Below are 57,671 nucleotides of genomic sequence, written 5' to 3'. Positions count from 1 at the left end.
GGAGGTTCAACCCGAATTCCTGCCGTTCAAGATGCCATTAAGAAGTTTTTTGGCGGCAAAGCACCCGATCGCTCGATTAACCCAGATGAAGCAGTGGCGCTCGGAGCAGCGATCCAAGGTGGCGTCTTAAGCGGCGAAGTCGAGGATTTGCTGCTATTGGATGTTGCCCCCCTAAGCTTGGGCATTGAAACCTTGGGAGAAGTCTTCACAAAAATTATTGAGCGCAATACTACAATTCCCACTACGAAATCCCAAGTTTTTTCCACCGCCACTGACGGACAAACAAGCGTAGAGATTCACGTCTTGCAGGGTGAGCGGGCGATGGCGAAAGACAACAAAAGTCTTGGGAAATTCCTCCTAGCAGGAATTCCCCCCGCTCCCAGAGGCATCCCTCAAATTGAAGTGTCCTTTGAAATTGGCGTTGATGGAATTCTCAAAGTATTGGCTCAAGACAAAGGCACTGGTAGAGAGCAGAGTATCCGGATTAGCAATACCGGCGGCTTGAGTGCCAGCGAAGTCGAACGGATGCGGCACGAAGCTGAAACCTATGCCGAAGAAGACCAGCGTCGGATGCAAGTAGTGGAGCTGAAAAATCAGGCTGATAGCTTGTTCTACAGCTATGAATCGACGTTAAATGACAACGGGGAGATGGTTGCCGAGGATCTCAAGACGCAGGCAAATAAAAAGGCTACAACGGTGCGAGCAGCACTGGCTAACCCCTCAATCAGTGTTGAGGAGATCAAACAACAGATTGACGATTTTCAACAGACACTGTTTGCAATTGGTGCCGCCGTGTACCAGCAAGCCAGCGGACGCGAGTCACCGGATGATTACGAAAGCCTGGAAAGTGAGATATCCCCAGAGTTTAGTGAAACGCCTGATTCCACACCCGATGACGACGACTTTAGATTCGATGACGATAATACCGTTCAGGCTGACTACGAACCAGTTGACTAAATCAATTAAAAATTAAAAATTGACGAATCTCTAAATTTTTAATTTTTAATTTCTCCTAACCCTTAACCCCTAAAGAAGCAGCGTTCTATGGCCCGCGACTACTATGAAATTCTCGGGGTCTCCCGTGACTCAGACAAAGAGGAAATTAAGCGTGCCTATCGCCGTCTGGCCCGGAAGTATCACCCGGATGTCAATAAAGAGCCAGGGGCGGAAGAACGCTTTAAAGAAATTAATCGCGCCTACGAAGTCCTTTCGGAACCAGAAACCCGAAGTCGCTTTGATCGCTATGGGGAAGCCGGAGTAGCTTCGGGTGCCGGAGCTAGCCCAGACTTAGGCGATCTCGGTAACTTTGCCGATATTTTTGAAAGCTTCTTCAGTGGGTTTGGGGGTGCCGGGGGTCAAACGGCTGCTCGCAGACGTAGCGGTCCCGTGCGCGGTGACGACCTGCGGTTAGATTTAAAGTTGGAATTTCGAGAAGCCGTGTTTGGGGGCGAAAAAGAAATCCGGATTCCCCATCTAGAAACTTGTGCTACCTGTAGTGGTGCGGGTGCCAAGCCGGGAACGCGACCGCGAGCCTGTCCGACTTGCAGTGGTTCCGGTCAAGTGCGTCGTGCGACACGGACTCCGTTTGGTAGCTTTACCCAAGTCTCTGTATGCCCTACCTGTAACGGTGAAGGGCAGGTAATTGAGGACAAGTGTGAAACTTGCGGAGGCGTCGGGCGCAAACAGGAGACGAAAAAGCTAAAAATTACTATCCCTCCAGGGGTAGATAATGGAACCCGGCTGCGCGTTTCTAAAGAAGGAGACGCTGGTCTGCGCGGTGGGCCTCCGGGAGATTTGTACGTCTATTTGTTTGTTGAGGAAGACGCAGAGTTTCATCGGGATGGGATTAACGTCCTGTCAGAGATTAAGATTAGCTACTTGCAGGCGATCTTAGGATGCCGTCTGGAAGTGAATACAGTGGATGGGCCGGTAGAGTTAACCATTCCGGCGGGAACGCAACCGAATACGGTGCTGACACTAGAAAATCATGGGGTACCTAAACTAGGAAACCCAGTCAGCCGGGGAGATCACCTGATTAATGTAGGAATTGATATTCCCAATCGGATTACGGCTGAAGAACGGGAACTGCTGGAGAAATTGGCTAAAATCAAAGGCGATCGCACTGGGAAAGGCGGGTTAGAAGGATTTTTGGGAGGGTTATTCAAGTGATCGACAATCCAGCGACTGCAACGGATGTGCCGGACGCTCAGCTGGACTTGCGGGGGACGCCTTGCCCGATTAACTTCGTTCGCACTAAACTCCGCCTGGAACAAATGGCACCCGGCAGCTTATTAGAAGTGTGGTTAGATCCGGGTGAGCCAATTGAGCAGGTTCCTGATAGTTTAGCGATGGCAGGCTACACAATTGAAGAGACGCGATTCATTGCGTCTGAAGACCGCACAGGCTTTTTTGCCCTGAGGGTGCGGCGTCCAGCTTCCCTATGAGTTCTGTACCACCTCCTTCGCTGCCGCCGACAGGAGAGAAGAGTGAGGAGCAATTTCCAGATCCGGTTGAACGGTTGGAAGCTTCTTCGCCGTTAATGGGGACGGTGGTGGCTGTACAGGCGAATTTCTACCAAGTGCGGCTAGACCTCCGTAGTCCGGAGTTGGGAGTTCACACCCCACTCGTAACTCCCTTTCTCCTTTGTACTCGTCGGGCAAGGCTAAAAAAAATCGGTCAGAAGGTGATGGTAGGCGATCGCGTTCTGGTTGAGGAAGCGGACTGGGCAGGGGGACGGGGTGCGATCGCCGAAGTTTTCCCCCGCAAAACCGAACTGGATCGTCCTCCAGTGGCAAATGCCCAGCAAATTCTTCTGGTTTTTGCTCTGGAAGAACCTACGTTGGATGCCTATCAATTGAGCCGTTTTCTGGTAAAAGGAGAGTCTACTGGCTTAGAGGTCTGCCTTTGTTTAAATAAAAGCGATTTGGTGACAACTGACCAACTCAACCAATGGCGCGATCGCTTGCAAGGGTGGGGCTACCAACCGATATTTATCAGCGTCCACACAGGTCAAGGTCTAGAAGAATTCCAGCATCAGCTGAATCATAAAATTACTATCTTTGCCGGTCTTTCTGGCGTTGGGAAATCCAGCATCGTAAACTATCTTATTCCCAGCGTCAATCTGCGCGTCGGGGAAGTTTCCGGCAAACTCAGCCGAGGGCGTCATACGACGCGACACGTTGAATTGTTTGAATTACCGACAGGCGGATTCATTGCAGATACCCCTGGATTCAACCAACCAGACTTGGATGCGACTCCGGAAGAGTTGGTGCATTATTTCCCAGAGGCACGGCAGCGCTTAGCGGTTGCCCGATGTCAATTTAGTGATTGCCTGCATCGGGATGAGCCGAATTGTGCGGTGAGGGGGGATTGGGAACGTTACGAGCATTATCTAGATTTTCTGAAAGATGCGATCGCGCTTTCTACTCATCTGAACCAACAAGCCGATCCCGATGCAACCCTGAAAATGAAAACGAAGGGTAAAGGGCACAGTCAATACGAACCCCGGTTAGAAGCCAAAAAATACCGTCGTCCTTCCCGTCGGACTCAACAGCAGGCGCTTGACCAAGTGTATCAAGACACTGATTTTTCAGGAAAGATGGAAGATGAATAAGCAAGAAGGGCACGATTAGCGTCGGGCTGACCAGTTGCGTCTATCTACTTTCGCACCGCCTAATATATCTACGCTTCCAATAATGGTGTTGTCAGAAATGCGCCCATTAAACTGCATGGTTACGAGCTTCCCTTGCTTCGGCTGTGTAACTTTAAAACTAAGTTGGTCGCCGGTTAATTTCGCTTCAGTAATCGGTATTTCGTCATTGCTCATTCTCACCGTTCCCGTAACTTCTTGGAACTGTTGACGTAGTTGCAACGTGTAAGGGTTTTTGCTCCCAACGGATTGCATATTCCATTGCCAAGTTCCTGTTACCTGTGCTGGAATCACCCAATAGAAAACTCTGTGAATGCGAGAACCGACCCGCAACACTTCAGTACGATCGGGTTTCCATTCCTTCATATCGAACTGGTGAGAGACAACGGGCGTTCCCGGTTTGAGTTCGCGCAGCAGTTTTGGTCGCAGTTGGACGTTAACTTTAGGCAACAGGTAAAGCGTCACCACGGTAGCCTCGCTGAGGTCAGTTTGGAACAAATCTTGCTCGACAAACTTCACGCGATCGCTCACACCTGCCGATCTAGCTTTTTCGTTACTTTCCTGAATCAGCCGGGGGTTAATCTCGAAACCGACACCTTTCGCACCAAATTCCTTCGCCCCTGCGATAACCAGCCTGCCATCGCCAGAACCCAGATCGTAGACGACGTCATCTTTTGTGACGCCAGCCATCTTTAGCATCGCTGTCACCACCTCGTTAGGCGTTGGCACATAGGGCACATCAGTCTGCGATCGCACCCCCTCCGGCAGGGGTGGAGGTTGAGCCTGGGAGACGGATAGAGATCGCCCTTCTTGCCAGATGAAGAGGCTGCTAACACCCACACACAACACCAAAAAGCCAAGGATTCGCTTTAAACGCATAGCAACTGATGACCTTTGTGAATGTGACGCTTCTCCTTATCTTGCCAGAAGCGATCGCTTGTGAAAACTAGATTGCCAGAAAGAGCGATCGCTTCCCATCACTCGTCTTTTACAAATTTTACAAACCGCTATAAATTACTTTTGGCTACAAGTTGCCAGTCTCGACGCGAGAGAAGACATTTCCACAATTAAAAATGAAGAACCCACGTCACCCCTAAGATATAAATTAAGCGATTGCATCCAAGGAAGATGTCCTGCTGGTACATCCAAGCTGGAGGTAAGTGAAATAGAGCACCAGTACGTTTTAACTACAAGTTTGGAGAAGGTTCAATAATGGTATTAGTTAAAGGCTTTTATGATGACATCCACTTCACTGAAAGTAATATTAGTGGATTTAATATTGTGGGCAACGACCTAATGATCGATATACATTCTGGTCTAGAAATTTATCCTCCTCATCCCTTGGCAAATAGCCATACAATGTCAGCTCCCTGTTGCTTAATATTTAAAAATGTAGTGTCATCCCAAAGAACTTTCTCTATTTATGCAGGAGATCCCAAAAAAGATGGATTCAAAGAAACTAAGAAAGTTTTTGATAAGGTAAGTGAGCCTGAACCTAATAAAGCTTATGAAGAATATGGTGTGGAAGGAGTATTGCTAGAACCAAAAGCATGGATTAGCTGGAAGATTATTGCTGAGGAATTTTCTGTTGATGATTTAAAGGAATAGCATAAATTCTGCTGAAAGTTTTAATTTTTACTTACCCCTAACTTACTAGCAACAGCATAGGAAAACTATAGTGTTTTAGCGAACCAAAGCTTCTAAAATGAATCTGGATGTTGCTTACTTAGAGGCTTTGGTATCACCTATCTTGCTAAAGATAGGTGATACCAAAGCCACCTTCGCCTAATTCTTTCTCGATGGTGTACTTACCATCATGTAGTTTTTGTCCTGCTACCCAAGGCATTTCCTATAATTCCGAGACGCTTGGGTTCATTTTGGCACAGTATCAAGAAAGCGATCGCTCACTTAAACTTTATTGAATGTTACGAGATCGCTTATTCTTGCACTACTTCCAACAAATCTTCAATTAACACATCAAACGTTCGCGCTAACTTTCGTAAAGCAGCTAAGTCAGCCATCACCATTCCCGGTGACACTGCATAAGTTTTAATTGTGCTGTATGAGACTCCGGAACGTTCGGAAACCTCCTTCAGCGTCCAGCCTTCCTTGGCGGCAAACTCCCTAATCCGCAACTTTATTAACTCTGTTCTTGACATAGAGTTTAAATTTCGACTAAAATATTTTATCCAGTAAAAAGCGATCGCCCTTTGGCGTCGGAAACTGAAGAGCGATCGCTAATTCCACAAAAACTCCATGATATTGGAGTTAATTCTTATGATATCAAGCTCACAGCCTGAAGCAAGGGTTGTTCATCAATTGGCTCGGTTTGTGACGAAAGAAGCGATCGCTCTTTTGCTTAACCTCAACCCGCAACAGATATATCGGATCGACTGCTGGCAATATGTCATCCACGTTGTTGGCAAAGGCGTGAGTACGTTTGTCAGCTATGCGGATCTGCCACCCATTTTAGGAGCGGAGACACCCTCTGCTAGAGATTTCCTTAGATGGCGCAAGCGTTGGCGAAACAATCAATATAAAGCCCCCGGCTTTTGGGTAAAATTTTACGAGCAGAAACTAAAAACAGCCCCTTCTTTGGCAGAAATGTACAGATGGGGTGAATTGCTGAGCGTCATTAAATCTGTGCTGTCAGAGGCTCAATTGCAGCGGTTGCGGAGTTTCTACGCCCAGAAAAAACAAGCAATGGAAAGTTTTCAAACTCAACTGGTTTAAGGATTAATTTCGAGATATATTGCTAACCTGCTTCTCAAAAACAAAGCGATCGCTCTTTGTTTATCAGCTTACAAATCGGGACGTGCCAACAGCGACTCGCCAACCGTTACAAAACAACCCCAGACACCCCCCGAACCCCCGACTCTCCACCCAGGAAGATGTCCGGGGGGAGCATCCGAAGTGAAATTGAGGTCATTCCACCACAACCAAGTGTCGTTGACGTGCCAACCCACGCGATCGCCAAACGTGACAAAATTATTTTCACACTCTTGGTAAATGCGCTTCTGGACACTCAAGCCAAAGCGTCCGTTGCTATAGTTTACCCAGAGAGTATCGATGGTGCGTAAATCTTGCCCTGGAAACGATTCAATGTGTTCGTAATCCAGCCATTCTTCGTCCCGACGGGCTACCTTCAGCATAATCGCCGCCGTTTCCAAATCGGCTTCTTTCCACTTCCCTGCTGCCAATAAATCTCGCAGATGACGGTAATTTTCCCCCGCCTCCGGACTCAGCTTGTTGTGGGAAGCGTCTGAAGGGACAAACATTGTCGTGGGAAGCGTGGTGTTAGACGTAGTAATGACCGATTCAACGTTTCGGATGGGTAACGTCGCCGCATCTTGATTCAGACTGCTGAAATTGAATAAATCCAACCAAGCTTGCACGGAAGCAGGGCGATTCTCTGGTTCAAACTCCATACCTTGGAGAATTGCCAACTCAATGCGATCGCTAATACTGGAATTAATTTGTCTCGGTGCTTCTAAGGAAACTTTCGCCGCCCTAGCAAAAGCCGGAGTCGGGCGCTTTCCCGTGAGTAAGTAATACAGAGTTGCAGCGAGGGCGTAGACATCCGTATACTCGCCTCGCCTCGCTTCCTCAGCATATTGCTCAATCGGTGCAAAACCGTGGGTTAAAGCTTGAGTATGAGCTTGGGTAGTATCCCGGATAAACTCCCGTGCAATCCCAAAATCAATCAAAACTGCCTCTAATTTTCCAGAACGCAGCATGATGTTGTGCGGCTTTACATCCCGATGCAGCAACCCTTTATCGTGAACGACAGTCAGGGCTTCGCCAATCTGCTGAATGTAGCGCAGTGCTTCTATTTCCGATAGCAGTCCCCACCTGTTCACCCGCTTCCATAAATCTTCCCCTTCTACATACTCCATCGCCATACAGGGAAGTGAGCCTTCCTGAAAAGCATTGTCAATCTGCACGATATGAGGGTGACGACATAAGGCGAGGCGTAGCGCCTCATCTCGGAAATCCCGCTGAAATTTATCCCGGAAAGAAGCGAGTTCTGGGTTGTTGAGGACATCCTCTTTCAGCGTCTTGATGACAACTTGATTGCCTTTTCTGTCTTTAGCAAGATAGGTAATCCCAACACCACCCTGACCCAGCGGTCTTTCGATGATATAGCGATCGCCGTATAACCTCTGCCCAGCTGCCCAAGCCATAGCTTACGAAAGACTCCAAGACGAACCGTGTTAATTTTTGCACAGTTTAACGCAGCAACAGCAAAACCCCCTGCAACAAACCCACGACAAACCCTAAAATGCCTCCTAAATTAACAATTGCTTGCAGTTCACTTTTGACGATGCCTTGAATTGCCATTTCCAATTCCGCCGCCGATGTTCCCTTCACTCGGTCAATAATTACCTGATCGATCGACAAAATCGGAATTACTTGAGCGACAATTTTTTCGAGATCCCGCTCCAAATAACGCTCTAAAATTAAAGCCAATTCTTTGCTAACCACTTCTAAGGAAGCGTTCACAGCAGGCGATGTTCGCAGCCGACCCAGAATTAACTTAGCAATATTTTCCCAGTCCACAGAGTCACTCAATCCCTGCAACAAGTCAGCGCCCCGCTCTTGAATATAACTGCGGACGCTGTCGCGCATCGTTTTCCGCAACTGGCGCACTGTCGAAACGGGCAAGTTTTGTAAAGAGAGATTTTGCAGCCATTCCTGCAAACGTTCTCGAATTCCCAACGAGAGAATCAACTCTGTTATCCGCTGATTTGTTTCCTCTTTTTCATCCAGGCAAAACGTCCGCAGGCGCGTCAGCGTGTTGCGAAGACCAAATAAATTCGCCACCACCCAGTAAGTGCCACTCGTCTTTGCCCGAAAGCCTTCATCAATCACCTGAATATTGCGGTCAGTCAAAAAATCTATCAAAGCTTGCCGCACAATATCTGGTGGTAGCACCACTTGCAATATCCAGTCAGAAAGCTTCTTTGCCTGATCGTCATTCAGCTGAAATTCCAGCAAAACCTTATCAAAAATTTGGTTGAGTTGGACTTCCAGAAAATCCTCGCGGCGGGCTAAAACTTTCAGCAGGCGAGGAAACGATTCCCCCAGCAAATCCCGCAGAATTCCCGCCATGATTTTAGCGGTTTTCTGCTCGGCATCGGGTTTCACCTGCTCTAGCGCCAGTCGGAGTAACCAAAGAATCGCTCCTTGCACCCGTTCGGTATGCAGTAGCCGTCGTGCCAGCTTTTGCAATTCTTCTGGCGTCAGCAGAGAACCCATGATGGTGTCAGAAACCCGGTTGGCTAGGCGTTCCTGATTTCGGGGAATCAATCCAGGCGTGAAAGGGACGCGCCGCCCACCGATGTAAAGAGTCCGATAGGGGCGGAATAACATTTTAATGGCGATATCGTTGGTGAAATAGCCAATAATTGCACCAACAATCGGGGGGCTGACGTAAAGCCAGAGGTTAGACCAATTCAAGGCGGCGATCCAATTAGGCAGGGGTTACGTTTTAAGGGAAGTTATGAATGTTGAGTTTCAAGCATTGAGTTAGGGTCAATTCATAACTCATAACTCAACACTGATTACTCAAAACTCATCTGCTACCCCCTACTACCATCTTAGGCTTTGGTTACTAACAATACGCCCATCACCCCACCCGCAATTTGATAGTGGGTAGCGGCGGTAAATCCCGCTTTTCCGGCTAAATCTACTTGTTTGCTGCCCGTGGGAAATTTATCTAAGCTAGGGCTAATGTAGGCATATTCTTCAGTCAATCCCATTTGTTTGGCAGTTGGGACGACGATGGTATCGAGATACCATTGCTGAAAGCTTCGCATTAAAGGGTTGCTGGGACGATGGAAGTCTAGGATAGCGGCTTTGGCACCCGGCTTGAGGACGCGGTGCAATTCCTCAAGACAGCGGGGAATATCGGTGACGTTGCGAAGTCCGTAACCCATTGTGGCGCAGTCGAAATGGTTGTCGGGGAAGGGGAGATTCAGGGCATCTCCTTCTATCCAGGTGATGGGGCACTTGTTTTGGGTGTCCCTATTTTCGCACCGCTCTCTGGCGATCGCTAATTGCGCCGGTGAAAAATCCACCCCAAAGACCTGACCTTTTTCTCCCACCTGTCGCGCCAGTAGCTGGGCAATGTCACCACTCCCACAGCAGACATCTAAGCAAATATCTCCCTGACTGGCATGACTCCACTTCACCGTCATCAGCTTCCATACGCGGTGCTGTCCCAGACTTAAGCGATCGTTAAGCTGGTCGTAAACGGGTGCAATGCGGTCAAAAATGGCTTGGATATGCTCAGAAGTCATGATGTTACAGTTGCGAATGGCGAATGGAAGACTGGCTAATGGGAAATTAATTTACCCAATTAGCCAGTCTTCCATTACTGATGAGTGCGGGTTGTGGTCAGAACCAGAGCAACCTGCTGGGCAGATAGGTGAATAAGTCTCAACTCATCTTCGCGCAGTTTGCAGGGTCGTTTCCACTGGAGTGATAGCAACGCTAGCACGTCGCCTCGGTAGATGATGGGGATTACCAGATGCGCCTGAAGACCGGAAGCTTGGTATTGTTCGATACTCTCTGGAGGGGGATTTCCCGGAGTATTCACCCAAATCTGAAGTTTCCCGGATGCGATCGCATCCTGTACCAGAGGGTCTTTTTCCAGCCAGTTTTCCGTGTCGCCTCCGGCACTATAAGTTCCTTTTGCCGCTACCAGCTGATTGCCTTGTACCTGCTGTAAAATACAGCCATCTGCTGCGAAATTCCTGCCAAAGGCACTGGCAATGGGTTCTAGGGTTGCTTCCACATTGGGAGACTCCTGAGCCACTTGCACAATCGTTGCCAGCAGTGCCGTTTGTGCTTGAGCGCGATACAGTTCCTCCGTGCGTTGCTTCAGCAATTCATAGGTATCTGCTGCCCGCTGGACTACCGCCTTCAATTCGTTGGGGTCCCAAGGCTTGGTGATGTACTTGTAGACTTGTCCAGAATTAATCGCTTCTACCAAATCTTCCACATCGGTAAAACCCGTGAGGATAATTCGTACCGTATCCGGGAACTTGGGCACGGTTCTGCTCAAAAATTCCGTTCCCTTCATTTCTGGCATCCGCTGATCGGAGATAATCACGGCTACTTCCCCTTCTGTCGCCAGCACTTCCAGGGCGTGAATACCGCTTTCGGCTCTCAGCACATTGAAATCTCGTCGAAAAGTGCGGTAGAGCAAGTCTAAATTATCTGGCTCATCGTCTACCACCAACATTTTGGGCTTCTTGGGGCGTTCTAGGCTCATTAACTGACGGCTGATACTATCAAGCTCTGGAATAGCATTGTCCATAACGATACAACAAACTCTTGGTCAACTTGTTAATGCAAATTCAGATACACAAAACATCTATCTTAAGACCGATTGTTTAGTAGCACTTTCGGGAGAAATGATATAACCAGGAATTTCCGGTTTCAGGGATATCCAAACTAAAACTTGCGATGTAAATTTATTCGTGACCCGAACGCGATACATTTAAAAACGTTCCTGGTCGCTTGATAGCGATGAAAAGCTTTTTGGGGTCATTATGACTGATACACCTTCCTCAGACACTCCCGATCGTAGCCTTCAACCAGAATCAGAGAACGTGAATGCCGAAGATTTGCTGTTGTTGCTCCGACGTAAAGAAGGAACCTGGGTTGACTGGGGACACTCCTGTGCCAAATTGCAAAAAGCTGGTTACAGTACCCAAGCGATTTTTGAGGCAACCGGCTTTGAGCCGGTGCATCAGAATCAAGTAATTGTAGGCTCACAGGTTTATACGTCGTTGGTGAATGGTGGGGCGGTAGAAGAAGTGCGATCGCACTATTCTCGCACTGGCAGTGATATTTTATACGAGTTGCGGATTCTCACTGAGCCAGAACGGGTCGCAGCGGCAGACTTTATCCGAGCCAGAAACCTCGACTCCGATGTTGCCCGTGAAGTCGCCAAAGACGTGAAAGAATTGTCCCGGATGCGGACTCTGCCACAGGGATTTACCGACCATCCTGGAGACGCGGTTGCTTATCAGTATTGGAGACGGGCAAAACAATTAAGTAATTTGCAAGAGCGATCGCGTTTTCTTGCACGCGGCTTAATGTTTGCTCACAGCCAAACTGCTCGAAATCAAATCGAACAGCTGCTAACTGAAGGAGTCGCTGGTGCTGCCCCTCGTCGCGCCCCCTCTTTGCCCCTGTACCGACTGGACGAGGACGAACAACTCCCTCGGACGATACCCGTCGCCGGTGCCTTGCCTTTGACACCCGCAGACTTACAATTGGTTCCCCCAGTGGAACAAATTGAGCCGTTCCGCTTAGTGCAAACTTCTTGGAGTGGATCTTGGGTATCTCTACCCGGTTGGCAAGTCGTCTTGAACGCACAAGACCCGGTCGTCATTCTCTGCAACAGCAGCCAGTTGCCCAGCCAACATACCAACAAACCGGAAGGAATTCTAGTTCTCATCGATCGATCTCGACAAGAATGGAATGACAGCAGCTATTTTATCGTTGACCAGTCAGGAGAGCTGCAACTTCACTGGTTCCCCGATGCTCCTACTGTGCCCATCTTGGGACAAATCCTCCTGGTGTTGCGTCCGAAGAAAATTGTCGATGAAGACATGACTAAGGATTTATGGCAGATTGAGGAATAGTTGTCAATGGGCGATCGGAGTTTTGAGTTACAGTAGAATTCTTTAATTCCAGGACTTAGGCAAAAACACTCTCAAACTCTTATTCTTGTCTAAAGCGAAGATATAGCAGTCCTATTTGAGTTGTAAATTTTTTTTAGGAACCGCGAAGACGCACTAGCGAAGCCATGCGCGTTAGCGCTATAGAGCGCGTTGGCGTAGCCTGCGCGAAGCGCTTAGCGGGACTTAAACAAATTTCAAGGCTCTAAAAAGGCTGAAAAGCTTTCCAGGCAAGGGAAAGACGTCGATGACATAAAAACGCCTGAAACCCTTGTAAACACTGGATTTATGCATATTCGAGCTGAAAGTCTTTCTCTGTTTAGGTTTTAAGCCATTTTCGCCGTGGTTTTTGCCTAAGTCCCATTAGGAAGAGTAAGAAGAGAGAGCCAAGATTTCATGAATCATTTAGGATTGAGATCGCGCTTCGCAACACTTACGCAGTTCATTTTTCCGTTCCTGGTTCGTAACTCCTAAACTCAAAACTCAAAACTGGCTAACGACACCGATATAGCTGATAAGGAACCCCGATTCGGTAGTGCTGAGTAGAGTCAATCGTACAACTCGTTGGCTCGGCAAGTGCCAAAGACTGGGGATAATCGACCCGCTTGAGTCCAGGGGCAACCACCCACAAGTTCAGCGGCGATTCCAATGGAGTTTGGATAGCCGAGAGATTTTGCCAAAGGGCATCATAAGTAGGTTTCGCGTTTAAGAAAGCAAAGTAGGCTTTCTCGTCCTCCGGCTCAAAATCACCGATGCGGGGTGCCCGAATTTTTTCGACTGCCAGGGCAAAGCTTAATCCCAAAGCGACATCCTGGGAATCGTGGTATCCCACCACAACCATGAGGGGAACGGTGGGTTCTAAGTTCATGTGGTGGGAGACTTGCAAGGGGTTAAAGGGCTTTAAGAATGCCAGGTTAGAAACAACAAAGACACTGCTGAGAAGGGAAACTAGCAGTACAACTGAGGACTGAGGACTCAGGAGTAAGTATCGATCTTGCCTTTTGTGCTGAGTTCGTGCATTTCCATCAAAATTTTCTTGGGCATTTTCAGTCGGCAATTCTTTTGCCGCATTCCCAATTGTCAGCATAGCTCCCAAAAGGGCGCACAAAGCTGGGTAATAGACAAAGTGATAGCGGGGGGCAATGGTGATGTCTTTGTCTAGCAGGTAGACAATGGCTAAGAATTGCAGCAGCACGCAAAGGGTGAAACTACCCAAGGTGAAAATTGCTGAGTAGGAGAGGGGCTTAAAACGACTTGGATTTACCTGCGTGCGTCCTCCAGAGGCGGTTAATTGCGTCTTTCCCTTGAAAAAATTATAAATTTGCCATCCCAGCCAACAGCCAAACAGAAGCATCAACAGCCCCGATGGAATCGCAATCCATAAAGGCTGACTTTCTACGGGTAGGGCGATCGCCATCAGCAGCCAACCGACCAAAGTTTGGTATAAAGGAGCAACATTATGAGGAGACGGAAGCCAACTGGTTTCGGAACGTCCAGAATGTCCCAGTAGTACCGGCAACCAAGGCAGAAAGCTGAGTACAATCCCCAAAATTGTCAGACTCAGCCCAACCCAGGTGTGAATTTTGAGCGATCGCCGCCGCCAGTAAAATATCGTCAGGAGCGTCACCAGCTGCGCCACGAAAGCCAAGACAAAAAAGTAGTGGACGTAGAAGGCAATACTGTTGACAACTCCCCAGCCAAGCCAAACGCGCCATCCCGTCTGCCGATTTTTTTCCAGGTCTTGCTGAATTTGAATGAATCCTACCAGTGCCAAGGTAATCAACAGCACCGGGAGGGTGTAGTGCCGTGCTTCTTGGGAGAGGTAGACGCCAAAAGGGGAAACCGCCATGATTGCGGCGGTCATCAAACCGACAGCGGGGAAGAAGGCGATGCGACCCAGCCAGTAAATTGCCGCGATCGCGCCGACTCCGAAAATTGCAGGGAGCGATCGCAAGTCCGTGCTGAGAAGTAGGGGGACGGTAGCGCCGTGTCCGTACTCATGGCTGAGTAATTTTAGCCAGCCGTGCATCAGACAAAAAAATAGGGGAGGATGGGTAGACTGAGTTGCAAGTGTATGAGCAATTTCAGCACAGCTAACGTCTGGCTTCAGGGTAAAAATTTGCTTTAAGGTTGATAGGGGAAAAACTATGTCGAGCGGGACATCATTGTAAGTCCGTCCCAAACTAAATAACCCTGTAATCACCTCATCTAGCCACAGCGGTTTCAGGTCAAGATGCCAAAACCGCAAAGCAGCGCCCAAGACAATTACCCCAGCTAGCGCTAAATAATGTAGAAAGAACTTTAGGCGATTCATGTTTTTCTGTTGTTAGCTGCTAATTAGTAAAAAGTTTTAAGTGTTAAATTTTGAACTAAAAAATTCTCTTGGAACTCAAACCTCAAACGCGATAAACCGCGACTTTACAACTCAAACCTCAAAACTTAAACCTTAGACGCGACAAACCGCGACTCTACAACTCAAAACTCTCACAAGCCATTAGCCATGAATGACGATAATCTTATTCACCCAGATGGTACAGCAGCCCAAATGGTGCCGGATTTGGCTCAGGTGTCGCTAGCAGCAGTGCGCGAACAGGCAATGCAGCGACTCCGCAATGGGTTGCGAGCGGGGCAGCAAAGCATGGCTGACTGGCGAGGTGGCCCTTTGGCGGTGTCTGCCGTACCCGGTGCGGGTAAATCGACCGGGATGGCAGTGGCGGCGGCTTTAGCGATCGCTCGTTACCAATTGCATACTCGACGCTATTTAGTCGTTGTCACCTTTACTCGCTCGGCTGCGGCAAATATTAAAGCCAAGATTCGGCAGTGCCTGCGGGAGGATTTGCGACTACCGCAAACTGGCTTTGTTGTCCATACGTTACACGGTTTGGCACTGAATATTGCTACCCGCCATCCAGAGCTATCGGGTTTGAATTTGGAAACGGTAACTTTGGTTTCTCCGAACCAAAGTCACCGCTTAATTCGGGACTGCGTAGAGCGATGGATTTCTCACAATCCTCAGCGCTACTCCACGCTGCTGGAGGGATTGCAATTTGATGGGGAAGAAACCGAGCGGTTGCGCCGTCAGGCAGTCTTACGTACCGAAGTGTTGCCCAGTCTTGCTAACACAGTCATTCACGAAGCAAAAAGCTCTGGATTGTTGCCGGAGAATTTGTGGGAACTAGCAAGACAGACGCCGGATGATTATGGAATTTTGAGTGTAGCTGCTGGGTTGTACGAGCAATATCAAGCTTTATTGCGATCGCGCGACTTGATCGACTACGACGAAATGATTCTCGGTGCCCTGCGGGTGCTGCAAAACGAAAGCGCCCGCCAACTTTGGCAAAATCAAGTCTTTGCCGTCTTTGAAGATGAAGCCCAAGACTCTAGCCCCCTCCAAAGCCGACTTTTAGAAATTCTCGCCGCTCCACCCGCCAGCAATTCCCCAGCCCTCAACTTGGTGCGCGTGGGAGACCCCAACCAGGCGATTAACTCCACTTTCACCCCTGCCGATCCGATTTACTTCCGTCGCTTCTGCGAAGCCTGCGAAGCCCAGGAACGGTTGGCAACGATGGATCGCGCGGGTCGAAGTAGTCAAACCATTGTTGATGCCGCGAACTTCGTCCTGGAGTGGGTGAATCACACCTATGGAGGCAAACCCGACCGTAGGGGCACAAGTCCGCTTACCGCGTCAAAATCCTCCCAAAACCCAACTGAACTTCCCTTTCGTCCCCAAACGATTCATCCCGTTGACTCAGGAGATCCCCAATCTGACGCCAACCCCGAACCAACGGGTCGAGGATTGGAAATCTATACCCCCCGCGACATTTACCATACCGTCCAGCTGATCGGAGAACGGACGATCGAATTATTTGAGAAAAATCCCAAAGGTCGGGCGGCGGTTTTGGTGCGGGAAAATCGGCAAGCCCGATTTGTGGCTGAAAGGCTGAGTTATCTGCAAGCTCAGCACAAAATTCAGGTGTACGATGTTTCCCAGAGCGATCGCCACTCTAACGTCCCCACCGAAATCCTCGCCCTCTTACAATTTCTCGATCGTCCCCACTCCCCCGACTACATAAAAGCCGCACTAGAGGTACTCGTACAGCGTCAGCTGATTCCCACCCAAGACCTCAACGCCCTCGCCACTTTTCCAGAGCAATTTCTCTATCCCGGGCCGCTCGATCCTCCCCAAACGCCGCCCGTGCATCAGGCGGCGCGGTACTGTCGCAGTTTGCTTCGCGCCCGCTTGGAACTGCCCCACTACCAATTGCCGACCTTTCTCGCTCTCACCTTAAAATACGACCCGTCCGAACTCGCCACAGCGGATAAATTAGCCGAACGTATCGCCCAACAAACCTACGGCAACAGTTCTATGAGTTCCACTCTGGAAGTCTTAAGCGAAATTGTGAATTCCGAGCGCTTTGAACCCGTAGAAACTGAGGACACAGACGCCCGCTATGTCCGCGCCGGTCAACTCACCATCATCACCATGCACAAAGCCAAGGGACTGGACTGGGATTATGTCTTTATGCCGTTTTTGCACGAAGATAGCATTCCCGGCAGTCCTTGGGTGCCCACTGCTGCCCAATTTCTGGGCGATTTTACCCTAGCAGAGGTCGCTAGGGCACAGATTCGCGCCAGTCTTCACGGTCAATATCCCTTACCCCCAGCACCCGCAGCCTGGGAACAAGCGGGACAACTCAAAAATGCAGAGGAATTCCGCCTCCTCTACGTGGCGATGACACGGGCGAAGCGCCTACTCTGGATGGCAGCTGCTCAAAAGGGACCTTTTCGCTGGAATACCTTCAACTGGAATAATCAAGACAATTTACAGGAGAAAAAACCGTGTCCGGTGATACCCGCGTTGAAGAGTCGCTTTCCTAAATCGGTGGTTGCTTTGTCTAGGATGCCGAGTTAGTTTACTTTTTCTGTTTGCGCTTAAGTCGTGAAGTTGCACCCAAAGCACCCAATGCCAGTAAACCCAATCCAGAACCGGGTTCGGGAACCGAAGCGGTTTGAGTAGCAGCTTGATAAGTCAAGTTGTCAAATCCAACTGAACCTGTGTTGCTGAAATCTATAACTGCCCGTTTTACTGAAGTTCCGTTGTATGCAAAAGTTTTACCCACAACAGCCTCTCTTACCGGAGAGGGAAACACGTCGATTATGTCTTCATCCAGAAGCACTTGCTGGATGCTAATAGAACTTAACGCCTCATTAAAGAGTTCAATAGTAAATGTAGGCATAGGCTGAAATTGAAAATTCACTAAACTTGCCACGTCGAACATGAGTTCTGCCGTCGGCATGGTGAAGTCAAGTGTAAGGATACCAGGGGCATTGGTTGCTAAAACGGGGGGTGATAAATCTAAGTTATAGAGTATAGTTCCTGGTGGGCGACCTGCTATTTCTGATAGATCCAAAGTTCTTACAACATTGTAGGTGGCAGCAGTTGAGTCTATTCCATCTACTTTGAAATCAAAGGTGACTCCCTTAAAACTTAAATCATCTACTGGTTGAGTGGGTAGTTCATTAAAAGTCAATGTGGTCAATGTGGCAGCTTGTATGCTTCTAGGTGCCATCAGCGTAGATAAAGAAACTGAGCAGATTGTGCTGAAGGTTAAGGCTGAAAATGTTTTTCTTAAGGTAGCCATACGAATCATTTTTCCAAAAGTTATAAGTTGATGAAAGTGCAAAAGTTATAACTTGATGAAAGTGCAATGCGATCGCTATCTATAATTAGTCGTTGATCTGCTGTTTCTGTTTACGCTGCATCATTGAACCAGCACCCAAAGCACCCAATGCAAGTAAACCCAAGCCGGAAGCGGGTTCGGGAACATCCTTTGGAGGTTCGCTAGACACTCCGGGATCGGCGCGGAAAATGCCACTGGTACCATCCGCAAGTCTGGCAAAAAACGCTACCTGACCGGCATTATTTAATCCCTCTCTGGAAAAACCAAGGCTTTCCACTGTGGAACCAAATAGAGTATTACCAGTAGTAATTACCTTATCTTTTAGCGGATCGGCTCCAGTGAAGATCCCTGTCCCTCCTGCATCCAGTTTAGTAAAAAAGGCAATGGTTCCCACATCATTAATTGAGGGAACGCCAAGAAAGCCGTTAAAGGAGCCGCTCGTGTCTGCAATTAAGGTCGTTGTTATGCTGTTGCTAGCGAACAGAGCTTCATTTTTTCCTCCTACAAATGGCACTGGCGGAGTATACCAATCATTGCTTATATCAATAGCCGGAGGAGCATAAAAGGCAACAGTTCCTACATTATTGAGGGCAGGGGAACCAAAGGCAGAATCCTCAGGATAATTATTTCCAATGCTGGCAACAAGGGTCGTTGTGGTGCCGTTGCTCGTGATAATTTGCGTGCTAGGACCCCCGCTTTGAACTCTATAGGCTACAGTTCCTTTATCATTGATAATTGGAGAATTGACGCTGCCATAAAAGGTAGTATCGATAACTTTTCCCTGGCTGGTGACAATACCCTGTCCCCGGTAGAGTGTCTCTATAAAAGCTACAACTCCTGCATTATTAATCGAGGGCGAATAAAAATCACTAAAGTAGTCCTTCGCTACAATAACGTCATCATCAATCCAGGGTGACTCAACATCATTCGAGCCGGATTGCGGGAAAGCAAGGGCGACAGGAGTGGGCGTTGTTGTTCCGTTTCCCGTGAAAATACCTGTGGCTACCTCCGCAGCTAGGACAGCGCTGAAGGCGACGGTTCCTCCATCATTAATGGAGAGAGGAGTACGAAAGCTACTAAAAAAATTATTGGTGTTGGCAATCGTGGTAATTGTAGAGCCATTACCCGTGAAAATACCTATGCCTCCTGTATTTAGTCCAGCCAAAAATGCAGCGGTTCCAGCATTATTTAAGGCGGGAGATGACAGAAAGGAACTGAAGCGATCGCTTGTATCTGCAATTTTCGTAAAGGTGAAGCTGGCAGATTGTGCTTCTCCTGCTGCCAAGAAGCTGAGGCACAAGCCCATCAATGCGGTGGGAATGCTGAAGTGGAATTTCACGGCTATTTCTTTCCTACAACTGCTTGAGTATTAGTCTGCTGTTTCTGTTTACGCTGCATCATTGAACCAGCACCCAAAGCACCCAATGCGAGTAAACCCAAGCCGGAAGCAGGTTCGGGAACATCCTTTGGAGGTTCCCCAGGCACTCCCTGATGATCGGCACGGAAAATGCCAGTAGTGCCATTAGCAAGGCTGGCAAAAAACGCCAGCTGACCGGGATTATTGAATCCTTCCCGGAAAAAGCCAAGGGACGTTACGGTGGAACCAAACAGGGTATCACCAGTGGCGATAACTTTATTAGTTAAAGAATTGGAGCCAGTAAAGATACCTGTCCCTCCCGCATCCAGACCCGCTAAAAAGGCGACGATTCCTGCATTGTTGATAGAGGCAGCACCAAAGTTGCTAAAGATGCCACTTGTATCGGCAATGGTAGTCGCTGTGGTGCCGTTACCTGTAAAGATGCCTTCTCCCCCGGCATCTAAGTCAGCGTTGAAGGCGACTGTTCCGGCATCATTGATCGAGCCAGGACCAAGGTTGCTAAAGATGCCGCTAGTATCGGCAATCGTAGTCGTTGTGGTGCCGTTGCCTGTGAAAATTCCACTACCTCCCCCAATTAAACCTCTTCTGAAAGCGACGATTCCTTGATTATTGAGCGAGTTGGACTCGACGGAACGACCGAGAGTGCCACCATCGAAATTAGGAGCTTCACCACTGGCGATGAAGGTGGTTGTGGTTCCATTACTTGTCACAACTGTGCTGAAAGCTGTCTCCTCGAACCCGTACCCTTGAAAGCTATATGAGAAGCTGACAGTTCCTTGATTATTGAGCGATGGAGAATCGATGGTAATGCCGCTACGTCCAGATGTTACAAAATCATTCCTAATAGTGTTTGTTGTGGTTCCGTTGCTTGTAAAAATGCCTTTCCTGAATATCACAAAGTCAGCTGGTGGGGGAAGTATTATTGTCTCTAAATCGGCAATAAAGGCAACGGTTCCTTCATCGTTGATAGAGAGATCGCTAGAGGCGATAATTGGGAATACCGGGGAGACGCTGGTGTTGGAAATGGTAGTAATTGTTTCTCCATTTCCAGTAAAAATTCCTTCGCTAGTTCTGAAGGCAACAGTTCCTTGATTATTGATGGCGGGAGCATCAAAGAAAGAGCTGAAGGAGCCATTGGTATCCGCAATTTTCGTAAAGTTGAAGCTGGCAGCGTGTGCTTCTCCAGTTGTTAAGAGGCTGAGGGAAAAGCCCATCAATACTGTGGGAATGCTCAAGTGTAATTTCATAGCTATTTCTCTTTTGAAATGGAGTGACTAGCGACAAGAGGAATTACTTGTTTTGCAACTACCAAAAATTTGCCAGAATGTGCAGGATTGAGTTAGGCAATTGATTCTGGCAAATATTGCTAATTGGGAGCTAGTTTAGGCTTGTGACGAGGACGATAATTTTCTTTTGCGGATTAGCATAGAAGCGCCTATCACACCTAATGCGATCGCTGCCGTTGGTTCTGGTACGGGTTCGACATCATTCACAGGTTTCTGAATGACATCAGCATATGGAATACTATCAGTAGGAATATCTTTGAAATATGCCAATACACCCATACACTCACCCAAAAGGCAAGACTCAGCAGGCACATCTAAGCCTAAAGTGAACTGCAATTGAGGCACTGATAAATACACATCTCTAAAAACTAAGGGGCTTCCATTCAGCACTATATTGTTATTGAGTCTTGCAATTTCCGGAACACCATTAAAGATGTTGATACCGTCTACCGTTAACGAGAAAAAGTCTAAAACAACGTCAAGGTCAGTAGAAAAAGGTGGTGTTGTTGCAACCTCTTCAAAGATATCCTCGTTTATGCCGTAGCTCCCTTCAATTGTTCTTCCATCTTCAAACTCTCCTTGAAAATTGAATGTTATTGCATTTGCGGGAGACAAATTAACTGTCCCCAGAGAAACAAAGGCTGCAATAACAGTCATTGACAATTTATTCCACATTGTTGAAGTAGACATAAAATCATCCTCGGTAAAGCTAAAGGTTGATAAAATCGGTGCTGTTTACTGCTTAAGGAATCGCCATCAATCTGCCAAAACTTGAGTAATCGCAGACTGTTGCAAAGCAGTTGATTCTGGCAAATATTGATAATTGAAATCTAGTTTAGGCGTGTGACGAGGACGATAATTTTCTTTTGCGGATTAGCATGGAAGCGCCTATCAGACCAAGCGCGATCGCTACCGTTGGTTCTGGTACGGGTTCTGCGACATTCACGGGTTTATGGGAAACAAATCCATCTCCGAGAACGCCTGGAAGGCTTCCACTTCCAAAGCCAAAAATCGTAAATCCTTGACATTCTTTAACTAAACACTGAGCAACAGGTTCATCTGGCCCATTATCAGCGGTTGCTACACTTAGCCGAAGGACAAAAAAGTCATCCTGAACATCTAGCCTTAAAAGCTCTCTGAAAGAAAAGACTCCATTTACCGGAATCAAAGATGTTAAAGATGAGTTTGATGGCTTGCCACTAAAGACGTTATTGCCATTCACGCTCAAGGAAAAAAATTCGAGAGGATTCTCTACCTGTAGGTAAGGATCTTGTATTCGTACATCGCTAACTAAGAATTCGAGGAGATCATCGGCGACGGTGTAGCTGCCTTCGAGTGAGTTTATCGCTCCGTCGATAGCAACATCCCCTTGAAAGTTAAATGTTATGGCGTTCGCCGGAGCTAAATTAACTGTTCCCAGAGCCAAAAAGGCTGCACTAACAGCCATTGACAATTTCTTCCACATTGTTGAAGTAGACATAAAAATAACCCTCCGTAAACCTGAATATTGATAGTTGGAATTTCACAAAGAGCGATCGCCACGATTGTCCTACCAAGAGCAACTGTGTATCTTTGGCGCTCAACAGGAGCGATAAATATTTGCGGAAATTATTTAGGCTAGTAATCTGGCGATCGCCTGAGTTTTACAGTATTTTCGCCTTTCATGAAAGCTTCACATTTTTTTTACGAAAATGATAGTAGTTATACTGAATCTTTATCAAAACAATAAACTTTGAAGAGCCAGGAAACCGAGAAAACCGCTAAAGCCCTGATGATTCGGTCAGTCTAGCTTTAAGTGGTTCTACTGAGACTATATGAAGTTTTGGTTTAGATAAAACAAGTCAGGCTTAAGGTAGATGCATAATGAATGTTTTATTTAAATTTCCTTCTTTTTGAGATTCATCTACTACCACAGAAATAGTAGGAAAAACTGTAAGTTCTAGACGTAGAATGGATTGATTTTTTGAATCTATCTTTTGATAGATAAAGTGTGCTATGAAGCCGATAACAGTCAAAACTGCCCACACTCTCACACCAAAGACTGATTAAAGTCATTCTTGAAATTGACACGATCGATTTGTACAGGTTGCTTCAGCTCGCTCGGGAGCGCAAGTATAGCGATAAACCATTTGGCACGCTAGGCGATCGCAGAGGGTAAAAGAATGATCAATTCAATGATGATTATTGGGGGCGTGACCTTATTCGTTGCGCTAGGAAGTCTCTTGTTTAGACCGCGCGATACTCAATGGGTCAAAAACTTGACCCGACCTAGTTGGCTTGTTTTTGAGCCTCTGATTCCGTTTATCTGGACGATTGTTTTTGCAGGCGGAGCTTTATCAGCAACCATAATTTGGGAACAAGATCCAGGTAGCCTGAAAACTTGTTTATTAATGGCACTTTATCTACTCTTGGAAATTGTCACAGTTGCTTACATTCCTACCACGCTCAGACTCCGCAGCCTTACAGTCGGTACGGTATTAGGAGGTTCGGGCGTTATTTTAGGAGTTCTTTTGGCATTGGTTGTATTACCGATTTCTGGATTAGCGGCTCTTTTATTACTCCCTTATGTGCTTTGGAGTCCGGTTGGAACCTATACGACTTGGGAGATGATTCAACTGAATCCTGAGTCTATATAGTTAGGAAAGGCTTCTAAGCCGGTTTGAAATCTATTTGTAAAGACCCGAAATTTTGCCTCTCGACAGTCAGCGAAAACAGACTTCGTTTGATACAAGCTCTCGCAACTTCTACCCCCCTTCCACAGAAGGGGGGTAGAAGTTGCGATTGTAAACATCACCAGGTACTTTCTCTCAACAAACCATGATGAATTTTCAACAAGTATTCGGTACAGAACCAGAAATCGAAGCCAGCGCACCAGGACGGGTAAACCTACTAGGCGAACACACTGACTATAACGATGGGTTTGTCCTCCCAACAGCTATCCCCCAAAAAACGACGGTACAATTGGGATTTAGCAAAGATGAACAGCACCACTTTTACTCTGCGGAACTCGACGAAAAAGTAGACGTTTTAGAAAGCACTCATACGCCATCTAGTTTCGCAAGTTATATAGTTGGGTGTATCCGACTTTTAGAGCAGCAAGGTAATACCATCCCGCCGGTTAATGTGTACGTTACATCCTCCGTTCCTATTGGTTCGGGTTTGTCTAGCAGTGCGGCGCTGGAAGTGGCGACTCTCAGAGCATTGCGTAAGTTAGCCGAGGCGAAGCCATCGCTACTTTCACTAACTCTCGATGATGTGCAAATCGCCCAACTCGCCCAGCAGGCAGAAATTCACTATGCTGGCGTGCAATGCGGAATTATGGATCAGATGGCGTCGAGCCTTGCTGACACCGATTCGATGCTGTTTCTGGACACGCGCACGCTGGAACGTCAAGTTCTTCCTTTCCCAAAGGGAGCAGAAATTGTGGTAATCGATAGCGGCGTGCCTCGTACCCTGGCGGCAAGTGGCTACAACCAGCGACGCGCTGATTGTGAGGAAGCAGCGCGGTTGTTGGGAGTGAAGGCGCTCAGAGATATCACCGATCCGCAAGCTGTAGAGTCTTTACCGGAGCCGCTGCGGCGTCGCGCTCTTCATGTGGTTACAGAGGATAACCGGGTGCTGGAGGCGATACAGGGAGTCTCTGCGGAGCGCTTTGGGGAGTTAATGAATGCTTCTCATGCCAGTTTGCGGGACGATTACGAAGTTTCCGTCCCGGCGTTGGATACGCTGGTGAGGATATTGCAAGAAACCCGTGGTGTATTCGGCGCACGCTTGACGGGTGCTGGTTTTGGGGGCGCTTGCGTTGCTTTGGTGGAGGCTGGGAACGCGGAAGTGATCGCTCAAAATGTACTTCAACGCTACAACGGATCGGGTTACACCGGACGGATTCTGGTTCAGTAAGACTTAGCAGGGTTATACACTTTATACACTCAGGGGAAGGGCGAGCAGCCGAATCATTAGGGCATCGGCTTGCACGCGATCGCTTCTTGAACTTTCTGGGTAATTAACGCTCGAAGTTCCTCCTTGCCACGCTGACGCTGAAAGCTAGCGCCTTCCTCAGTGGTGGCATAGAGGGGTGGCAGTCGATTGAGCGCATAAGCAGCAATCTCTCCCAGATCCAGAAGGCAAGGGTTGGTTACTTCCATTTTTAGCACCTGCACACTCGCTTCTATTAGCACCAATGCTTCCATCACATTGATGAACTGTTTTCCGGGAATCGCGATCGCTTCATCGGTTAAAAGTTGCCCGAATAAACGATCTAAAGCAATGTAGTCGTCAACAGAAATTTCCGAAATTTCGCAGATGCTGCCAATCTCTTGGGCTAGAGTCGGCGTCATATATCCATCCTGCAAAGCTTGTTCAACAATCGTTTCTATCGTGAGCTTTTCCAGACTCATCGCGCCTCTCCCTGACAATCGCATTTCAAAACGGCAAACCTGCTATGATTCTGCCTTAGATTTGAAATTCATAACTTGTCTAATTAGACTAAATAGTGCTAACTTTATAGATTGTGTCGAATTAAAGACCATTCATGCCTAAACTGAAAACCCGTAAAGCAGCGGCAAAGCGTTTTAGAGCCACCGGCAGCGGCAAAATCGTCCACCGCAAAGCCTTCAAAAGTCACCTGCTACAGCACAAGAGTTCTGACCGGAAACGGCGGATCTCTAAAATGGCTCTGGTGCATGAACGCGATGAAGAAAATGTGCGCTTGATGCTGCCCTATTTGTAAGGAAGCAATTTGCTTTCGATGACGAGTCTCTAGTCAATTACTAATGACTAATGACGAATGACTGCTGACCACCGATCAATAACAACTCATAATTAGCCATGACACGGGTAAAACGCGGTAACGTTGCTCGCAAACGCCGCAAAAAAATTCTCAAACTAGCCAAAGGCTTCCGAGGTTCTCACTCAACTTTGTTCCGGACAGCCAATCAACAGGTCATGAAGGCGCTGCGTAACGCCTACCGCGATCGCAAGAAGCGCAAGCGCGATTTCCGCAGCCTCTGGATTACCCGCATCAACGCCGCAGCACGTCAGCACGGCATTAGCTATAGCCAGCTGATGGGCAAATTGAAAAAGGCGAATGTCCAGATTAATCGCAAGATGCTGGCGCAGATGGCTGTTCTCGATCCCGCCGGCTTTGACAAGGTGCTGCAACTAGCTACACAGGCTCAAGGGTAAAGGATGAAGCATCTAGGGCTTTGTCCTTCCCGAAGGGTGGGATGAATGAAGCTCGCCACTCGTCTGTTGCCGTGCCTCGTTCCCAGGCAATGCCTGGGAATGTTTTTTCTTTGGCTCTTTGCCAGTATAAAATCGCCAAATTTAGCGGTTGCTGCCGAGCTACAAGAGATTGTGGAGCGCGGCTACCTAATTGTTGCAGTGAAAGACAATGTCCGTCCCCTGGCTTTTCGGGATGGGGAAGGCAAACTGCAAGGGCTAGAAATTGACATTGCCCAGCGTTTAGCAGCAGAACTCCTAGATCAACCCGATGCGGTAAAGTTGCAGCCGGTGGCGAATCGAGATCGGCTCTCGGTAGTGGTGGATGGAACAGTCGATCTGACGATCGCGAGGGTGACACAAAATGCTTCGCGCGATCGCTTGGTTAACTTCAGCATTCCTTACTACCTAGACGGCACCGCTTTAGTTACCCAGGACGCATCCTTACAAAGGCTTAACGATCTGCAACAGAGAAAAGTCGCCGTTCTGAAAGGCTCGGATACGATTTCTACGGTGCGCTATCTTATCCCCCAAGTTCAGCTAGTTGGCGTAGATTCCTACGAACAGGCGCGATCGCTCCTAGAATCGGGTAACGCCGATGCCTTCGCCGCCGATGCCACCATTCTCAGCGGCTGGGTGCAGGAATATCCCCAGTACCGACTGTTGCCGGTACGCTTATCAGGGGAACCGCTAGCCGTAGTGATGCCCAAAGGGTTGCAGTACAATCAACTGCGGCAACGGGTAAATGATGCGATCGCGCGTTGGAAGCGAGAAGGCTGGCTACAAGAACGGGTTAAGTATTGGGGACTCCCCCAGAGCGATACCAACCGATTTTAGAAAACTTCCGCTAGGGCATCTGTGGCGATCCACCTCTGCCGCAATCACGTCCCATAATGAATAGAGAAAGCAAATTAATCTCTGTATTTGAAGGGCAATGGATAACTCTCTGGCAATTTTTTATCTCTCCTTGTTGCTGGTACTGCTTGCCGTTGCCGGTTGGGCAGTTGTGCGCCAGGTTTTCAAAACCCGCAAAGTTGAAAGTGTCCTCTCCCGGCTGCAAAATAAGCTGCAAAACGACAAATGCACAACCCAGGAGTTTTACGAACTCGGCAGCATCTATTTAGATAAAAAACTTTACACGCAGGCGATCTCGCTGCTTCAAAAAGCTCTCAAAGCTGAGGATGCTGGCGAAGAAACTCTCGCGCCTATCTACAATGCTTTGGGCTTTGCTTACTTCTCCCAAGAGCAGTACGACGTAGCAATTCGCAACTACAAAGAAGCTTTGAAGATAGTTCCAGATTATGTCACGGCGCTCAATAATCTGGGTCATGTTTACGAGAAGAAGAAGTTAACTGCTCAGGCGTTGGAAAGCTATGAGGAAGCGCTGAAGCACGAGCCTGACAATGGCACCGCCAAACGACGCGCCGAATCCTTGCGGAAACGGTTGGTTCCCTCGACTTAAGACTCCTTGTCATCCATGAGGCTCTGCCTCCGGTGAAACTCAAATAAAACGTAACGATTGTAGGGGCGCAAACCTTTGTGCCCCTACAACTTTATCAGCAGCAATTTATGAGTAATATTAAAGTCAGACCAGAGTATTGATTGACTTACCTAAAACTTAGTATTTTTCAGGTAATTGTAAAACGCTCTCAGATAAATTTCAAGTTTTTCTGGTAGCGTCACCGAAGATAAATAACGTTTAACAAATTCCTGACATTCCTCCTCAACTCCTCCAGAACGACGATACATCCCCAAACCTGTTGCCAACAAGTTATTGGTAAACTTAGAAAGCGATGGGAAATTCTTCTTGAGCCAATAAGCGGTAAGGACAATGATTCGGGCTTGCACCTTTTGTTTATCCTTCCTCATAGAATAGGCATTAGAGCCATGTACTCGATAAAGGGCTAATTCTCTATCAAAAATTAGCCCTTTACTCAGCCCTATTGAAGCAAATTCTAAATAACCATCATTAAGACCAATTCGCTTGGCTTCAGGCATTGGCAGAATCTGCTGTAGAAGCGATCGCCTAAAACATAGAGCTGTGGTAGAAGGAAGATTGTCTAATTTATCCTTCAGCTTGCCCTTTTTTATGTGTTCTCGCAGATCGTATTCCCGCTTAAGATTTTCATCACCTTTTTTAGGAATGGATGCAGCTTCATTGCCATTTTGAGTGAGAGAAGGTTTCCCCTCAGCATCCACCCACTTAAGCGAGTGAAAACACCATCCTAAATCTGCGCGATCGCTAAACGCATCTACAATTTCTGCCGCTTTTTCTGACACATAGATATCGTCAGCATCTAAAAAACAAATGATATCTCCAGTACTCGCGGCAAAACCTGCATTAAAAGCCGAAGCTTGCCCCCCATTTTCCTTTAGCACTGGGGTAATTTTATCTTTGTAACCGGCAATAATTTCCCGTGAATTATCAGTAGAACCGTCATCTACTACAATTACCTCAGTGTGAGGATAAGTTTGGTTGAGAGCGCTGTCAATCGCTTCCGCCAAGAAACGAGCATAATTGTAGTTGTTGATGAGAATGCTAACTTTCGGATTATTGTTCATGCTTTATCTCTTCAAACTTTTTAAATTCTATCCATTGCTATGTTACTTTCTTCTCACTCAAAAACTTACTGAATCTATCGGTTCGTTCCTCAATCCAGCCTAATAAATTTCTCCGATTAAACCAGAATCAAAGGAAGAAAATAACGTTAGCTAACATCCAACACCTGCCGATACGCTGTTAAAGCATTTACAAGAGAGTATTCCATAGCCTTTTGCTGTAAAGCTTCAGAATTTCGAGGCTCATCTAAAGTGTTAATAATAGCCTCTGCCATACGCTTCACATCTCCCACAGGTACTAATTTCCCATAGCGACCCTGTTCTAAAATCTCTGCTGGCCCACTTTCACAATCAGTAGAAACAACCGCGGTTCCTCCAGCCATCGCCTCAATTAATACAGTAGGCAATCCCTCGAATAAAGACGAGAGAACGAACACCGCCGATGCAGCCATGTAAGCATAAGGATTCGCCACAAACCCAGGTAAAGCTACAACTTCTGTTAAACCTAGTTCCTGCACCAAAGCCTCAAGCTGGGGTCGTTCTTTTCCCTCACCCAAAATCATCAACTTTGCCGGACGATGCTGCTGCACTTGTGCAAAAGCGCGAATCAGCGTTGAGAAATCTTTTTGCTTTTCCAAGCGTCCTACACCCAAAATCACTAGAGGGGAATCTGGTTTAAACCAAGGATGATCCAAAGGTTCAGCAACTTTTTTAAAAAGTTCCGGGGTAACAACTGGGTTGTAGATTACTTTAACCAGTTCCTTCGGTAAACCCAATTTTGTTAAATCATCCGCCGCCCCTTGAGAGACTGTAACAACTGCATCAGCCCACGGGTAAAACCAGCGTGCCAAATAAGGTGAAATTCGCCTTTTGAGTTGAGTTGAATTTTTGGATTCTATTGAAAGAGTATTATGTACGCTAACGACTATTCGAGTTGATACACCACCTAGTTTTCGACTCCACAAAGCCACCAAGTTCGTATCTTCCAAAGCCGAAAGTAAAGCTTGCGGTTTGTTTTCTTTTAGATAGCGTACCAGCGCGGGAAGACTAGTGATTAGCCGCTTCCCCTGTAAGTCTATGATGTTTACTTCTGGCGGAACCAGGGGCAAAAAAGGTCCTTCGACCTTAACTAAAACTAAATCTACGCTTAAACCTTGCTCGATAAAACCACGAGTCAAGTTAACTAGCACTCTCTCAACGCCACCACCTTCCAGGGAGGTGAGAAAAATTGCCACCTTAGACATTTTGAATCCGGCAATAAATTTTTACCAATCTTAATCAGCAAAAACTCTATTGTATCCCTTTGTAGAGTTTAAGCAATTCTCGGTCAGAAAGAACGCGATCGCTCTTTGTCCCGATAAAATAATATCCTGATGCTGCATCAAATGTACCAGGCTTATCAATTAAAAAATAGTCTAAATATTTTAACCAAAAGGAAGTCAATCGGGTAAAAGCTTTCACCGCCGATTTTGCCGCATCAGATTTCACGAAACTCAAAAGAAAGTATTGATATGACCAAGCTAATGCCATTCCTGGGCCACACACTGCGCCACTAGAAGCTTCTTCAAACTTACGAAACAAACGGCGATGTCCTAAATGAGTAAATCGAGTAAAATCATATCTTCCCATGTGTACTTGTTGCATAAAGGGAGTTTCTGCGTAAACTACTCCTCCTTTTTTAAGTACCCGATAAATTTCTTCTACACATCGGTTGGGATCTAGAACGTGTTCAAGTACAGCTTGTACAATTACCCCATCAAACGAGTTTTCAGCAAAGGGTATGTCGTGAGCGTCACAGATTAATGCTGTGCAAGGACCAAAAGAAACATCAGTGCTAACAATTTCCAGAGCGGGATTGGAAAAAACAGCTTCCATTCCATCTCCCACGATACCCCCACCAACCACCAATATCTTAGGTTTTTCATTCAGCTTCATCACCAGCTTTAAAAACTGATCATAATTGTCTTTTCCCTTGATATTGGCATGAATATCCGGAAGTAAATTTGCAATAACCTTTTTCAATTTTGACTGAGATTGAAAATTGAAAGTTGTATCTTGACGATTTAAAAAATCGCTAAAAGAAAAGATACTTGAAGACTCATTGATTAAAACAGGTATCCCATCAACTACCGGAAAATGAGCCTTACACTCAGAATTTGTACATTCAAATTCCTCTTTGACCAATTCTAACTTTGACTGACAAACTGGACAATTGAGCAATTGTTGCGTATTTTCCGATAGTTTCATCTGGGTATTCATGAAATAATCCCTTTATTTTTGATAGGTAGAGTCAAGTAATTTATCGGACGAAAGGCATAACCAGCTTACTCTGATATCTTGTTATCTCCTTCCCAGGCTGAGCGGGGAAATGCTGACTGTGAGGCTCTCTCTCACATTCTCCGCAAGTTTTTTGCTTGTGAGGGTCGAGGTTCCTCCTATTCCAGTCTGGTTAATCTGGAACATTAAGGAAAGCTTTCTACCCCTGTTTGGCTAACACTTTCTTCCCTGAATCTTTCGCTTTCTTTCCTAGTTGTTAGTGTTTGGATATTTCTTAAAGAGAAAGTGATTGAGACAAACAAAACCCAATAAATAGAATTTGGTTCGACAATCGTACTTTCGGTGTAATTATACATAGGCAAGAACGTTAAGTAGATTAGAGGCCATAGAGCTTCTGATGTTTTACTTGAACGCATATATCTGATTGCCCGTATATAAGCAAAAACCACGCTAATTACAAAAAACAAGGCTCCTAATAAACCAATTTCTACTCCTATATTGTAAAAGCCATTGTGAGCCTGATACACCCTGTATCGAAGTACGCGCCACACATAATCTGACTCTCCTCCTTCTATCCAAAAAGCTTGATACCCATAACCTAGCCAAGGACGCTCCCAAATTTTATGCATGACTGCTTCCCAAATCTCTGTACGACCACTCAGAGTAGGATCTTTCCCTAAACTAAACAACAAATTATCCCAACTGGCTACAGTAAATGTAGCCATACTTCCTCCTATTAATATCAAAGTGATGAAGAAGGGAATTGCCAGGTTATCGCTCCATCGCAAAGCTCTATACAGAGGTAAAAGAATTATTAGAGTAAGAAAGATAACTAGGGCAGTTTTTGAAGTTGAAAGTATAATTAGAGCAGTTGCCAGACCAGCAACACCAAACGCAAGGTAGCGGTACTTGTTACGAAGATCCAGAGCAGCCAGTAATGGAGGAAACGCACATACTAGCATCAGCCGAGCAAAGAGGTTTTTGTGTAATAAAGGTCCTCGCCAAGCTCCCGAATGAGTCCCATTCTCTATTCCCGATCCTCGCAAAACTAGCGTATACAATAAGCTAAATACGACAACTATACCCAACGCCCAAGCGATTATCCTTAATTGCTCTTTTAAGCTAAAGCGGGAAGCCAGATACAATCCAAATAAGGTTGTTATTAATGCAAATACGCCAGCTTTCCTCGATATACTTGGGAAATCAGACCAGAAAAATGAGGTGACAATAAGCCCTATCAAAACTAATAAGAATGGGTCTCTCAGCGCAGGGCGAACAACACTTTTAAACCGGGCAATAATAAAGAATAAAGTTGTCGCATAAATCCCATATTGCAGCAGCGACACCATCCGGTCAAAGGAGGACGAGACGTAAAAGCCGTATCCTGGTACGCCCTCAGACACATTGTAATAGCTGGCAAAATTCAAGACCCCTGTGAAGACTACCAGGGTAAGAATGGCGAATCTCTTTTCAATGAAGTTTAGGAGAGGGCCTACAGGTTGAGCTGGTGACATAGGGAAGGAAAATCAATCTAAATTTTCTGAGCAGCCGCTAATACCATTTTGGATTTTGGATTGGGAAAACCTTGCCTGTAAAGGATTTCACGATTTTATCGACGACAATTCCAAAATCCAATGGTATAACTTTTAACATTGAGAGTCCGCAGGTACGATCGCGCTAACTTGAAGACGCGCCTTCAGACTTTGCTCCCCTGATACTTGTCATGTAATCTCTCAGCTTTTGGTGGGTACTGGGCAACAAAGCCACTGCTACTAATCCCAGCGCCGCCCACCATCCTAACTGATAAGCAAACAGAGCAGCGGCAAAAGCACTCCACCATAAGCCAGTCAGTCGATAGTCTGGGTTGCCAATATCCCGCACCAAGTAGAAGTGAATTACAACGTAACTCGCCAGAGTTACTACCTCAGCCCAACCGTATCCGATTAATCCCAGGCGGGGTAAAAGCAAAAATGCTGCTCCCGCAAAAAGAGCCATGTGTACGATGTGAAAGGCTGTAACTTCCCAGTTTCGCCGCAGAACGTAGAGTGCTGAGGAGTGCATATTAAACAGGGAGTTGGTCAGATAGCCCAAGGCGATAAAAGGATAAACTTGCACTACAGGAATCCAGCGATCGCCAAATACTAGCGGAATTAGCCAAGGAGCAACCCAACTAACTCCGACTAACAGCGGGCCCACTGCTAATATCTGTAAACCCATTCCTTCCGTTACAGCTTTTACTAGGCGTTCTTTGTCCCCCTGCAAGCGGGAGAGGGTAGCAATAGAAATTCGCCAGGTTGCAGCTTTGACAAAACCAAGAATCTCGATAATGCGAATGGCTAAAGCCACGTATCCTACCGCTTCCGCCCCGGCGAACCTACCTACTAGCAAGGGGTTGATTAGGGTACGCAGTTGCCACACCCAAATTGATGCGGAGAAGCTCATGCTGTACCCCCACATCTGCTTAACTAAATCCAACTTCCAAGCAAAGCGGGGACGATAGCCTGCACTCCAGTAGAGTAGTGCTAGAGTTTGAACTTGCTGTAGCCACCATCCAGCCACCAACGCCCAAACTCCGGATCCCCGAAAAGCCATCGGAAAGGCTATCACGTAGTAAACTAACTGACCGAGAAGTTCAATTAAAGCGACCCGTTTGTAATCTAGATTGCGCTCTAGCCGAGCCATCGGGACTTGATTGAGGAGAACGACGGGAAGTCCCAGAAACAAGACTTGCGCTACCGGGCGAAACCCTTGGATTTTTACCCAGCTTTCGATTAAAGGAAGCGCCAAAAAAGCTAAAAGCATTCCTGCCAACGCTTGAAATAACAGTAGGGTGAAAGCTTGGTGGTAGACTCCTAGTTCTTCTTCCCCTTCCCGCCGCACCAGATAAACTTCAATGCCTAGCTGACTAAGCATTTGAAGGTACAAAAATATACTAACAGCGGCAGCATAAAGCCCGTAGTTCTCCGGCCCGATGACCTTGGTAACTAGCATCACTCCTGCCAGACTGATGAATACTCCTAGCCCCTGACGTAGTACTAGGTAGATTCCTCCCCGCATGACTTGAGTTTTTAAGCTCATGCTTGTTGTTCCTCAAAGTCGCAAATATTACGGAGAAATCCTTGATGTTCTACCAATGAAGACTTCCAGAAAAAGAGATTTATCGATAGCGATCGCAACTTGGGAGTCTTTAGCGGCGCAAGATTCGGGAAAATCGGTAGAATACTCATCATTTTTTTGAGCAGGTGGCTCAGCTCCAGCACATTTTTCTCCTCAGTTTGCCTTGGTTCATCGCTACTGCATCAGTAGACGGCCTTCTAAGGTCGTCAGCATATTTCATTGAATAAATAGTCAATTGCCACTAATGCTAGTACAGACTGGCAAAAATATCTCAGTAGCAGTTAAAGTGATTGTAATTGGGTGCCAATCTCTTCCTAAGCAAGCAAGTTTAATTTACCACAGACAACTGTGTGGATTTGTGAGAATTTGCCCCCAAAGTTTAAAGCTTTTATAAAGACACTTAATATTTACACATTTGGTATTGAGCGATGGAATGCTTGATAATTTTTCATGAGAACTTCAACTTTATGAAATAGATAACTCAATTATTCTCTGCAAAAGGTCTGTAATCTTACCAGTATTTAGGCAATCATGATATTAAACCTTCTCCATCGAGCTGTGGCTCCTGTGTTTATTGGCATTATGCTTGGGTGTACTGCTAGTAGCAACCAACAGCCGATTGTCGGCGCGGATCTTGTGTCCGTACCGATGGCACCCACTTCCTCCGTCGCTGGGGCAAATGGGTATCGCTGGGCTAACGTGTCGATAGGCGGCGGAGGGTTTGTTACAGGTGTTTATATCCACAACGCACAAAAGGATCTGGTTTATATCAGAACCGACGTTGGTGGCTTTTATCGCTGGAATGCCGAAGATAAAACCTGGATTCCATTAAATGACAGCTTCAAAAGTCAAGAGAAAACATATTACGGGGGAGAAGCGATCGCAACAGATCCCAACAACCCAAATATCGTCTACATGGCAGCCGGTAAATACTCCCAGTGGCAACCCAAAGGGTCAATCTTTAAGTCCACAGATCGAGGAAAAAACTGGACTAAACTAAACCTAGACTTAGGGATGGACAGCAATGACGACCATCGTTGGGCGGGAAAAAGGCTAGCTGTCAATCCAGCCAACTCCAACGTTATTTTCTTTGGTTCGCGGCACGATGGGCTGTGGAAGTCTTCAGATGCAGGCGCGACATGGGCGAAAGTCGCAACTTTATCCCCAACGTTTACCAAAGGCGTTGGCATCTTGGGAATTGTGTTTGACAACCAAGTACCCGGTTTAGTCTATGCGAATGTTTACGGAGACGGCATTTATCAGTCCACTGACACGGGTGTTACGTGGAGCAAAATAGCGGGAAGTCCAGTACAAGCCCAGCGAATGGCTGTTGCTAACAACAGTATTCTGTATGTAACCCACATGGCGGGGGTTAGCAAGTATCAAAACGGGACTTGGAGCAACATCACCCCAGAAAAAAAACCAGTAGCTTTTAATGCCTTGGGCGTTAACCCAAATAATCCCAACGATTTACTGGTAGCCTTGGGTCAATCTACCGCTACTAAAATCTACAGAACCTCAGATGGTGGTGCCACTTGGAAAGAGTTAAAGGCATCGATAAAGCATACGGTTCCTTGGTGGGATGACTCCATGTTTTCCCTGTGGACTTCCGCTATTGAGTTTGACCCAAAAGTGGCAGGGAAAGCATGGTTAACTGACGGGTTCGGAATTTGGCAGACAGACAATATCAACGCCAATCCGGTCGTTTGGACTAACTATGAGCAAGGACATGAAGAGGTCGTCGCTTTTGCGATCGCTGCACCTCCCAAAGGCGCACTCTTGTTGAGTGGGGTAGCCGATGTAGACGGTTTCTATCACAACAATGGGCTTAACGCCTTTCCCGCCAAAAGGTTTGAAGGGATTTCTCTAATCAATAACGCCAATCGCGACACCTATGGCATCGCCTACTCCCAAAGCGATCCCTTGCGCCTCGTCCGCGTTGGCGGTTCGAGGTGGAACTCAACTTATACAGGAGCAACTTCAACAGACGGCGGATTAACCTGGAAGAGGTTTGCCTCATTTCCGGCATCAATGCCGCTGCGCGTAGCGATATCCGCAACTAACCCAAACTTGTTCGTTGTAGCTGTCAGTAAAGCTCCACCCTTACGTACCACTGATGGCGGCGCTTCATGGAGTGCAGTGTCAGGACTACCGAATGGCCCAGAAGGTCCGTGGTATTGGGGTCAGCCCTTGGTGGCGGATAAAGTAGATGGAAATACTTTTTACTATTACAGCGACGGCAAAGTTTACCGCAGCACTGACCAAGGTGCATCCTTTAGCGTTGTCAACTCATCGATTCCCAATATTAAGAGTGACTACTATTCGTATGCGCTGAAAACAGTTCCAGATGCGAAAAATGAAGTCTGGCTCAGCTTAGACTGGGAAGGTTTATTCCACTCCACAGACGGTGGCAAAACGTTCGCTAAGCTGCCTTCAGTAGAAAAGGCGCATTTGTTTACTTTCGGAAAACCGCAGACAGGAAGTACAACTCCGGTGCTTTATTTGTATGGAAAAATTTCTGGTATGGGCGAGGGAATCTTCCGTTCTCTCGACAAAGGCAAAACTTGGATAAGCATCGGTTCTAGCCAAAATCCCATCGGTGGCGAGCCAAATGTGATGGAGGCGAGTTGGCAGAAGTTTGGCTTGGTCTTTATTGGCACCAATGGCAGGGGCATTTACTACGGAACTCCTGACGATTCTAAGGAGCAGGCTGCTTTATCTTCCGCGCCCGTACACGCAATTCGCCCCTGAATACTGGTACCTTATCTGCTAAGTACCAAGGCATTAGCCTTTAACAGAAGACGGTGCTTTCACGACGCTGACACGTTCTGTTAAAGAATGCTTTTGTAGTGCTGTTACTTGTGACAACACTTGCGAGACAAGGGATTCAACCGTCATCAAGACTACGGAAAATGCCAATACTACGAAACCAGCAGCCGTAAAGAGAAACATGACGCTCGTAGCAATTAGTTTCTTGATAAAGGTGTTCATTTTTCTGATGTAGCTTTCTTTACGTCTCCACCATAGGAGATAGTACGTGGCTTTGGCATCAGTGTATTTATTTAATTAATTGTAAGGAACTCCTTGATAAATCCGCAAACCTAGGGAAATCTCCTTAAGTATAATTTTTTACCAGCCATTTCAAGGGTTCGTGGTTAATTTGTCCTAAAAGCTCAGTTTTATAACTGAATGGTGCTAGTACGTACATAGGTAATTTGGTGTAAGCATGGGAGTCGCGCTTATAACATTGGTGAACTGGTAAAACAAATTCCAAGACAAAAAATAGTAGGGGCGTACAGTTATTTGTGCGCCCCTATCCCCTGACAAAAAATATTAAGTTATATTGACAATTTAGATTGAAACTGGAATTGACCGTTTTGAGTCTCGTTTTGGGTCTGGTTTTATTGGAACAAGGGCGGTGAGTGTGCTATACAAGTCCAACGTTTCGCTAGTAATCTGGTTCCAGGTATAGTTTGCTTGCACATAACGCTGGGCGTTTTTAGCCATTACCGCCAATTCCTTCTGGTGATTGATTGCCCATTCCAAGCTGCGGAGGCAGGAATCTACATTTTTCACCTGGAAAAGCATCCCTCGATCTTTGCGGAGCAATTGCTGATGCACGGGAATATCACTACCGAGTACGGGAACACCTTCCTGCATTGCTTCCAACATTGATAGAGGTAATCCCTCCAACTCAGAAGGAAGTACAAACAATCCCGCGCCCCGAAGGATTTCTGCCAGACGGGGACCTCTAAGTTCACCTGTGAATATGATGTTCTTGTTATTCGCCGCCATCTCGGTTATTTCCGAGGTGAACTCATTGGTATCGCTCGTACCGCCCACCATGACGAGTTTCCATCCTTCTTGCTGAAGATTTTGGAAGGCTTTGATGAGTAAGTCGGGGCACTTTTCCGGTACGAGTCTACCTAAAAATAGAATATAGCGTCCCTGTTCTAGACCTAACGAAGTTCCATAGCTAAAAGTAGGGTCTGAATCACCCATATTTGAGGGTGCGTTAGGAATATAAATTGTCTCTTTACCGTAAGTTTCCTTAAAGTATGAGCGCAGTTCCTCTGATACGACGATCATCCCATCAGAGAAGCGGACAGCAGCACGTTCGCCGCGACGGATTAGGTCACTAGAAGCTTTGTTCCATTTGGCACGTTGCCAGTCTAAGCCATGACAGGTAACAACAACTTTTGCCGAGGAAGCAATTTTGGGCATCCAGGTAAAGAGGGCTGGTCCTAAAGCGTGGAAGTGAACGATATCATAACGCTTCGCATTGGAAGCGATCGCTCCCAGCGCCGAACTCAACAGGGCATCCATTCCCTTGATATTCAAGCTGGGGATGGAAACAACCCGCACACCATGAACGTTATAAGCGCTGAGCGAAATATCTCCTGTGTAGGAGGAACGGGCAAACAAATCCACTTCATGACCCTGTTCCACAACCCGTGAATAAATTTCTTCACAGTGATGCTCAATCCCACCCTGTTTGGCAGGCAGCCCTTTTGCTCCGATTACGGCAATTTTCATTTTGGCATTGGCACTTTTCATTGTGAAACCCCGGTAAAGCTTTTTTGATTAATCTGGCTAGTAGACCAATTTCGCTGTTGCCAGCGGCTTAGCATATTGCTGTAGATGTCACCCACGACGGTCTTGGCACCGTAAGGTTTGGCAGCTTGAACGCACGCCTCGATTGGATAATCTCCACCGTTGTGCAGTACCTTCCGCAAGGCATCTGCAACTGCGGCTGGCGATCGCTCTTCGCAGACAACTCCACTTCCAGCAGTGAGTAGATTTGGAGTTTCGCCGCATTGAGTTGTCACTACTGGCGTACCGCTGGCAAGCGCTTCGAGAACGACCATCGGAAGACCTTCATAGGCGCTCGTTAGGACGAAAACACTGCATACGCGCTGCAACTGTGCAAGTTCTGTCTGGGCTAACGCACCCAGCAGCGTTACCTGTTCGGACAATCCAAGGCGGGAAATCTCAGAATTTATCTCCTCTTTTAAGTCCCCATCGCCTGCTATGAGGAGGTGAACAGTTGCATCGTTCAGGGCGGCAATGGAGCGGACTAGCAACAGAGGGTCTTTCTGGGGGTGAAGTCTGCCAGCAAATAGAATAAAGCGCGTATCTTCCGCTAAACCCATCTGCTGTGCAAGTGTGCGCCTACCTTCCTCTCGTTCATCTAAGGTCAATGGGTAGCAGATTTCGTTATCTACTGTGTTTTTGACGTAGGAAATGCGCTCTGCTATCTCTGGGTAATGCTGTTGGTAATGTTGCACCGATTCAGTATTACACGACAAGATTTGAGAAAACTGACTTACAAGATAGCGTTCGATAGCAAAATACGCTGCTGGAAAACGTTGCCATAGAATCGCATTTTTTTTATCCGCAGAATTAATTTGTTTTTGAATATCGTTATGAATAAAAAGAGTCTTTTCTCCTGACCAGTTGCGAGTAAAAAGCGTCGGTTCCAGCCTGTGAAAGTGCATGAAATCCGAACTCAAGTTCCGACCCAAAAGGGCAGCCGTATATTTAATAGTGGTTGGTACTAATTTTTTAAAGTTATCGTTTTCTATAAAAAACAAGGGCATAAAGCGGATCTCTCTGCCTGCCAACTGGGCGTCTCTCCATACTCCTATGGGTTGTGATGGATCGTTCTCCGTTCCTACCAGCCTAATTTCAAACTCGCTGGGAGCATATTTGACAAAGGTACGTATGACTGTTTGAATCCCCCCAATGCTAATGCCACTCGGATTGAACTGGTAGAAGATAGTCAAAACAGGTTTACGCATAACAAGAATACCTATATAGCTAGGTGTACTGGTAATTTTTTGTTGTAACTAAAGATTAATTAAGCAGCCTCTCAGTAGATTTATTTCAGCATGATTGCTTAGCTGACTTGAGAGTCTGAGATTTCCTTCCTTATGATTGCTTAGATTACTGTAAAACCCCACCTAAGTAAATTGAATTTGCCAGATTTTACAGAAAATTCTCAAATTTCCTACTTGACTTCATGGCAACTTTATAATGAGGTGCAAGATGCTAGGAAGCTAAAGAATTTGCTCAATGTTAACACTGCACAATAATTCCTCCCAATCCCGGAAAGCCCTGACCAAGCCATTCCTAAGCTTTTACCAAATCTAATACTACCCTAAAGGAGAACTCGCCACTGCTATTACTACTACCAAAAGTAGGAGTTATAAAATACTCCTTATGGCAGATGTGGGCTGAGTTTCTACGTAAAACCACTTAATTGTATAAATTGTACTTTCTGACTTTACAATTAACTTTTTGAGGCATACTACTATCAGAGATAGGAATTATAAAAAACTTCTTATGGCAGTTGCAGGCTGAGTTTCTACGTAAAACCACTTAATTGTATAAATTGTACTTTCTGACTTTACAATTAACTTTCCGAGGCATCGGACATAAACTGCGAATGAAGTCCGTATTTAAAAGTTCAAAGTGGAATTTGACAGTCACTATACAAAAATACAATTTTATTTAATATTCTTTACTTAAAAAATATTTCTTTACCGATCCGCAGTAGCAGCCTGCAAGAGCGAATTTGCTTACTTTTCCTATCGGGGGAGAGCTATCAACGTAACGGCATTTGAGTAACGGCATTTGAGCAAGTGTATATCAGCGGTCTTCTCTGCCCGGAAAGGGGACTAGCCCCTTTCCCATAACAAAATTCCCCTACCCCGAAAACGGTTAGGAGAAGATGATTTGCCATAAGCGTAGAGAACGTCTCTACAACGGTACGCTTATGGTTGGATCTAGAAGTATCGACGAATGCTTGTTTAAGAGCGATCGCTGTTTTTAGGAGCCTTCGCTGTCAGCATTTTTGGCGTACTGGCATCTTCCTTGTAGTATGCCTTGGCATGGTGGAAATAACTATCAGGTTCGTTTTCCACAATCACACCATTGACGACCAAACCCAAGACCTTCTGACCTGATTGCACCAAAAATTGCTTACAAGCAGCAGCGCTGACAGTATCAACCACGCCTGGGCGAACTACCAATAAAATACCATCGGTCATCTTGCCTACTGCCAGAGCATCTGCCACCAGAACGATTGGAGGCGTATCAAGGATTATAAAATCGTAGTTTTTAGAAAAATTTTCAATTAATCCAGCCATCCGTTTTGAGTCAACAAGAGCCAAAGGATTAGGAGGAATTACGCCCGAAGGAAGCACATCCAGGTTATCCATCACTTCGCGCACCGCCATCTCAAACTCAGCTTGATTAACGATGACATCGCTCAGACCCATTGCATTAGTCAAGTCCCAGATGTGATGCTGCATGGGATGGTGCAGATCCGCATCTATTAATAAAACTCGTCTTCCCAGTTGAGCCATAGCGATAGCCAAGTTGGCACAAACCGTAGACTTGCCTTCCTTAGAAACAGAACTTGTCACCGCAATGACTTTCAGCTCTTGATCTGGACTGAGAAACTTCAAGTTTGCCTGAAGCATTCGGTAAGCTTCACTAATCACCGAATGTGGATTATCTCTAACGGGAAGCTGCGGAACAATTCTTTCTAGCTTCTTACTGCGAAAAGTTACTTTTTTCTTCAAAGAAGGAACCATTCCCAAGACGGTATACTTAAATAACTCTCGTACCTCTTTGGCGGTTTTGATGGTTGGATCTTTCAGGTCTACAAGGAAAGCAGTGATTACATAAAGTAGACTGCCTGCCACAATTCCGGCTGCTAGGATGATTATCTTGCGAGTACCTACGGGCTTTTCTGGAACTGTAGCGGCGGCAATTAAACTAGCGTTACCTACATTTTGATTTTCCGCAATTTGTACCTCTTGAAGATTTTTCAAAAGAATTTGATAGGTAGATTGCGCGGCTTCTACTTGCCGTTGTAAATCCCGCTGACCCTGTTGTAATCTAGGTAAAATGTTAGCTCTTTGTTTGTATGCCGACTGAGCGCGAGATAGAAAACCGACTTGATTCGCCAAACCTAAGCGTTGCACTTCTGCATTGACTAATTCTGCGGTTAGTTTTTGCTCAAGTTCACCAATTTGTAAATTTTCTCCGGACACTTGTTGGTTACTGCCAACAACCTGGTTTACCCGTTGCTGTAGTAAACCTTTTAATGCCGTTCGTTTACTTTCGAGATTAATTATTTTGGGGCTTTCATCCTGAAAGCGGGTACGCTCGACTGTCAGCTCCCCTTCAATTCTTTGGAGTTCTATCAACACTTGCTGAACTGCGGGAGATTGACTAAGCGAGTTTAGTGCCATAGCCCGCTGTGAATTCAGACCTATCTTATTTTGAAAGGCGGCGACTCTAGCACTTGCATCTTCAAGTTCAGCCTGAGTTTGAGCTTTTTTGCTGTCTAGCTCTGCGATCGCTTTTACCGCTGAGCTTCCTTCTTCCTCTAGAGCTACAATGTTATTCTGTTCTTTGAAACTACGCAAAGCGGCTTCTGCTTGACGAACATTCGCTTCAGTCTTGGGTAGCTGCTTCGTAATAAATTCGCGAGCCGCAGCTGCTTGAGCGCGGTTATTCAGTATGTTCTTCTCGCGATACAGAGTCATCACCTTGTTGACTATCTTTGCAGCTTCTTCGGGATCTTTACTTTTAAAGGATATCTGCAAAACATCAGTTCCTTTGATTCCTTTTACCGTAAGCTGTTTTAGGAAATCAATCGTTTTTAGAGGGTCTCCCTTTTGGTCTTTTAGCTTTAGGGATTTTATCGTCTCTTGTATCAGAGGCTCAGAACGGACTATCTCTGCTTCTGTATCTAGAGGCGTGTTTAAGACGTTTAGCGGTTCCAACTGTCCGATTTTTGCTCCTGCCTCTGTGACTAAGGCAGAAGTCGTATTTTGCTTCTTAAACAAAAGCCTCCCTTCGGCTTCGTAGGTAGGCTTTTTTAAGAATGCAAATGCGGTAGCGACTGAAACTGTAAATACAAAGACGGTGGTGGCGGGTAGCCAACGCCGTTTGAGGATAAGCCAGTATTTTTTAAAATCTATATCTTCTGTGTATTGTCTAGTTTCCATAAGAGGCTCGTGTAGGAGAGTGGTAATAAGGTTGTTTTGGAGGCAGGTGTATTAGCCGCTCCCAGAAGCGAGTCCTTGCAGTGTAGACTATTTCCTCGCTTATCAAGAGGCAGCATCTGGTAGTTCTTACTCAGCCGACAATTGTATCCTAACAAGGCTAGTGAAAGTTGGAGTGATTAAAAAAACTGTTAATCAAGCAAAGGATGAGCTTAAAGCTGTATGCCGTAGCATTCGGCTGGCAGCTCTAGATAAGAGGGATTAACAAGAGCTGGCTCTTGAAATTTGTTTTGGTGCTGACGCACAACAGGAGTATGGCAAAGAGTAGAAGTGCGATCGCTTTGGATGAAAGCACCTTAAGCTTACATCTTAAAGCAGGATTAACTGCGCGATCGCTATAGAATGACTCAAAGAATTGATTCGGAAATATTTTAGGTCATATCGGAGACAGTTTTTGGGACGATTACCGGAGTAACTGGAAGATTAATTTGTCACAAATATCTGGGAACATATTTCTGCTTTTTGCGATCGCTCTCAAAATTCTGAGATATCTGTATAAACATACAATTATTCTTTACCCAAAGAGATTACCACCAGCCTTAACAAATAGGACGATTGCCAGGATTCACTGCATGAATATCCTTCCTGCCTGAATGAGACTGTCCCTCAGCTTGAAGATAAATCTCTTACCTTAAAGCTTTCAACCTGTAAAACAGGTTGAAAGCCTTTGCCCGAACTCCCTGAAAAAAGTTGCACCCGGCGTGAGTCAAATTTCCTGACTACGGCTTAATCAAATGTTGCTCAAACTTGCGATAGTTACCAATCAACCTTGCCCGCTCAAAAGGGGGATAAAACAAGATGGTTCCCAAAGGCAAACCAACTGCCAAAACAGCGCCCATCACCAAAGGATTTAGCAACCCAACTTGGAAGCCAATTCCTAAAGTCATGCCTAACGCCATTGCTAATAGCGACACCCCAATCGCCAGATTGGGACTAAATCCTCTTTTCAAACAACTAACGGCTAGACTCTGTGCCCCAAACCCAGCCATAAATACAGCAAAATCTACCGTTTCAAACCCAACCGCCGCCGAATTTGCCGCTCTAAACTGCTCGCCAAAACCTGTCACAAAAAAAGCGACAATTCCCGCCACCAATAAAGCTACCACCGTGTCTATACCCGCAAACTTAACTTTATACTTGGACAGAAGCTTAGCGACAAACACAGCCCCAGCCGCCGCCGTAGCCGCTGCTGCCACACCAAATGCAGCGACAAACAGCGTTACAAACCCAGCCATTACCACACCCATCGCCCCAACTTGGGCAATCGTTCCGCCCCAAGCGATTCCCTCAATCCAAGCCGCTGAAGCAGCAAGTGTCACCAGTAAAGCGAGAGCGATATAAGGTAGTTTTTTGTTCGCAATCGGAACTGGCGCAGTCTGAATCTTAACAGTAATATCGTGAGTTTCTGGCAGAGAATTTGTGTGTAATAACAGATGTCGCTCGTAGGTTTTATCTGCCATCAAACGGCTGGTATTCACATTGATTTTGCACTTTGCCTGATTGTTCTCAAACTTAACGAAATCAAAAGAAATCCAAGTGTGAGTATCTGGTGTATGAGGGGGATCGCTTTCGTGGGGTGCCACTTCCCAATTTCCTTCCAGAAGGGTATCAGGAATCGAGTTTGTAACTGCGATTGTTTGAGTCACCCTTTCACCTAATTTTCTTGCCTTAAATTCCAGGATGGGTTTACTCAGCTTCGCTTCTGGTACGCGAATCACATAAATGGGATTGAGTGCTTCCAACGCGATCGCTGCGTTAGGATAGCGGTCTTTTGGTTTAATTTCCACCATCTTTTGCAACCAGTCAATCCACCGCAGACTGAGTTTGGGAACGAGATGCTTGAAATTAATTCGATAATCATCATCAATTAACTGGCTGATCTCAGCAGATTTGATGCCAGTTAATAAGCAAATCAGCGTTGCTCCCAAACTATATAAATCTGAGGCTTCAGTGAGTTGACGATGGAATAATTGTTCGGGCGGCATGAACCCTAAAGTTCCTTTTGCCACACTGTTCATCGTCACTTCCCCATCCCCAATTCGAGCCAGACCAAAATCAACTAAGAAAACATTGATGTTGCTATCAACCAAGATATTTTCAGGTTTAATATCTCGATGAATAACAGTGGGAATGCGATTTTGCAGATAAACGAGAATTTCTAATAAAGAAACTGCAATTTTCTTTATTTCATCGGGATCGAAGCTACGAGGCACGGCTAAAGACGGTGCTTTTTTATACTCCTGAACCATACAAAATCCATCGGATGTCTGGAAGGAATCCAGGTAGCGGGGGATTCCGGGATGATTCAGCCCCTGTAACACTTGAATTTCACGCTGGTAGGCGTCGTAGTCTGACCAGGTGGCGTTGATTTTAGCAAACTGAAACCTTTTAATGACGGCGGGTTGCCGTGTTTTCAGATTGAGCGCCAGGTAGGTTACTCGACCACCGGCGCGGTTGTGTCCTAATTCTCGGACGACCTGATAACCGTGGCTGGATAAGTCTGGAAAGTTGCTCATGTGTGAGAGAACGAACGCAGGTTGAATGATTTTATGCAACTGCTACGCGAACAGTTACAGTTAGCGGCATCCGCTAGAGCGAGTAGCCGCGCAATCCGGCAAACCAGGGATAGCCGATAAAGAAAGTGGGTGTACGCCTTTTTTGAGACTTCATCTTTCCCCTCTTCCCAGTTGTCCCTTCTCATCCTAGTTCACCAGCTTAGGAGTAGGAATTTCTGTTTTCGCTGTGAAAGTTCATAAAAATAAAGTGGGTGAGCTACACCTAGTTAAGAACTTGATATCTAGGGATTGTAATTATGACACAGCGATCAGAAGCTAATCTGGAGATTCCTAAGGTAGTTAATAATTCGAGAGGTTGCGCTTGTCTAGGTTGGGAGTATCTAGGCTGATTGTTGCGATCGCCTTCTTCCTCCTATCGGCTCTTAGCGCTGCTCCTTGCAGGCATCTGCGCTTTTAGCACTGCTTGCAACTTTGCAAATTCCAGATTCGTCACCATCTGTATCGCCAACATCCCCGTTTGGATTGACCCGAATGGGCGATGAAGACTTGGTTACAGTGTTTATACAGTGAAGTTAGCAACTGAAAAGTGATTTTAATTATGCGTCAGATCCTGGGCACTCTTTCTCTATTGGGGCTTCTACAATGTTTTCCAGCAGTTGTTTCTGCTCAAACACAACCTACTTCAGATGCCCCCTCTGACCCTATCGAACAGGTGATTGCTGCCAAATTAATGACTGCATATCCTGATGGACAGTTTCGTTCAGAACAATTCATCAGTCGTGCAGAACTTGCCTCAATTTTGGTCAAAACTTTTAAGCTTGATAAACGAGCGGGTGCCACCAAACAAGAAGTTATTTCAGTTCAAGATGTACCTTCTTCCCACTGGGCATATAACGACATTCAGACAGTTTTAAAAACTGGCATTATGAAGGGATATCGGGGAGATATGTTTTTCCCCAACCAAAAAATCAATCGCGCTGAAGCTTTATCCATCTTTGCCCAAGCTCACGGTGTATTTCAGTTTCCCAATGACACCGTTGCTAAAATTCTGGCGAAGTATCCAGATTCAGGAAATATACCGGATTGGGCTAAAAAATCGATGGCAACTGCACTTTATGAGGGATTTGCCAATACCGATGAACAAGGTAATCTGAATCCCCTAAATCCGATGACGAGAGGAGATATGGCTTACGCCTTGAGTAAATTTTTGGAACGACAAGAAGCACCCGCACCGATGTTGGAAGAAGATTTACCTTCGCCAGCGAGTTTACCAATCCAGTGAGTTCCAAAAAACCCGTTTTCTTTGAGAAAGCGGGTTTTTTGCTTTTGACGAACGCGAGAAGGCGATTCGCTTGATACACTCGATAAGTTTGGAACGATCAGTTTGGAGCGATCGCTAACCGATGAACGCCACGCCAAATAATCGAGATATGCGGCGGGAATTTGCCAGCCGCGACGATTTAATTACCTATCTGCGCGAACAATTCCCCGCCGCTACCGAACGCGATGACGCGATCGCTACCACCGTAGGAGGACGTAAAGCCGCAGAAGCCTTCTTAAGTCAAGTAAATCCCGCCCGTTACGCCAAAACGCGCAATTCTTTTAGTGGCGCAGTCACGCGCCTTTCGCCCTATCTCCGCTACGGCGTCTTGAGCTTGGCAGAAGTGCGGGATGCTGTGCTGGACAAAGTGGAAAACCGAGATGACGCACAAAAACTCATCAACGAACTCGGCTGGCGCGATTACTGGCAGCGTCTCTATGCCAAACTGGGAAACGACATTTGGGAAGACCAAGAGCCTTACAAGACAGGCTACATAGCCCAAGACTATGCCGAAAAGTTACCGGAAGATGTTGATAAAAGTAGCACCGGCATGGTCTGTATTGATAGTTTTAGCCGCGACTTGCACACCTCTGGCTACCTGCACAACCACGGGAGAATGTGGCTAGCCGCTTACTTAGTTCACTGGCGGCGGATTCGTTGGCAAGTCGGGGCAAGATGGTTTTTGCAACACTTACTGGATGGCGATCCAGCCAGCAATAATCTCTCCTGGCAGTGGGTTGCCAGCACCTTTAGCCAAAAGCCTTATTTCTTTAACCGGGAGAACTTAGAACGCTATACGGATGGCGTCTATTGTCGCCAATGCCCTTTGTACAGTCATTGTGACTTCGAGGGCAGCTACGATGAACTAGAGAAGCGATTGTTTCCTAAAGCTCAAAGCTTCGATCGAAGTGGCGGTAGCAAGAGTTTTCAGCGCGGGAAGAAGCGTCGGTAGTGCGCGAGTTTTGAGTGCGTGAGTTTTGAGTGCGTGAGTCTTGAATTAATGAAACAGCCGATTATTTGGGTGCATGGAGATGTTTTAAGTCCGGAAAATCCCGCCTTGCAAGCCTACCCTGAAAGCCCTGCAATATGGGTTTGGGATGATGCTTTGATTGAAGAGTGGCAGCTGAGTCTCAAGCGAATTACTTTTATTTATGAATGTTTGCTAGAACTTCCAGTAACGATTCGACGCGGGGATGTCGCTGCTGAAGTTATCGCTTGTGCCAAGGAACACAATGCCGATGGAATCGTTACAACAGAAAGTCCTAGCCCCCGTTTTGACCGCATTTGCGACAAAATTGAGGAATCGCTGCCTATCGAAGTGTTACCTGTTGAGCCGTTTGTGAAATACGACGGATATATTGACCTTAAGCGCTTTTCTCGCTACTGGCGCGTTGCCGAACGTTATGTTTTTGATTAGCACTGGGAGACTATTGTGAAGAATACAAGAACTCGGAGTTTGATCGCGATCGCCCTTGTCTCCTCAACTGGCACAGCGGCTTATTCGTGTCCGGCGAACAACCTCCAAGCATCGTTACCCATTCAGCAGCAAGTCGGGGAAGTGGTGTCGCATTTGGTAGGAGTGATGGATACTTCTGCACAAGCGCAAGCCAAACCAAAAGCTCCAAATGTGAGAATGACGACCTGTAAAGTTAGTGTGGCGGATACTAAGAAAAATCCCCAGACAGTTTTTCTCTATCAAGAACAAGCCATGTCTGAGAATCTTGCTAAACCTTACCGGCAGAGATTCTTGAAAATAGCCCCCACTACCGATAATCAAAGCATTGAATCGCAATCCTTTAAACCCCCAACCCCAGAAGCTTTCATTGGGTTGTGCAGTCAGCCAGAAGCCAAGCGGGTTGTGAGATTGAGCGACGTTGGTTCTGCCAAGTGTAGTGTATTCTTGAAACGCGACGGCGATCACTACATTGGCGAGACACCAGAGGCGGGTTGTCCCAGCGACTATAAAGGCGCTGTCAAAGTAACAAACCGAATTGTCTTGCATTCTACGGGAATGGACACTTTAGATCGGGCTTTTGATGCCGCTGGTAATCAAGTTTGGGGATCAAAAGGCGAACCTTATCAGTTTCGATGGGTTAAGCCAAACGCGAGTCGGTGAATTTGCTAGCCATTTTTTGTAATATTCGTTGAACTCGCGATCGCTTCTTCATCCCTGCGGACGCACCACCCGAATCAATTTACCTCTCAAAGTTTTTTCCGTAGAAATAGCCTCATTAATGCGTGTTGCTAACTTCTCTAAGTTTTTATCCGCTGTGCAAACAATGATGCCAGCATGGTCAGGTTGTTGAATGTGTAATCGGATGAAATCGCGCCGATTTTGGGTCAAAACTGCACGATTGTTACTCCCTGCAAAGGCTAACACCTCTGGGTCAGACATTCCGGCATTCCCTGCTTCTTGAACTGTCAAAACATCGTGACCTAAAGTGCGTAACAATTCCACCACTGGCAACGGAACTTGTTCATCAGCATAGAGACTTGCCATCGATTATGCTTCATCTTGCTCTTGCAGTGCTGTTTCAATTTCATCTGGGTGTGCATCAGCATAAGCCCAGACATTCACTAAGTCAGCAGCACTAAGATGGGGATAAAACTTTAGAAGTTCGGCATCGCTTGCACCTTGCTGACGCAAACTCACGAACAGCCAAACTGGAAGGCGAGTTTTCGCAATACAGGCATCACCGCCACACACGGTGGGAGTCTTAGTAATTCCTTGTGAACCGTTACTTAAAGTTTGGGTTAATATCTGTATGGCTTCAGCTTTCTCAACTGAGTTCAAGGCAAGAAGTTGATTTTCTAATTCTTTGATTGTCATAGTTAATATTACTTTTTTATAAAGGAATATCTAATTGAGATTTGAGGGTGTGTCCGCTTGGCTCGCCTCGGACTCATACCTAGTCCAGGCTTCTCAATTTCGGGAATGGATAATAACAATATGTCCTCACTTTCCTGTCGTACTGCGGGAGTCACTTCACACAGTTAAGCAATTGAGGTCATCTCGATAGATTTCATTATCTAGCTTTTAATTCAAATGGGCGAGGCGCTTGTAGATGTGTTGTTAACGAAATTGGTCAAGTAGGTTAAGCGATCGCAATCCCAACTGTTCTGAGCAAGTCAAAGACAACTAGATACCTACCCTCATGTGCCTGGAGTTGAAATCTCAGGTACATGAGGGAATCAGATGGCGATCGCATCCCTTCAGCCAACCACGCGATCGCTCTCGCTCAGTCTGAAGCTTCCTCTAGTTGCAATTTTGGTTCAAAATTTTAGAATGCGATCGCTGCTGAGTTCAACGCCCATTGTCCTGGCAGCAGCAATGCACATTTCCTTACTTCGGGATTAAGCAGCAGAGAGGTCAGCCACTACTGTTACCCGTCCTTTGAGTACAGAACGCAGCAGTCTGTTGACGCAACCTCTTTCTTCTTCATCCAAGGACTCATCCAGAGCAGCTGCCATCAGTCCATAACGGTCAGCCAGAGTCAGAATACCAGTTTCGCTGACAGAGGCTAGGATTTCAGAGATAGCACCGGGGAGCAGTTGGATTTGGGGAAGCATGGTTGTTGGGCGTCAACTCTACGATATTTAATATCTCACCCCTTTCCGTCCCGCCGAGCGATCGCTTCGATGAGTAACGTGTGAAAATTCTCAGCCTTTCGAGTGATCTGAATTACATAGGCACTCAACGCACAAGCGGCTCAAGCGCGATCGCATCTCTCAACCAGATACGCGATCGCATTCTCTCAGCTTCTTTCCAAAAAGATAAAACCGATGGACAAACAAGAAAGCAACTTCACCGGCTGGACGCATATCAGCTATGAAAAAATACCGGAAAACCCGAATAATTGGAAGTTGGCAGAATCAGATTTTCGCGCTTTTAAGAAAACTGCCTGGGTGGTAACTGAAAAAATTCACGGAGCTAATTTTTGTATAATCACTGATGGCTCGGAAGTTCGCTTTGCCAAAAGAAAAGAGTTCTTGCAGCCAGATGAAGACTTTTTTGGGCATCAATCCCTTCAAATTAAATTAGCTCAACAAGTTAAAGATATTTTCCAGAATCTCCAGGCTGAACGTCCTCAAACGTTTATAGTTTCTGTATATGGGGAATTATTTGGTGGAGAATATCCGCATCCAGATGTGCCCGTTACTCCTAACGTGCAGGCTGTCCAAACAGGCATCTATTATTCACCTAAAATCGAGTTTTGTGCTTTTGATATTGCTGTTGAAGAGAATAGCAAAGCTGCAAAGCGAGATTATATCGATTATGACAAAGCGCTAAAAATATTTCAGCAAGTAGAAATGCTGTCTGCAAAACCGCTATTTATCGGAAAATATGAACAAGCAGTTGCACAGAATATAGAGTTTGAATCTACCATTCCTGCCTTATTAGGTTTACCAAAATTGCCGTTTAGCAATAAGGCGGAAGGCATTGTCATTAAACCTGTAAAGTCAATCTATATAGATACGCCCAAGGGAAGAGTTAGACCTGTCTTGAAGAGAAAAATTCCAGAGTTTGCTGAAGAAAACCGATATCATCAGGCAGAGAAATGGACTAGCCAAAAATCAGCAACAGCTACTAACTCTTTTGGTGATGAAAGATGGTTGAAAGAGGCGGTGCTTGCGCTAGTTACAGAAAATCGATTGATTAATACTATGTCGAAAGTAGGGCGGGTTTCTGGGGAAGACACAAAAAAGCTGGAGAAAGTTTTTCAATTGTTCGTAAATGACGTGTTGGAAGCATTTAATGAATCCTATGAAAGCATTTTAAAAACCTTACCAAAAAAAAGTCAGCAAACTCTAATCGAGCAAGTGGAGCAGGAATCAAAAAAATTGATGAGTAATTACTTCAAACAATAATTATGTAGAAAAAGATTTAGGGCGAGCCGTAATTAACCAATACTCGTGCAACTAAGGACGCGATCGCACTCTAGTCTTCAATGACTACCCTGGAATTAGAGTTCCCACCTTGTTGACATGAAATCGATACGTTTCTTGCTGCTTCTGCTCATCCTGACTACAGCCGCCGCCTGTGGCTCAACTCAGGCATCCCTCGACACCCAGACAACCCAACCAACCGAACAACCGACAGAAACTCCGGCACAGCCGAACCAACAGCTTTCCCAAGCGACACAAACCAACAACGTGGTGCGAACCGAACCACTCACACCCCAACCGATTCGCATCACCCTCAATAACTTACCCAAACCCTACGCCAGCGACAGTGCCTCCAATTCGCCCAACGTAGTGCCCATCCCGCAAAACCCCACCCTGCGCGTCCCGGCTGGCTTCGTCGTCAACGTCTTTGCCGATGGATTAGATGCACCCCGCTGGCTGGCACTCACCCCTAACGGCGATGTATTAGTCACCGAAACTCGACAAAACCAGATTCGCTTGCTGCGCGACACCAACGGCGATGGCGTCGCTGATGTCCGCCAAACCTTCGCCAGTTCCCAAAATGGGGTAAATATCCCCTTTGGTATGACCTTTGCGGGCGGATACTTCTTCCTCGCCAACACAGGCGAAGTTCGGCGGTATCCCTACACGCAAGGACAACAACAACTCACCGGAACCGGCGAAAAAATCGCTGAATTAACCCCCGGTGGCTACAACCAGCACTGGACACGCAATGTCGTTGCCTCACCCGATGGGCAAAAGCTCTACGTCTCAATTGGGTCGGCATCCAACGCTTCCGAAGAACCCATCCCTCGCGCCTCTGTACAGATGATGAACCTAGACGGTTCCAATCAGCAAACTTTTGCTTCCGGTTTACGCAACCCAGTCGGACTCGACTTTCACCCCACCACTGGCGAACTTTATACCGCAGTGAATGAACGAGACGGGCTGGGCGACGACCTGGTACCCGACTATCTAACCCGCATTCAACAGGGAGAATTCTATGGCTGGCCCTACTCCTACCTGGCACCAAATCTCCTTGACCCGCGTCATCTGGTCAACGGAAAGAGCAAACGTCCCGACCTGGTAGCGAAAACAAAGACGCCCGACGTTCTTTTCCAAGCCCACTCCGCTGCTTTGGGATTGCAGTTTTATGACGGTAATACCTTTCCAGAAAAATATCGCAATGGCGCTTTTGTCGCCTTTCGCGGTTCCTGGAACCGTAACCAAGGCACCGGCTACAAAATTGTCTTTGCCCCCTTCTCTAACGGGCGTCCTCAGGGCTACTATGAAGACTTTCTCACTGGGTTCCTGCTTAACCCCTCTGTCCCAACCACCTGGGGGCGTCCGGTGGGGTTACTCGTGCTACCCGATGGGAGTTTGCTGCTGACGGAAGAAGCCAATAACCGGATTTACCGCATCCAGTATCGTGGCTCTTGAGTAGTTGTTAATCGCGGCTCAAAGAACTGCCCCATGCGCCCAAAACCAGTTAATCAATTCGCTGTCCTTAAGCCCGCCTTCGCGGGCTTGGTTTGTTTAACCGCGACTTCAGTCGTCGGAGTGTTAACGCTTGGCTTACCAACCCCAGCCCAAGCAGCAAACTCCAAAGACGTGCAAAAGTTACTGACGCTGAAAACTTGCCCTGGATGTGACCTAAAAGATGCCCAACTCAGGGGGATTAATCTCAGAAACGCCGACTTGAAGAATGCCCAGCTTGACGGTGCGGATTTAACGGCTGCTGACCTTTCGGGCGCTAAGCTTGAGGGTGCCCAGCTCAACGGTGCCAAACTAACTGCCGCAAATTTGGAAAAGGCGAACTTGAGACAGGCAAAATTGGCGGCGGCAAATAAAATTGTTGCTGATTTAACAGACGCTAAATTGCGAGGGGCAAACTTATATGCCGCGAACCTCACGGGCGCTAAGCTAGAGCGTGCCCAGCTAGCCCAAACTCAACTAAATTTTGCTCAGTTAGTCGGTGCAAATCTCGGACAAGCTAATTTGATAGAAGCGAATCTTTCGGGTGCCAATTTAGGCGGGGCAAACCTAAAAGATGCTCAGATGCAAATTGTTAACTTAGCCGGTGCCAATCTTACAGGTGCCAAGTTGAATAATGCCCAGTTAGAGACTGCCAATATGGATAGTGTCAACTTGAGCAATGCTGATTTGAGTCAGGCTTCTTTGAATAATGCTGACTTAAATGGTGGAATTCTCACGGGTGCCAATCTGCAAAAAGGGTCGCTGACAGCAGCGAATTTGCAAAGTGCTACGCTCACGGGTGCCAATTTGACGGGTGCCAATTTGACGGGTGCTGGTTTCAATCGTGCCAATTTGACGGGTGCTAAATTCAACGATGCTGATTTAACCAATGCCAAATTGCCGCTTGCCAACCTCACCAACGCTAATTTAGCGGGTGCTAACCTCCTGGATGCTTATCTGGATAGTGCCAATCTCAGCGGTGCGAATCTCAGCGGTGTAAACTTACGCGGGGCGAATTTGCGGTCAGCCAATTTAAGCGGTGCGTCGATGATGGGTACCAATCTAGAAAGTGCCAATCTGACGAATGCTATTTTGACAGGAGCCAATTTGAGTTACACCAATTTCACCAGTGCCGATCTCAGGGGTGCCAATTTAGGAAATACTAATCTGAGTTATGCCAACTTGACTCAAACAGATTTGGGTCAAGCGAGCTTAGCGAATGCCAACCTAACGGGTACTAACTGGAAGGATGCTAAGCTCAAAGGTGTCATTGGATTGAAGGGATATTGAGCGATCGCATTCTCTCCCCATTGACTCTTTTGTTCCGATCGTGTGCATTCTATAAGCGATCGCGCATGGCTACCAAGCGAGCAGAGAGCGTCTTGGCAGTTCAATCAATACTCATCTCCTCAGTTGGCTACCCTCCCATGAAACCAGGAATCCTCGCGACCGCCCTGTTGATGCCTATCTGCTTTGCAGTGTCGGTCAAAGCAGAGAATCCAGAACACGTTCAGAGATTATTAATTTATAAAGAATGCCAATTTTGTGACTTGAGCAATGTGAACTTGACCGGGTATGACCTCAGCGGTGCCAAGTTGAAGGGTGCCAATCTACTCAATGCCAATCTCACCAGTGTCGTGCTAGCTGGAGCCGATCTTACAGCAGCCACCTTGGAGAAGGCGAATTTGAACAATGCGGTTCTCAATGGCGCGAACCTTAGCGGTACGAAGATGCGGTTTGCAAACTTGCAGTATGCGAGTCTACAAGGAGTCAAAGCAAAGGAAGCATTTGACGTGACAGGTGCCGATCTCACCGGGACAATCATGCCTTCCGGTCTAGTTTACAAGCCGCTTGCTGAGGCACAAAAGAAACCGGCACCTGAGACCGGGCAACCCCTCAACCCAGACCGCAGCGAACCGATAAACCCGTAAAATCAATAAGCTTTTTAGTATAATACCCACACAGTAGAGAGGGGAATCCGCTCCAAAGCCCTAATAGGAGTTGGAACAAATGTGATAGTATCCCTTTGCTTTCCTGTTACACGCAGTCCTCTTCTGCTCTCCCTGAATTTTGCCCCATGCAACTGCGAAATCCCCAGCGCCGGACAAAAATTGTCGCTACGATTGGCCCTGCTACCAGTAGTCCAGAGGTCTTACGGGCTTTAATTGAAGCGGGTGCGACGACCCTGCGCCTCAACTTTTCTCATGGAACTCATGAAGACCATCAGCGTAGCATTCGCTTGATACGCCAGACGGCTTTTGAACTGAATCAGCCGGTGGGCATTTTGCAAGACTTGCAAGGCCCGAAAATTCGTTTGGGACGGTTTGAAACGGGGTCTATCGTCCTGAATAAGGGCGATCGCTTTATTCTAACCAGTCACCTCGTCCCAGGCACCCAAGAAATTAGCTCTGTCACCTACGAACCTCTAGCAGATGAAGTCCCGGCTGGGGCAGTGATTCTCTTGGACGATGGCAAAGTGGAAATGCGGGTGGAGCAGGTAGACCGCACGGCGCGGGAATTGCACTGTCGCGTTGTCGTCGGCGGCCCACTTTCTAATAACAAAGGAGTGAATTTCCCCGGCGTCTATCTGTCAATCAAGGCGATGACTGACAAAGACCGTAAAGACTTGATGTTTGGTCTTGACCAAGGCGTTGACTGGGTAGCGCTGAGCTTTGTCCGCAACCCCCAGGATGTACTGGAAATTAAAGAGCTGATTTCTAGTGCTGGTAAGCAAGTGCCAGTGGTTGTCAAGATTGAAAAGCACGAAGCCATCGACCAAATGGAAGCCATTCTCTCGCTCAGCGATGGTGTCATGGTAGCTCGTGGTGACTTGGGCGTTGAATTGCCTGCGGAAGATGTCCCAATCCTGCAAAAGCGGTTGATTGCCACAGCGAATCAACTGGGGATTCCGGTGATTACGGCAACTCAGATGTTGGACAGCATGGTGAACAATCCCCGTCCCACCCGTGCTGAAATTTCCGATGTCGCCAATGCAATTTTGGACGGAACCGACGCCGTGATGCTCTCCAACGAGACAGCGGTGGGTAAATACGCCGTCGAAGCGGTGGAGACGATGGCGCGAATTGCCGTGCGGATTGAGCAAGAACAAATCGCCCGTAACGTCCGGGGCACCACGCGCTCGATCACGAATGCCATTAGTCAGGCGGTTGGTCAAATTTCCGAGCAGCTAGGCGCAGCAGCGATTATGTCGTTGACTAAAAGCGGTGCCACTGCCCGAAATGTTTCTAAGTTTCGACCCTCTACGCCCGTTCTGGCAGTGACTCCCCATGTGGATGTGGCGCGGCAGTTGCAGATGGTGTGGGGCGTGAAGCCACTTCTGGTGCTGGATTTACCTTCTGCGGGTCAGACGTTCCAAGCAGCAATCAACGTGGCGCTGGAGAAACATCTACTGGCTGAAGGAGATTTGGTGGTAATGACTGCCGGGACGCTCCAAGGCATCTCTGGTTCAACCGACCTGATTAAAGTTGAGGTGGTGACATCCGTTCTCGGTAAGGGAATTGGGATTGGTCAGGGATCGGTGAGCGGTCGAGCGCGAGTAGCTCGCACTGCTAGAGAGGTAGGAAATTTCAATCATGGGGAAATTTTGGTAGTACCCGGCACAAATGCCGATTATGTGGAAGCAATTCGCAAGGCATCTGGGATTATTACAGAGGATGAAAGCCTAACCAGTCATGCAGCTGTGATTGGCTTACGCCTTGGGGTGCCGGTCATTGTGGGCGTCAAGAAGGCGACGGAAATGATTCGGGATGGGGCAATTTTGACGCTAGATATGCAACGGGGTCTGGTTTACTCGGGGGCGATGGCAGGGACTTCTCCGACGACTCCGGCACTGCCAGTTTAAGTGCGATCCCGTCTGTTTATCTTTCATAAGCGATCGCGCTTTCCCCCAAACCCTCACAATGAGGTAAAGAAAGCAAGGATTTAATTTTTACTACACCAGACAACAAAAAACATGACCTCCAGCCCCCTTGGCCTCTCTCTTCCCGCTCCGATTAGGAGCGGGAAGAAGGAATTTTTTATCTGGAAGGGATCTTTCCCCCCGTCCCTTGTACTACCGTGTACACACATCTCGTACAGGATGCGAAACGCTCTCCGATCCCCCTAAATCCCCCTTGAAAAGCAGGGTGGTTTCATGTTAGCCAGAGAAAAACCTGGTGAACCTGATTGGCGAGAGCGCGGATACAATCGGGAACAGTACGGCAGCCTAAACGACGAGCTAAAGTAATCACAAACCAATTAAAGATTGCCCAACTAATCGGGGCATATCCCCCTCGACGAGGAGGGTAATCTTTTTGGAGCGTGACATCCTTAATAGGACTTAAACAGATTTTAAGCCCAGATAAAGCCCAAAGCAGCTTTGTAAGCCAAAAATACGTCCTAGTTGTGGTTCAGCCATTCTACAAAACGGAAAGACATCGCTGTCCGAAATGCCTCTAAAGCCTCGATAAAGATGTTTAAAGATTTGTTAGCCCAACGCCTTCTTAAT

At 46.7% G+C, this 57,671-nt stretch carries 53 protein-coding genes (1 of these 53 running past the window's edge); 26 read left to right on the top strand and 27 right to left on the bottom strand.

All coding sequences use genetic code 11. The features are described from left to right. The 4 genes from dnaK to rsgA form a co-directional block, all read left to right on the top strand. Positions 1-957, top strand: partial view of a molecular chaperone DnaK gene (dnaK, locus tag H6H02_RS19680; RefSeq protein ID WP_190820854.1) — the end only. The gene continues 1,002 nt to the left of window position 1, outside the view; only the last 957 of its 1,959 coding nucleotides appear in the window; its start codon lies off the left edge, out of view; its stop codon occupies positions 955-957. Positions 958-1,044: 87 nt separating this feature from the next. Next, positions 1,045-2,169: a molecular chaperone DnaJ gene (gene dnaJ, locus H6H02_RS19675; RefSeq protein WP_190820852.1), complete on the top strand. Its 1,125-nt coding sequence runs from the start codon at positions 1,045-1,047 to the stop codon at positions 2,167-2,169. Then, on the top strand, positions 2,169-2,444 hold the full coding sequence (locus tag H6H02_RS19670; protein WP_190820905.1) for a sulfurtransferase TusA family protein: 276 nt from the start codon (positions 2,169-2,171) through the stop codon (positions 2,442-2,444). The genes dnaJ and H6H02_RS19670 overlap by 1 nt, the downstream gene beginning before the upstream one ends. A gap of 95 nt (positions 2,445-2,539) precedes the next feature. Continuing rightward, positions 2,540-3,613 carry a small ribosomal subunit biogenesis GTPase RsgA gene (gene rsgA / locus H6H02_RS19665; protein ID WP_242040790.1) on the top strand — a complete coding sequence of 358 codons (1,074 nt, stop codon included), beginning with the start codon at positions 2,540-2,542 and terminating at the stop codon, positions 3,611-3,613. A 15-nt stretch (positions 3,614-3,628) separates the two neighbouring features. Here rsgA and H6H02_RS19660 read toward each other — a convergent pair whose 3' ends face one another. Beyond that, positions 3,629-4,528, bottom strand: a complete 900-nt coding sequence (locus tag H6H02_RS19660) for a class I SAM-dependent methyltransferase (RefSeq protein WP_190820848.1) — start codon at positions 4,526-4,528, stop codon at positions 3,629-3,631. Positions 4,529-4,861: 333 nt separating this feature from the next. Here H6H02_RS19660 and H6H02_RS19655 point away from each other — a divergent pair, with 333 nt between their 5' ends. Then, the gene (locus H6H02_RS19655; RefSeq protein ID WP_190820846.1) at positions 4,862-5,257 is read left to right on the top strand and encodes a hypothetical protein; all 396 of its coding nucleotides are present in this window, start codon (positions 4,862-4,864) and stop codon (positions 5,255-5,257) included. A 329-nt stretch (positions 5,258-5,586) separates the two neighbouring features. Here the strand turns inward: H6H02_RS19655 and H6H02_RS19650 are convergent, their stop codons facing one another. Further along, positions 5,587-5,808, bottom strand: a complete 222-nt coding sequence (locus H6H02_RS19650) for a helix-turn-helix transcriptional regulator (RefSeq protein ID WP_190413812.1) — start codon at positions 5,806-5,808, stop codon at positions 5,587-5,589. Positions 5,809-5,926: 118 nt separating this feature from the next. Here H6H02_RS19650 and H6H02_RS19645 point away from each other — a divergent pair, with 118 nt between their 5' ends. Further along, complete coding sequence (locus H6H02_RS19645; protein ID WP_242040789.1) at positions 5,927-6,382, top strand: hypothetical protein; 456 nt, start codon at positions 5,927-5,929, stop codon at positions 6,380-6,382. 68 nt (positions 6,383-6,450) lie between these two features. Here the strand turns inward: H6H02_RS19645 and H6H02_RS19640 are convergent, their stop codons facing one another. From H6H02_RS19640 to H6H02_RS19625, 4 genes are all read right to left on the bottom strand, one after another. Beyond that, entirely contained in the window at positions 6,451-7,833 is a 1,383-nt protein-coding gene (locus H6H02_RS19640) for a serine/threonine-protein kinase (protein WP_190820842.1), read from the bottom strand. 46 nt (positions 7,834-7,879) lie between these two features. Continuing rightward, on the bottom strand, positions 7,880-9,109 hold the full coding sequence (locus tag H6H02_RS19635; RefSeq protein WP_190820840.1) for a DUF445 family protein: 1,230 nt from the start codon (positions 9,107-9,109) through the stop codon (positions 7,880-7,882). 140 nt (positions 9,110-9,249) lie between these two features. Beyond that, positions 9,250-9,951, bottom strand: a complete 702-nt coding sequence (gene ubiE / locus H6H02_RS19630) for a bifunctional demethylmenaquinone methyltransferase/2-methoxy-6-polyprenyl-1,4-benzoquinol methylase UbiE (protein WP_190820838.1) — start codon at positions 9,949-9,951, stop codon at positions 9,250-9,252. A gap of 74 nt (positions 9,952-10,025) precedes the next feature. Next, positions 10,026-10,973 carry a response regulator gene (locus H6H02_RS19625; protein WP_190820836.1) on the bottom strand — a complete coding sequence of 316 codons (948 nt, stop codon included), beginning with the start codon at positions 10,971-10,973 and terminating at the stop codon, positions 10,026-10,028. 235 nt (positions 10,974-11,208) lie between these two features. On the opposite strand from H6H02_RS19625, the gene H6H02_RS19620 reads away from it, so the two are divergent. Further along, on the top strand, positions 11,209-12,309 hold the full coding sequence (locus tag H6H02_RS19620) for a RuBisCO accumulation factor 1 (protein ID WP_190820834.1): 1,101 nt from the start codon (positions 11,209-11,211) through the stop codon (positions 12,307-12,309). Positions 12,310-12,838: 529 nt separating this feature from the next. On the opposite strand, the gene H6H02_RS19615 is transcribed toward H6H02_RS19620, so the two are convergent. Then, positions 12,839-14,659: a glycosyltransferase family 39 protein gene (locus tag H6H02_RS19615; RefSeq protein ID WP_190820832.1), complete on the bottom strand. Its 1,821-nt coding sequence runs from the start codon at positions 14,657-14,659 to the stop codon at positions 12,839-12,841. A 231-nt stretch (positions 14,660-14,890) separates the two neighbouring features. On the opposite strand from H6H02_RS19615, the gene H6H02_RS19610 reads away from it, so the two are divergent. Continuing rightward, positions 14,891-17,257 carry an ATP-dependent helicase gene (locus H6H02_RS19610; protein WP_190820903.1) on the top strand — a complete coding sequence of 789 codons (2,367 nt, stop codon included), beginning with the start codon at positions 14,891-14,893 and terminating at the stop codon, positions 17,255-17,257. Between the two features lies 1 nt (position 17,258). Here H6H02_RS19610 and H6H02_RS19605 read toward each other — a convergent pair whose 3' ends face one another. The 5 genes from H6H02_RS19605 to H6H02_RS19585 all read right to left on the bottom strand — a co-directional run bounded on the left by H6H02_RS19605 (position 17,259) and on the right by H6H02_RS19585 (position 22,170). Further along, entirely contained in the window at positions 17,259-17,915 is a 657-nt protein-coding gene (locus tag H6H02_RS19605) for a PEP-CTERM sorting domain-containing protein (protein ID WP_190820830.1), read from the bottom strand. Positions 17,916-18,072: 157 nt separating this feature from the next. After that, the gene (locus H6H02_RS19600) at positions 18,073-19,365 is read right to left on the bottom strand and encodes a choice-of-anchor tandem repeat NxxGxxAF-containing protein (RefSeq protein ID WP_199329361.1); all 1,293 of its coding nucleotides are present in this window, start codon (positions 19,363-19,365) and stop codon (positions 18,073-18,075) included. A gap of 2 nt (positions 19,366-19,367) precedes the next feature. Next, complete coding sequence (locus H6H02_RS19595; protein WP_190820828.1) at positions 19,368-20,651, bottom strand: choice-of-anchor tandem repeat NxxGxxAF-containing protein; 1,284 nt, start codon at positions 20,649-20,651, stop codon at positions 19,368-19,370. Positions 20,652-20,786: 135 nt separating this feature from the next. Continuing rightward, complete coding sequence (locus tag H6H02_RS19590; protein ID WP_190820826.1) at positions 20,787-21,380, bottom strand: PEP-CTERM sorting domain-containing protein; 594 nt, start codon at positions 21,378-21,380, stop codon at positions 20,787-20,789. Between the two features lie 145 nt (positions 21,381-21,525). Then, on the bottom strand, positions 21,526-22,170 hold the full coding sequence (locus tag H6H02_RS19585; protein ID WP_190820824.1) for a PEP-CTERM sorting domain-containing protein: 645 nt from the start codon (positions 22,168-22,170) through the stop codon (positions 21,526-21,528). Positions 22,171-22,852: 682 nt separating this feature from the next. On the opposite strand from H6H02_RS19585, the gene H6H02_RS19580 reads away from it, so the two are divergent. Both H6H02_RS19580 and galK read left to right on the top strand, forming a co-directional pair. Next, positions 22,853-23,326, top strand: a complete 474-nt coding sequence (locus tag H6H02_RS19580) for a tryptophan-rich sensory protein (RefSeq protein WP_190820822.1) — start codon at positions 22,853-22,855, stop codon at positions 23,324-23,326. A gap of 184 nt (positions 23,327-23,510) precedes the next feature. Beyond that, positions 23,511-24,590: a galactokinase gene (gene galK / locus H6H02_RS19575; RefSeq protein ID WP_190820899.1), complete on the top strand. Its 1,080-nt coding sequence runs from the start codon at positions 23,511-23,513 to the stop codon at positions 24,588-24,590. 56 nt (positions 24,591-24,646) lie between these two features. On the opposite strand, the gene H6H02_RS19570 is transcribed toward galK, so the two are convergent. Continuing rightward, positions 24,647-25,087, bottom strand: coding sequence for a late competence development ComFB family protein (locus H6H02_RS19570; RefSeq protein ID WP_190820820.1), 441 nt, complete (start codon positions 25,085-25,087; stop codon positions 24,647-24,649). Positions 25,088-25,221: 134 nt separating this feature from the next. Here H6H02_RS19570 and rpmI point away from each other — a divergent pair, with 134 nt between their 5' ends. The 4 genes from rpmI (at position 25,222) to H6H02_RS19550 (ending at position 27,372) form a co-directional block, all read left to right on the top strand. Further along, positions 25,222-25,419, top strand: coding sequence for a 50S ribosomal protein L35 (gene rpmI, locus H6H02_RS19565; protein WP_190413800.1), 198 nt, complete (start codon positions 25,222-25,224; stop codon positions 25,417-25,419). Positions 25,420-25,517: 98 nt separating this feature from the next. Next, positions 25,518-25,874, top strand: coding sequence for a 50S ribosomal protein L20 (gene rplT / locus H6H02_RS19560; RefSeq protein ID WP_190413799.1), 357 nt, complete (start codon positions 25,518-25,520; stop codon positions 25,872-25,874). Between the two features lie 99 nt (positions 25,875-25,973). Further along, positions 25,974-26,747 (top strand): transporter substrate-binding domain-containing protein, encoded by a 774-nt coding sequence (locus tag H6H02_RS19555; RefSeq protein ID WP_190820897.1) that lies wholly within the window; start codon positions 25,974-25,976, stop codon positions 26,745-26,747. Between the two features lie 97 nt (positions 26,748-26,844). After that, positions 26,845-27,372 carry a tetratricopeptide repeat protein gene (locus H6H02_RS19550; protein WP_190820818.1) on the top strand — a complete coding sequence of 176 codons (528 nt, stop codon included), beginning with the start codon at positions 26,845-26,847 and terminating at the stop codon, positions 27,370-27,372. Between the two features lie 149 nt (positions 27,373-27,521). On the opposite strand, the gene H6H02_RS19545 is transcribed toward H6H02_RS19550, so the two are convergent. The 6 genes from H6H02_RS19545 to H6H02_RS19520 form a co-directional block, all read right to left on the bottom strand. Next, positions 27,522-28,472 carry a glycosyltransferase gene (locus H6H02_RS19545; RefSeq protein ID WP_190820817.1) on the bottom strand — a complete coding sequence of 317 codons (951 nt, stop codon included), beginning with the start codon at positions 28,470-28,472 and terminating at the stop codon, positions 27,522-27,524. Positions 28,473-28,618: 146 nt separating this feature from the next. Beyond that, positions 28,619-29,713 (bottom strand): glycosyltransferase, encoded by a 1,095-nt coding sequence (locus tag H6H02_RS19540; protein ID WP_190820816.1) that lies wholly within the window; start codon positions 29,711-29,713, stop codon positions 28,619-28,621. A gap of 46 nt (positions 29,714-29,759) precedes the next feature. Then, positions 29,760-30,728 (bottom strand): methyltransferase domain-containing protein, encoded by a 969-nt coding sequence (locus H6H02_RS19535; RefSeq protein ID WP_190820815.1) that lies wholly within the window; start codon positions 30,726-30,728, stop codon positions 29,760-29,762. A gap of 203 nt (positions 30,729-30,931) precedes the next feature. After that, positions 30,932-32,095, bottom strand: coding sequence for an O-antigen ligase (locus H6H02_RS19530; protein ID WP_190820814.1), 1,164 nt, complete (start codon positions 32,093-32,095; stop codon positions 30,932-30,934). A 328-nt stretch (positions 32,096-32,423) separates the two neighbouring features. After that, positions 32,424-33,824, bottom strand: a complete 1,401-nt coding sequence (locus H6H02_RS19525) for an oligosaccharide flippase family protein (RefSeq protein WP_190820813.1) — start codon at positions 33,822-33,824, stop codon at positions 32,424-32,426. Then, positions 33,821-34,006, bottom strand: a complete 186-nt coding sequence (locus H6H02_RS19520) for a hypothetical protein (protein WP_190820812.1) — start codon at positions 34,004-34,006, stop codon at positions 33,821-33,823. The genes H6H02_RS19525 and H6H02_RS19520 overlap by 4 nt, the downstream gene beginning before the upstream one ends. A 388-nt stretch (positions 34,007-34,394) precedes the next feature. On the opposite strand from H6H02_RS19520, the gene H6H02_RS19515 reads away from it, so the two are divergent. After that, on the top strand, positions 34,395-36,614 hold the full coding sequence (locus H6H02_RS19515; protein ID WP_190820810.1) for a hypothetical protein: 2,220 nt from the start codon (positions 34,395-34,397) through the stop codon (positions 36,612-36,614). A gap of 33 nt (positions 36,615-36,647) precedes the next feature. Here H6H02_RS19515 and H6H02_RS19510 read toward each other — a convergent pair whose 3' ends face one another. From H6H02_RS19510 to H6H02_RS19495, 4 genes are all read right to left on the bottom strand, one after another. Continuing rightward, positions 36,648-36,815 carry a hypothetical protein gene (locus H6H02_RS19510; protein ID WP_190820808.1) on the bottom strand — a complete coding sequence of 56 codons (168 nt, stop codon included), beginning with the start codon at positions 36,813-36,815 and terminating at the stop codon, positions 36,648-36,650. Positions 36,816-37,214: 399 nt separating this feature from the next. After that, complete coding sequence (locus H6H02_RS19505; RefSeq protein WP_190820895.1) at positions 37,215-38,399, bottom strand: glycosyltransferase family 4 protein; 1,185 nt, start codon at positions 38,397-38,399, stop codon at positions 37,215-37,217. Between the two features lie 17 nt (positions 38,400-38,416). Further along, a complete protein-coding gene (locus H6H02_RS19500; RefSeq protein ID WP_190820805.1) occupies positions 38,417-39,664 on the bottom strand; it encodes a glycosyltransferase family 4 protein in 1,248 nt (415 codons plus the stop codon). A 1,011-nt stretch (positions 39,665-40,675) separates the two neighbouring features. Then, a complete protein-coding gene (locus tag H6H02_RS19495; protein WP_190820803.1) occupies positions 40,676-42,889 on the bottom strand; it encodes a polysaccharide biosynthesis tyrosine autokinase in 2,214 nt (737 codons plus the stop codon). Positions 42,890-43,164: 275 nt separating this feature from the next. On the opposite strand from H6H02_RS19495, the gene H6H02_RS27735 reads away from it, so the two are divergent. Further along, positions 43,165-43,287 (top strand): hypothetical protein, encoded by a 123-nt coding sequence (locus H6H02_RS27735; protein WP_277922578.1) that lies wholly within the window; start codon positions 43,165-43,167, stop codon positions 43,285-43,287. Positions 43,288-43,665: 378 nt separating this feature from the next. Here H6H02_RS27735 and H6H02_RS19490 read toward each other — a convergent pair whose 3' ends face one another. Beyond that, on the bottom strand, positions 43,666-45,462 hold the full coding sequence (locus tag H6H02_RS19490) for a serine/threonine-protein kinase (protein WP_190820801.1): 1,797 nt from the start codon (positions 45,460-45,462) through the stop codon (positions 43,666-43,668). Positions 45,463-46,060: 598 nt separating this feature from the next. Between H6H02_RS19490 and H6H02_RS19485 the strand changes: the two genes are divergently transcribed. The 4 genes from H6H02_RS19485 to H6H02_RS19470 all read left to right on the top strand — a co-directional run bounded on the left by H6H02_RS19485 (position 46,061) and on the right by H6H02_RS19470 (position 48,899). Further along, a complete protein-coding gene (locus tag H6H02_RS19485) occupies positions 46,061-46,744 on the top strand; it encodes an S-layer homology domain-containing protein (RefSeq protein WP_190820798.1) in 684 nt (227 codons plus the stop codon). Between the two features lie 148 nt (positions 46,745-46,892). Next, the gene (locus H6H02_RS19480) at positions 46,893-47,735 is read left to right on the top strand and encodes an FAD-binding domain-containing protein (RefSeq protein WP_190820893.1); all 843 of its coding nucleotides are present in this window, start codon (positions 46,893-46,895) and stop codon (positions 47,733-47,735) included. Positions 47,736-47,783: 48 nt separating this feature from the next. Further along, on the top strand, positions 47,784-48,200 hold the full coding sequence (locus tag H6H02_RS19475; RefSeq protein WP_190820796.1) for a hypothetical protein: 417 nt from the start codon (positions 47,784-47,786) through the stop codon (positions 48,198-48,200). Positions 48,201-48,215: 15 nt separating this feature from the next. Beyond that, positions 48,216-48,899: a chromophore lyase CpcT/CpeT gene (locus H6H02_RS19470; RefSeq protein ID WP_199329359.1), complete on the top strand. Its 684-nt coding sequence runs from the start codon at positions 48,216-48,218 to the stop codon at positions 48,897-48,899. Positions 48,900-48,947: 48 nt separating this feature from the next. Here H6H02_RS19470 and H6H02_RS19465 read toward each other — a convergent pair whose 3' ends face one another. Next, on the bottom strand, positions 48,948-49,283 hold the full coding sequence (locus tag H6H02_RS19465; protein ID WP_190820794.1) for a DUF5615 family PIN-like protein: 336 nt from the start codon (positions 49,281-49,283) through the stop codon (positions 48,948-48,950). 3 nt (positions 49,284-49,286) lie between these two features. Beyond that, on the bottom strand, positions 49,287-49,613 hold the full coding sequence (locus H6H02_RS19460) for a DUF433 domain-containing protein (protein ID WP_190820792.1): 327 nt from the start codon (positions 49,611-49,613) through the stop codon (positions 49,287-49,289). Positions 49,614-49,979: 366 nt separating this feature from the next. Between H6H02_RS19460 and H6H02_RS19455 the strand changes: the two genes are divergently transcribed. Next, positions 49,980-50,141, top strand: a complete 162-nt coding sequence (locus tag H6H02_RS19455; RefSeq protein ID WP_190820790.1) for a hypothetical protein — start codon at positions 49,980-49,982, stop codon at positions 50,139-50,141. Here H6H02_RS19455 and H6H02_RS19450 read toward each other — a convergent pair. Then, the gene (locus H6H02_RS19450) at positions 50,138-50,353 is read right to left on the bottom strand and encodes a hypothetical protein (protein ID WP_190820788.1); all 216 of its coding nucleotides are present in this window, start codon (positions 50,351-50,353) and stop codon (positions 50,138-50,140) included. The genes H6H02_RS19455 and H6H02_RS19450 overlap by 4 nt on opposite strands. 213 nt (positions 50,354-50,566) lie before the next feature. Between H6H02_RS19450 and H6H02_RS19445 the strand changes: the two genes are divergently transcribed. The 5 genes from H6H02_RS19445 to pyk all read left to right on the top strand — a co-directional run bounded on the left by H6H02_RS19445 (position 50,567) and on the right by pyk (position 57,026). Further along, the gene (locus H6H02_RS19445; protein ID WP_190820786.1) at positions 50,567-51,652 is read left to right on the top strand and encodes an RNA ligase family protein; all 1,086 of its coding nucleotides are present in this window, start codon (positions 50,567-50,569) and stop codon (positions 51,650-51,652) included. A 117-nt stretch (positions 51,653-51,769) separates the two neighbouring features. Further along, entirely contained in the window at positions 51,770-53,128 is a 1,359-nt protein-coding gene (locus H6H02_RS19440; RefSeq protein ID WP_190820784.1) for a sorbosone dehydrogenase family protein, read from the top strand. A 33-nt stretch (positions 53,129-53,161) separates the two neighbouring features. After that, positions 53,162-54,454, top strand: coding sequence for a pentapeptide repeat-containing protein (locus H6H02_RS19435; RefSeq protein WP_190820783.1), 1,293 nt, complete (start codon positions 53,162-53,164; stop codon positions 54,452-54,454). A 65-nt stretch (positions 54,455-54,519) separates the two neighbouring features. Further along, a complete protein-coding gene (locus H6H02_RS19430; protein ID WP_190820782.1) occupies positions 54,520-55,095 on the top strand; it encodes a pentapeptide repeat-containing protein in 576 nt (191 codons plus the stop codon). A 146-nt stretch (positions 55,096-55,241) separates the two neighbouring features. Continuing rightward, a complete protein-coding gene (gene pyk / locus H6H02_RS19425) occupies positions 55,242-57,026 on the top strand; it encodes a pyruvate kinase (RefSeq protein ID WP_190820781.1) in 1,785 nt (594 codons plus the stop codon). Positions 57,027-57,671 lie beyond the last annotated feature (645 nt).

The organism is Coleofasciculus sp. FACHB-1120, from assembly GCF_014698845.1.
Classification (GTDB): domain Bacteria; phylum Cyanobacteriota; class Cyanobacteriia; order Cyanobacteriales; family FACHB-T130; genus FACHB-T130.
This window is presented reverse-complemented; position numbering and strand designations above follow the sequence as displayed.

Coding starts and splice junctions, on each gene's coding strand:
- H6H02_RS19490 (WP_190820801.1), bottom strand. CDS start 45,462: ATGAGCAACTTTCCAGACTTATCCAGCCACGGTTATCAGGTCGTCCGA.
- pyk (WP_190820781.1), top strand. CDS start 55,242: ATGCAACTGCGAAATCCCCAGCGCCGGACAAAAATTGTCGCTACGATT.
- H6H02_RS19440 (WP_190820784.1), top strand. CDS start 51,770: ATGAAATCGATACGTTTCTTGCTGCTTCTGCTCATCCTGACTACAGCC.
- rplT (WP_190413799.1), top strand. CDS start 25,518: ATGACACGGGTAAAACGCGGTAACGTTGCTCGCAAACGCCGCAAAAAA.
- H6H02_RS19620 (WP_190820834.1), top strand. CDS start 11,209: ATGACTGATACACCTTCCTCAGACACTCCCGATCGTAGCCTTCAACCA.
- H6H02_RS19535 (WP_190820815.1), bottom strand. CDS start 30,728: ATGAATACCCAGATGAAACTATCGGAAAATACGCAACAATTGCTCAAT.
- H6H02_RS19430 (WP_190820782.1), top strand. CDS start 54,520: ATGGCTACCAAGCGAGCAGAGAGCGTCTTGGCAGTTCAATCAATACTC.
- H6H02_RS19510 (WP_190820808.1), bottom strand. CDS start 36,815: ATGTTTCTCTTTACGGCTGCTGGTTTCGTAGTATTGGCATTTTCCGTA.
- H6H02_RS19550 (WP_190820818.1), top strand. CDS start 26,845: ATGGATAACTCTCTGGCAATTTTTTATCTCTCCTTGTTGCTGGTACTG.
- H6H02_RS19610 (WP_190820903.1), top strand. CDS start 14,891: ATGGTGCCGGATTTGGCTCAGGTGTCGCTAGCAGCAGTGCGCGAACAG.
- H6H02_RS19650 (WP_190413812.1), bottom strand. CDS start 5,808: ATGTCAAGAACAGAGTTAATAAAGTTGCGGATTAGGGAGTTTGCCGCC.
- H6H02_RS19625 (WP_190820836.1), bottom strand. CDS start 10,973: ATGGACAATGCTATTCCAGAGCTTGATAGTATCAGCCGTCAGTTAATG.
- dnaJ (WP_190820852.1), top strand. CDS start 1,045: ATGGCCCGCGACTACTATGAAATTCTCGGGGTCTCCCGTGACTCAGAC.
- galK (WP_190820899.1), top strand. CDS start 23,511: ATGAATTTTCAACAAGTATTCGGTACAGAACCAGAAATCGAAGCCAGC.
- H6H02_RS19580 (WP_190820822.1), top strand. CDS start 22,853: ATGATCAATTCAATGATGATTATTGGGGGCGTGACCTTATTCGTTGCG.
- rsgA (WP_242040790.1), top strand. CDS start 2,540: ATGGGGACGGTGGTGGCTGTACAGGCGAATTTCTACCAAGTGCGGCTA.
- H6H02_RS19530 (WP_190820814.1), bottom strand. CDS start 32,095: ATGGTGTCGCTGCTGCAATATGGGATTTATGCGACAACTTTATTCTTT.
- H6H02_RS19525 (WP_190820813.1), bottom strand. CDS start 33,824: ATGAGCTTAAAAACTCAAGTCATGCGGGGAGGAATCTACCTAGTACTA.
- H6H02_RS19645 (WP_242040789.1), top strand. CDS start 5,927: ATGATATCAAGCTCACAGCCTGAAGCAAGGGTTGTTCATCAATTGGCT.
- H6H02_RS19545 (WP_190820817.1), bottom strand. CDS start 28,472: ATGAACAATAATCCGAAAGTTAGCATTCTCATCAACAACTACAATTAT.
- H6H02_RS19500 (WP_190820805.1), bottom strand. CDS start 39,664: ATGCGTAAACCTGTTTTGACTATCTTCTACCAGTTCAATCCGAGTGGC.
- H6H02_RS19590 (WP_190820826.1), bottom strand. CDS start 21,380: ATGTCTACTTCAACAATGTGGAATAAATTGTCAATGACTGTTATTGCA.
- H6H02_RS19435 (WP_190820783.1), top strand. CDS start 53,162: ATGCGCCCAAAACCAGTTAATCAATTCGCTGTCCTTAAGCCCGCCTTC.
- H6H02_RS19460 (WP_190820792.1), bottom strand. CDS start 49,613: ATGACAATCAAAGAATTAGAAAATCAACTTCTTGCCTTGAACTCAGTT.
- H6H02_RS19515 (WP_190820810.1), top strand. CDS start 34,395: ATGATATTAAACCTTCTCCATCGAGCTGTGGCTCCTGTGTTTATTGGC.
- H6H02_RS19485 (WP_190820798.1), top strand. CDS start 46,061: ATGCGTCAGATCCTGGGCACTCTTTCTCTATTGGGGCTTCTACAATGT.
- H6H02_RS19495 (WP_190820803.1), bottom strand. CDS start 42,889: ATGGAAACTAGACAATACACAGAAGATATAGATTTTAAAAAATACTGG.
- H6H02_RS19640 (WP_190820842.1), bottom strand. CDS start 7,833: ATGGCTTGGGCAGCTGGGCAGAGGTTATACGGCGATCGCTATATCATC.
- H6H02_RS19480 (WP_190820893.1), top strand. CDS start 46,893: ATGCGGCGGGAATTTGCCAGCCGCGACGATTTAATTACCTATCTGCGC.
- H6H02_RS19660 (WP_190820848.1), bottom strand. CDS start 4,528: ATGCGTTTAAAGCGAATCCTTGGCTTTTTGGTGTTGTGTGTGGGTGTT.
- H6H02_RS19540 (WP_190820816.1), bottom strand. CDS start 29,713: ATGTCTAAGGTGGCAATTTTTCTCACCTCCCTGGAAGGTGGTGGCGTT.
- H6H02_RS19505 (WP_190820895.1), bottom strand. CDS start 38,399: ATGAAAATTGCCGTAATCGGAGCAAAAGGGCTGCCTGCCAAACAGGGT.
- ubiE (WP_190820838.1), bottom strand. CDS start 9,951: ATGACTTCTGAGCATATCCAAGCCATTTTTGACCGCATTGCACCCGTT.
- H6H02_RS19570 (WP_190820820.1), bottom strand. CDS start 25,087: ATGAGTCTGGAAAAGCTCACGATAGAAACGATTGTTGAACAAGCTTTG.
- H6H02_RS19605 (WP_190820830.1), bottom strand. CDS start 17,915: ATGGCACCTAGAAGCATACAAGCTGCCACATTGACCACATTGACTTTT.
- H6H02_RS19615 (WP_190820832.1), bottom strand. CDS start 14,659: ATGAATCGCCTAAAGTTCTTTCTACATTATTTAGCGCTAGCTGGGGTA.
- H6H02_RS19445 (WP_190820786.1), top strand. CDS start 50,567: ATGGACAAACAAGAAAGCAACTTCACCGGCTGGACGCATATCAGCTAT.
- H6H02_RS19595 (WP_190820828.1), bottom strand. CDS start 20,651: ATGAAATTACACTTGAGCATTCCCACAGTATTGATGGGCTTTTCCCTC.
- H6H02_RS19475 (WP_190820796.1), top strand. CDS start 47,784: ATGAAACAGCCGATTATTTGGGTGCATGGAGATGTTTTAAGTCCGGAA.
- H6H02_RS19655 (WP_190820846.1), top strand. CDS start 4,862: ATGGTATTAGTTAAAGGCTTTTATGATGACATCCACTTCACTGAAAGT.
- H6H02_RS19585 (WP_190820824.1), bottom strand. CDS start 22,170: ATGTCTACTTCAACAATGTGGAAGAAATTGTCAATGGCTGTTAGTGCA.
- H6H02_RS19455 (WP_190820790.1), top strand. CDS start 49,980: ATGGCGATCGCATCCCTTCAGCCAACCACGCGATCGCTCTCGCTCAGT.
- H6H02_RS19465 (WP_190820794.1), bottom strand. CDS start 49,283: ATGGCAAGTCTCTATGCTGATGAACAAGTTCCGTTGCCAGTGGTGGAA.
- H6H02_RS19555 (WP_190820897.1), top strand. CDS start 25,974: ATGTTTTTTCTTTGGCTCTTTGCCAGTATAAAATCGCCAAATTTAGCG.
- rpmI (WP_190413800.1), top strand. CDS start 25,222: ATGCCTAAACTGAAAACCCGTAAAGCAGCGGCAAAGCGTTTTAGAGCC.
- H6H02_RS19450 (WP_190820788.1), bottom strand. CDS start 50,353: ATGCTTCCCCAAATCCAACTGCTCCCCGGTGCTATCTCTGAAATCCTA.